General features: G+C 41.2%; 49 protein-coding genes (2 of these 49 cut by a window edge). 17 read left to right on the forward strand and 32 right to left on the reverse strand.

Going from position 1 to position 57,671, the window contains the following annotated elements; all coding sequences use genetic code 11:
• Positions 1–1,310: the 5' portion of a TonB-dependent receptor gene (locus BSHG_RS08570; protein ID WP_008659713.1), read on the reverse strand. Its footprint begins 760 nt before the window's first position; only the first 1,310 of its 2,070 coding nucleotides appear in the window; it begins with the start codon at positions 1,308–1,310; the stop codon falls past the left edge of the window.
• A gap of 470 nt (positions 1,311–1,780) precedes the next feature.
• Here BSHG_RS08570 and BSHG_RS08565 point away from each other — a divergent pair, with 470 nt between their 5' ends.
• From BSHG_RS08565 to BSHG_RS08505, 13 genes are all read left to right on the forward strand, one after another.
• Entirely contained in the window at positions 1,781–4,072 is a 2,292-nt protein-coding gene (locus tag BSHG_RS08565; protein ID WP_008659715.1) for a collagen-like protein, read from the forward strand.
• 12 nt (positions 4,073–4,084) lie between these two features.
• Complete coding sequence (locus BSHG_RS08560) at positions 4,085–5,284, forward strand: OmpA family protein (RefSeq protein WP_008659719.1); 1,200 nt, start codon at positions 4,085–4,087, stop codon at positions 5,282–5,284.
• Positions 5,285–5,583: 299 nt separating this feature from the next.
• Positions 5,584–6,450: a helix-turn-helix domain-containing protein gene (locus tag BSHG_RS08555; protein ID WP_005794714.1), complete on the forward strand. Its 867-nt coding sequence runs from the start codon at positions 5,584–5,586 to the stop codon at positions 6,448–6,450.
• A gap of 812 nt (positions 6,451–7,262) precedes the next feature.
• Positions 7,263–9,494 carry a TonB-dependent receptor family protein gene (locus BSHG_RS08550; protein WP_008659723.1) on the forward strand — a complete coding sequence of 744 codons (2,232 nt, stop codon included), beginning with the start codon at positions 7,263–7,265 and terminating at the stop codon, positions 9,492–9,494.
• A gap of 55 nt (positions 9,495–9,549) precedes the next feature.
• Positions 9,550–12,927 carry a SusC/RagA family TonB-linked outer membrane protein gene (locus BSHG_RS08545; protein ID WP_008659725.1) on the forward strand — a complete coding sequence of 1,126 codons (3,378 nt, stop codon included), beginning with the start codon at positions 9,550–9,552 and terminating at the stop codon, positions 12,925–12,927.
• Between the two features lie 10 nt (positions 12,928–12,937).
• On the forward strand, positions 12,938–14,443 hold the full coding sequence (locus tag BSHG_RS08540; protein ID WP_005787024.1) for a RagB/SusD family nutrient uptake outer membrane protein: 1,506 nt from the start codon (positions 12,938–12,940) through the stop codon (positions 14,441–14,443).
• 38 nt (positions 14,444–14,481) lie between these two features.
• Positions 14,482–15,486 carry a putative zinc-binding metallopeptidase gene (locus BSHG_RS08535; protein ID WP_005794711.1) on the forward strand — a complete coding sequence of 335 codons (1,005 nt, stop codon included), beginning with the start codon at positions 14,482–14,484 and terminating at the stop codon, positions 15,484–15,486.
• A 6-nt stretch (positions 15,487–15,492) separates the two neighbouring features.
• Positions 15,493–16,524, forward strand: coding sequence for a DUF4302 domain-containing protein (locus BSHG_RS08530; RefSeq protein WP_008659728.1), 1,032 nt, complete (start codon positions 15,493–15,495; stop codon positions 16,522–16,524).
• 22 nt (positions 16,525–16,546) lie between these two features.
• The gene (locus tag BSHG_RS08525; RefSeq protein WP_005794707.1) at positions 16,547–17,185 is read left to right on the forward strand and encodes a hypothetical protein; all 639 of its coding nucleotides are present in this window, start codon (positions 16,547–16,549) and stop codon (positions 17,183–17,185) included.
• Between the two features lie 17 nt (positions 17,186–17,202).
• Positions 17,203–18,390 carry a DUF4856 domain-containing protein gene (locus BSHG_RS08520; protein WP_008659730.1) on the forward strand — a complete coding sequence of 396 codons (1,188 nt, stop codon included), beginning with the start codon at positions 17,203–17,205 and terminating at the stop codon, positions 18,388–18,390.
• A 3-nt stretch (positions 18,391–18,393) separates the two neighbouring features.
• Positions 18,394–19,497: a carbohydrate binding domain-containing protein gene (locus BSHG_RS08515; protein ID WP_005817982.1), complete on the forward strand. Its 1,104-nt coding sequence runs from the start codon at positions 18,394–18,396 to the stop codon at positions 19,495–19,497.
• 27 nt (positions 19,498–19,524) lie between these two features.
• Positions 19,525–20,445, forward strand: coding sequence for a hypothetical protein (locus tag BSHG_RS08510; protein ID WP_005800363.1), 921 nt, complete (start codon positions 19,525–19,527; stop codon positions 20,443–20,445).
• The gene (locus tag BSHG_RS08505) at positions 20,435–22,684 is read left to right on the forward strand and encodes an SLBB domain-containing protein (protein ID WP_008659734.1); all 2,250 of its coding nucleotides are present in this window, start codon (positions 20,435–20,437) and stop codon (positions 22,682–22,684) included. The genes BSHG_RS08510 and BSHG_RS08505 overlap by 11 nt, the downstream gene beginning before the upstream one ends.
• Positions 22,685–22,887: 203 nt before the next feature.
• Here the strand turns inward: BSHG_RS08505 and BSHG_RS08500 are convergent, their stop codons facing one another.
• The 29 genes from BSHG_RS08500 to BSHG_RS08360 all read right to left on the reverse strand — a co-directional run bounded on the left by BSHG_RS08500 (position 22,888) and on the right by BSHG_RS08360 (position 50,796).
• Positions 22,888–23,256, reverse strand: coding sequence for a hypothetical protein (locus tag BSHG_RS08500; RefSeq protein ID WP_008659735.1), 369 nt, complete (start codon positions 23,254–23,256; stop codon positions 22,888–22,890).
• A gap of 40 nt (positions 23,257–23,296) precedes the next feature.
• Positions 23,297–25,669 carry a type VI secretion system protein TssR domain-containing protein gene (tssR, locus tag BSHG_RS08495; protein ID WP_008659737.1) on the reverse strand — a complete coding sequence of 791 codons (2,373 nt, stop codon included), beginning with the start codon at positions 25,667–25,669 and terminating at the stop codon, positions 23,297–23,299.
• Between the two features lies 1 nt (position 25,670).
• Positions 25,671–26,564: a PKD domain-containing protein gene (locus tag BSHG_RS08490; RefSeq protein ID WP_005794694.1), complete on the reverse strand. Its 894-nt coding sequence runs from the start codon at positions 26,562–26,564 to the stop codon at positions 25,671–25,673.
• Positions 26,561–27,088, reverse strand: coding sequence for a type VI secretion system transmembrane protein TssO (locus BSHG_RS08485; RefSeq protein WP_005794693.1), 528 nt, complete (start codon positions 27,086–27,088; stop codon positions 26,561–26,563). The genes BSHG_RS08490 and BSHG_RS08485 overlap by 4 nt, the downstream gene beginning before the upstream one ends.
• A gap of 12 nt (positions 27,089–27,100) precedes the next feature.
• Entirely contained in the window at positions 27,101–27,604 is a 504-nt protein-coding gene (gene tssO / locus BSHG_RS08480) for a type VI secretion system TssO (protein WP_005787050.1), read from the reverse strand.
• A 5-nt stretch (positions 27,605–27,609) separates the two neighbouring features.
• On the reverse strand, positions 27,610–28,566 hold the full coding sequence (locus tag BSHG_RS08475) for a type VI secretion system baseplate subunit TssG (protein ID WP_005794690.1): 957 nt from the start codon (positions 28,564–28,566) through the stop codon (positions 27,610–27,612).
• Between the two features lies 1 nt (position 28,567).
• Positions 28,568–29,710 (reverse strand): hypothetical protein, encoded by a 1,143-nt coding sequence (locus BSHG_RS23280; protein WP_008659742.1) that lies wholly within the window; start codon positions 29,708–29,710, stop codon positions 28,568–28,570.
• A 27-nt stretch (positions 29,711–29,737) separates the two neighbouring features.
• Positions 29,738–30,586 carry a TssN family type VI secretion system protein gene (locus BSHG_RS08465; protein WP_008659745.1) on the reverse strand — a complete coding sequence of 283 codons (849 nt, stop codon included), beginning with the start codon at positions 30,584–30,586 and terminating at the stop codon, positions 29,738–29,740.
• A 48-nt stretch (positions 30,587–30,634) separates the two neighbouring features.
• A complete protein-coding gene (locus tag BSHG_RS08460; RefSeq protein ID WP_008659747.1) occupies positions 30,635–31,087 on the reverse strand; it encodes a hypothetical protein in 453 nt (150 codons plus the stop codon).
• Entirely contained in the window at positions 31,084–32,937 is a 1,854-nt protein-coding gene (locus BSHG_RS20885; RefSeq protein WP_008659748.1) for a hypothetical protein, read from the reverse strand. The genes BSHG_RS08460 and BSHG_RS20885 overlap by 4 nt, the downstream gene beginning before the upstream one ends.
• 28 nt (positions 32,938–32,965) lie before the next feature.
• Positions 32,966–33,469: a CHAP domain-containing protein gene (locus BSHG_RS08455; RefSeq protein WP_225550621.1), complete on the reverse strand. Its 504-nt coding sequence runs from the start codon at positions 33,467–33,469 to the stop codon at positions 32,966–32,968.
• 319 nt (positions 33,470–33,788) lie between these two features.
• Positions 33,789–34,364, reverse strand: coding sequence for a hypothetical protein (locus BSHG_RS08445; protein WP_008659760.1), 576 nt, complete (start codon positions 34,362–34,364; stop codon positions 33,789–33,791).
• Complete coding sequence (locus BSHG_RS08440) at positions 34,361–36,187, reverse strand: DUF3289 family protein (RefSeq protein WP_008659762.1); 1,827 nt, start codon at positions 36,185–36,187, stop codon at positions 34,361–34,363. The genes BSHG_RS08445 and BSHG_RS08440 overlap by 4 nt, the downstream gene beginning before the upstream one ends.
• A 13-nt stretch (positions 36,188–36,200) precedes the next feature.
• Positions 36,201–36,731: a hypothetical protein gene (locus tag BSHG_RS08435; protein ID WP_226789667.1), complete on the reverse strand. Its 531-nt coding sequence runs from the start codon at positions 36,729–36,731 to the stop codon at positions 36,201–36,203.
• A gap of 245 nt (positions 36,732–36,976) precedes the next feature.
• Entirely contained in the window at positions 36,977–38,833 is a 1,857-nt protein-coding gene (locus BSHG_RS08430) for a type VI secretion system Vgr family protein (RefSeq protein WP_008659764.1), read from the reverse strand.
• 25 nt (positions 38,834–38,858) lie between these two features.
• Positions 38,859–40,676: a type VI secretion system baseplate subunit TssF gene (locus tag BSHG_RS08425; protein WP_008659765.1), complete on the reverse strand. Its 1,818-nt coding sequence runs from the start codon at positions 40,674–40,676 to the stop codon at positions 38,859–38,861.
• Positions 40,677–40,706: 30 nt separating this feature from the next.
• Positions 40,707–41,147 carry a GPW/gp25 family protein gene (locus BSHG_RS08420; RefSeq protein WP_005787083.1) on the reverse strand — a complete coding sequence of 147 codons (441 nt, stop codon included), beginning with the start codon at positions 41,145–41,147 and terminating at the stop codon, positions 40,707–40,709.
• On the reverse strand, positions 41,144–41,602 hold the full coding sequence (locus BSHG_RS08415; RefSeq protein WP_008659767.1) for a hypothetical protein: 459 nt from the start codon (positions 41,600–41,602) through the stop codon (positions 41,144–41,146). Before BSHG_RS08415 ends, BSHG_RS08420 begins: the two co-directional genes overlap by 4 nt.
• A 4-nt stretch (positions 41,603–41,606) precedes the next feature.
• Complete coding sequence (gene tssD / locus BSHG_RS08410) at positions 41,607–42,026, reverse strand: type VI secretion system tube protein TssD (RefSeq protein ID WP_008659768.1); 420 nt, start codon at positions 42,024–42,026, stop codon at positions 41,607–41,609.
• 2 nt (positions 42,027–42,028) lie between these two features.
• Positions 42,029–42,436, reverse strand: coding sequence for a type VI secretion system tube protein TssD (gene tssD / locus BSHG_RS08405; protein WP_008659770.1), 408 nt, complete (start codon positions 42,434–42,436; stop codon positions 42,029–42,031).
• Positions 42,437–42,535: 99 nt separating this feature from the next.
• Positions 42,536–42,892: a hypothetical protein gene (locus BSHG_RS08400; protein WP_230582650.1), complete on the reverse strand. Its 357-nt coding sequence runs from the start codon at positions 42,890–42,892 to the stop codon at positions 42,536–42,538.
• 41 nt (positions 42,893–42,933) lie between these two features.
• Positions 42,934–43,929 (reverse strand): hypothetical protein, encoded by a 996-nt coding sequence (locus BSHG_RS08395; RefSeq protein ID WP_008659774.1) that lies wholly within the window; start codon positions 43,927–43,929, stop codon positions 42,934–42,936.
• A gap of 12 nt (positions 43,930–43,941) precedes the next feature.
• A complete protein-coding gene (tssD, locus tag BSHG_RS08390) occupies positions 43,942–44,346 on the reverse strand; it encodes a type VI secretion system tube protein TssD (protein WP_008659776.1) in 405 nt (134 codons plus the stop codon).
• Positions 44,347–44,351: 5 nt separating this feature from the next.
• On the reverse strand, positions 44,352–44,780 hold the full coding sequence (gene tssD, locus BSHG_RS08385) for a type VI secretion system tube protein TssD (RefSeq protein ID WP_008659777.1): 429 nt from the start codon (positions 44,778–44,780) through the stop codon (positions 44,352–44,354).
• Between the two features lie 15 nt (positions 44,781–44,795).
• Positions 44,796–47,279, reverse strand: coding sequence for an ATP-dependent Clp protease ATP-binding subunit (locus BSHG_RS08380; RefSeq protein ID WP_008659778.1), 2,484 nt, complete (start codon positions 47,277–47,279; stop codon positions 44,796–44,798).
• Between the two features lie 12 nt (positions 47,280–47,291).
• Complete coding sequence (locus BSHG_RS08375; RefSeq protein WP_005787102.1) at positions 47,292–48,671, reverse strand: DUF5458 family protein; 1,380 nt, start codon at positions 48,669–48,671, stop codon at positions 47,292–47,294.
• Positions 48,672–48,686: 15 nt separating this feature from the next.
• The gene (locus BSHG_RS08370) at positions 48,687–49,136 is read right to left on the reverse strand and encodes a hypothetical protein (RefSeq protein ID WP_005787103.1); all 450 of its coding nucleotides are present in this window, start codon (positions 49,134–49,136) and stop codon (positions 48,687–48,689) included.
• Between the two features lie 89 nt (positions 49,137–49,225).
• The gene (gene tssD, locus BSHG_RS08365) at positions 49,226–49,615 is read right to left on the reverse strand and encodes a type VI secretion system tube protein TssD (protein ID WP_005787106.1); all 390 of its coding nucleotides are present in this window, start codon (positions 49,613–49,615) and stop codon (positions 49,226–49,228) included.
• Between the two features lie 440 nt (positions 49,616–50,055).
• Positions 50,056–50,796, reverse strand: a complete 741-nt coding sequence (locus BSHG_RS08360; RefSeq protein ID WP_010992806.1) for a TetR/AcrR family transcriptional regulator — start codon at positions 50,794–50,796, stop codon at positions 50,056–50,058.
• 347 nt (positions 50,797–51,143) lie between these two features.
• Here BSHG_RS08360 and BSHG_RS08355 point away from each other — a divergent pair, with 347 nt between their 5' ends.
• Positions 51,144–52,415, forward strand: a complete 1,272-nt coding sequence (locus BSHG_RS08355; RefSeq protein ID WP_008659781.1) for an aminotransferase class I/II-fold pyridoxal phosphate-dependent enzyme — start codon at positions 51,144–51,146, stop codon at positions 52,413–52,415.
• Between the two features lie 221 nt (positions 52,416–52,636).
• On the opposite strand, the gene BSHG_RS08350 is transcribed toward BSHG_RS08355, so the two are convergent.
• Both BSHG_RS08350 and dmpI read right to left on the reverse strand, forming a co-directional pair.
• The gene (locus BSHG_RS08350) at positions 52,637–55,711 is read right to left on the reverse strand and encodes a DEAD/DEAH box helicase (RefSeq protein ID WP_005794649.1); all 3,075 of its coding nucleotides are present in this window, start codon (positions 55,709–55,711) and stop codon (positions 52,637–52,639) included.
• 28 nt (positions 55,712–55,739) lie between these two features.
• Positions 55,740–55,925, reverse strand: coding sequence for a 4-oxalocrotonate tautomerase DmpI (gene dmpI, locus BSHG_RS08345; RefSeq protein ID WP_005794648.1), 186 nt, complete (start codon positions 55,923–55,925; stop codon positions 55,740–55,742).
• Between the two features lie 331 nt (positions 55,926–56,256).
• Here dmpI and BSHG_RS08340 point away from each other — a divergent pair, with 331 nt between their 5' ends.
• The 3 genes from BSHG_RS08340 to BSHG_RS08330 all read left to right on the forward strand — a co-directional run.
• Entirely contained in the window at positions 56,257–56,556 is a 300-nt protein-coding gene (locus tag BSHG_RS08340; RefSeq protein WP_008659784.1) for a hypothetical protein, read from the forward strand.
• Between the two features lie 575 nt (positions 56,557–57,131).
• Positions 57,132–57,476, forward strand: a complete 345-nt coding sequence (locus tag BSHG_RS08335; RefSeq protein ID WP_008659785.1) for a helix-turn-helix domain-containing protein — start codon at positions 57,132–57,134, stop codon at positions 57,474–57,476.
• Positions 57,460–57,671: the start of a bifunctional DNA primase/helicase gene (locus BSHG_RS08330; protein WP_008659787.1), read on the forward strand. Its footprint extends 1,834 nt past the window's final position; the window shows 212 of its 2,046 coding nt (coding positions 1–212); it begins with the start codon at positions 57,460–57,462; its stop codon lies off the right edge, out of view. Before BSHG_RS08335 ends, BSHG_RS08330 begins: the two co-directional genes overlap by 17 nt.

The following is a 57,671-nucleotide window of genomic DNA, read 5'->3' on the forward strand; positions in this document are numbered from 1 at the left end:
TGCCCGAAGTGAAGCGATCGGTTGAATTGTTCAAGCGATTTTGTTTCCCCATTTCCATTTAATGGCTGCTGTACTTTGGAAAAATCGCATCGGGCGTGTTCATAATCGTAACGTAACCCTACAGAACAAGACAGTCCTTGCAACAGATCGAGTGTAGATTGATGATAAAATGCGATCCCTTGTGTGGGAATTCCACTATTAGTAAGGTGTCGGGTGGTATCTGTAAAACGACTAAGGTCAACTTTCCTGTTTATGGTCTGTCGGAAAACAAACGCACCCGTTATCCAATGATAGCGGCTCTTATTGACCGATTTAACCGTAAATTCCTGGCAATACATATGTTGCCGTATCTTATTTTGACCATAGAATATATTGCGAGGCGAGAAATCTTGATCGATTCCCATCTTGTCCTGTATATATTGATAGGATGTTTGGCTGTTGAAGCTGATATGGGGGCCGTTATACCGTATGTTGATTCCGGAGGTTAGCAGATTTCGTCGGTATAATCCTTCATTGTTGTAGTTTACGGCTTCTGTTGTTCCCTTGTCGGCATTATACAATCCGTATGGATATCCTCCTTGATTGGAATATTCGTAGGAGGTTATGAAGCGGGTAGTCCAATGGGCTGCGGGTTTCCATGTGAGCCCGATTCGTCCGGCTCCGTTATCAAGTTTATCTGCCTTTTTATGGGTATGCAAATTGGTAAAAAAGCCATCATTGTGATGATAATTACCGCTAAAGGATAAACCTAACTGCTCGTTCACCTTTGTATAGTTCGAAGCTATTAATCGCATATCATTGTAACTGCCATATCCCAACCGGAAATACGTACCTTGATAATCGAGGGGCGAATGGGTATATACATTGATGGTTCCACCAATAGAATTACGTCCGTAGAGTGTGCCTTGCGGTCCGCGAAGTACTTCTATACTACTTATATCCGACAAGTCAATATCGAAAGCGGACGTTTCAAAATAGGGAATGCCATCTACGTAAAAGCCTACTGATGGAGCATCCTTTTTGGCTCCTATCCCCCGAATATAAACCGGAGAATTCTGCTTGGACCCATAATCGGGCATATAGAAATTAGGAAGTAAGGAACTTAAGTCTTTAGCTCCCGATATTTCATTCTCTTTCAGGAAGCGATTATCTAAGGTAGAGATAGAAAGTGGCTCACGATTAGGTGTGTTTTGTTTAAAAGCTACTATTGTAACTTCATCCAGATCGATACGCTTAACCTGTATTGTATCGGGCTCATTGGCCGAGACTATCGTAGAGAAAGGTAGGAGGAAAAATAATCTTTTTATCATATTTTAGGGTTTGCGGCAAAGGTAGGGCATGTCCCTAGAGTTGGCAATCCTCATTTCTTAGGATTTTATCTGCCAGGCTTGGCTTCTTGGGTATTAACGTTCGGGACTGACGTGCATATACAGTTTTTGTCGTTTCGTGGTAAGTAGAGGTTGGTAACTGATTTATACTGTTCTTTTGCGGAGTCTTTTATTTGACTTTTTTCGAAGCGGTCTGTGTCTATTTGATATGTAACCGGCTGCAGGGACTCGTGTTCTGAAATTGTCTGATACATATAAATAGTATTCTTCTTTATGTAAATATATGTGTTTGTGGGGCATTACCTTTGCATCGAAAAGTACGTACTTGTCAAACGCAGTTCTGAATATGATTTTTTTTGGACTTATAGATGTGTTCTAGACTGTTGTTTGTATAATTCTTTTGTGTAATTTATTGATATAACAAAATGAACAATGCTAAATTATTACATTTAATGGTTTACATCTTAACCATTATTTTAGGGCAGTCTTGTACAGAAGTGGATATTACGATGCCCAAAGGACCGAAAGGTGATAGAGGAATGTCAGCTTATGAATTTTGGAAAGAGAATGTAGAGAATGGAGTGATTTCTTGGCCTAAGAAAGAGACTGAAATAACTGATTTTTTTAAGTATTTAAAAGGTAAGGACGGTCTGGATGGAAAAAGTGCTTTTGAACTGTGGAAGGAAGAAGTAGCTACTGGTGCTCTGGATAATCCTCACCGCCCGGGAAGTATGTGGCCTGTATCCCAGAATAATCTTAGAGATTTTTGGTATTATCTGACAGGAGCGAGTGGCGAGAATGGGCAAACACCTCATATTGGAAATAATATGAATTGGTGGATTGGCAATAAGGATACCGGAATACGTGCTCAGGGTAGGGATGGACAGAATGGAGAAGATGCTGTTCCACCGGTAGTTACGATCGGGGATAATGGTAATTGGTTGATTGATGGAGTAGATACAGGAAAACCTTCCAGAGGTGAAGAAGGAGTTGCAGGAACAACACCTACTGTTACAATTGGAGAAAATGGAAATTGGGTAATCAATGGAAAAGATACCGGAAAGGCTGCGATAGGTAAAGATGGAAGATCGCCAGAGGTAATAATCGGTACCAATGGGAACTGGTATATTAATGGGAAAGATACCGGTATTCGTGCATATGGTAAAGATGGCATTAACGGTAAAGATGGTGCCAATGGTAAGGATGGCATTAACGGTAAAGATGGTGCCAACGGAAAAGATGGTATTAACGGTAAGGACGGGGCTGCTGGAAAAGACGGCGCTAACGGTAAAGATGGTGCTAATGGGAAAAGTGCCTATGAATTGTGGGTAGAGAGTGTTGAGGCGGGTTGTAACAATACTGGCCCTAAAGTGAAAAATCCTCATAATCCATCTTTGGATTGGGATTGTGGTAAAACAACTTTAAGTGATTTTTGGGAGTTTTTGAGAGGTGCGGATGGTAAAGATGGTGCGGACGGTAAGGATGGAAAACCCGGTGTTCCGGGAAAACCGGGTGCTGAAGTTACTATTATCAAAGGAGTACCTAACGTGATTGCACTTTATTCACAACAAGAATTTGGAGAGTATGTTCGTACAACCGATGGAGGAGTAGCTTATCGTGTGTATGACGAATCTGGCAATAAGGCTCCGAAGGCTGTGGTTAAGGGAATTCCCGGTTTGGATCCGGCTAAAACTTATACAGCTAATGAAGAGGGAGAATTTATTATTCCGAAAGAAGATCTTCCTCAAATTGACGATATAGATGCCCGATGGGGGAAAGTTAAGGAGGTAACTATTAATAATGTGACAAAGGAATCTGCAGAAAACACTTATGTCCCTAACAGAATGCAGATTAGAATGATTTATATTGGTACCTCTCCATATCTTGATTATGAACATAACCTGCAGTTTAGAGTAGAGAGAAAGACAGATCCTGGTGCGGAATGGAAAACATTGCCCAGCTATTTGCCTAATGTCAATGCCGGATTTACGGCATATCAGGTTACAAATCCGGAAGACCCGACATCTCTTGATAAAACGAAAAAAATAGAAAGTACTACACCTAATATGAGTAGTACATCAATGTCTATTAATCCTAATAGATATGTTAAAGAGAACCCTGCCGGTATAAAAAATGGAATAACTGACTTTTGGGATGGAAAAGACAACTATTTCTCGATAGTAAAAGATACCCCTTATTATGGAGAAACGATTTATTGGAATGGAGTATGTAAGATGGCACCTTATCAGATACCTCCTACACTTAAAACTCTAGCCTTAACAAAGGCATCTGCTGAAAGTGGAGATGATGTATTCTTGAATAAAGCCCAGGGGGAATTTGACTTTTCGACTATTGATTTCAATATCATATCTAAGCGTGAATTGGTAAAAACAGTGAAACAGAACGGAATAGATTACATTGAACCTGAATATTATACCCTGGAAGAAGCGAAGGGACTTCTACTTTGTTATGTTAAGTTTACTTATACCTCTCCGTTGGGAGTGCAAACAGCTACAAGCGAGCATAATAAGTCAAGTTATAATAAACCTGAGTATGCTGCTCTTAGTCCGTATCTGGGAGCTACAATCTATTCGGTAGGGGCGAATAGTGCTTTCATCTACTCTAACTCTGGCAGTGGTGTATCTTTAGGAGTTCTCAAGAAGAAAGTAGATGATGGTACATATTATGTTGAAAATACATATAAAAATATGCCTGCAATTAGTGTAACTTATAAAGATAAATAAAATATAAGCAAGATGAATTTCAGTGTAATAATAAATAGACTTCTTATAGGAGCATTGGCTTTTACTGTCTTTCCCTTCTATACTTATGCTCAAAACGATAAAGTGGAGAGACAAACAGCACATAGAACCAAAGCCTGGGAAATAGGGGTAGGTGGAGCTCTTATCAACTGGGACAGAGTGACTTTCTCGGATTTTCGTCAGGTCGATGGGAACTATCTGTATCGAATGAATATCGATCATCTTTTTGGCGGTATCCAACTCTATGCAGCTCGTGAATTGAATCCTTGGTTTTATCTTGATTTGCAGGGGACATTGGGACTGGCAAGAAAACAAGTTGAAACAGGCGGGCGTAAGTTTGATTTCATGTATATGGCCGGTCCGGGACTTCAATTCCGGTTAACCCCATTGTTTAAATCAAAATATGTAGAACCTTATTTACGCGTAGGTGTTAACTACCTCCATCATGATTTTTATGCAATTAATGCAGGAAAGTTTGAAAATGATCCTATAGGAGAAGCAGAATGGACATCATCCAATCCTTGGAACAAAGAGAAAATAGGATCTAAACAATCCTATTTCCCCTTATCCTTCGGAGCCGGAGTACAAGCTTGGCTTAACGATCATTGGGGAGTAGGATTACAGGGAGAATACATCATGCCTGTCGATAAAAAACAAACGCGTTTTGTTCAGGCTTCGATGCGTATTATGTTCCGTTTGGGTGGAAGTACAAAACGTCCTATGCCGGTTGTGCAATATATAGACCGTCCGGTTGATAGGATTGTAGAACGAATTGTTGAAAAGAGAATTGAAGTGCCGGCTGTGGTGGAAAGTCATGTTTGTGATTTATTCGATAACATTCATTTTGCGTTTGATAAGGATGTGATTACTTCCGAATCTGAAATCACTTTGGATAAGATTGCAGATCTGTTGAAAAGTTATCCGGATAACAATTTCTTGATAACCGGGTATACAGATGCAAGAGGAAGCGACAATTATAACATAGATTTGTCGAAACGCCGCGCTAAAGCTGTGTATAGTGCATTGCTGAAACGACAAGTACCTCAACATATGTTGAAATGGCGCGGAGTCGGATATCATGCTAGTTCGGTGCCGGCTTCAGGTCCGGATAAAGTCAGGATGGGTGATCGAAAGGTGTCCATTGAGAGAGTGACGAATTCAGATTATTGGGGTTGGTTAACGAATGAAGAATAATGTATTACATTAATTTTGTATAAAACATAAAGGCGGCAAGAACAATTCTGTTTTTGTTGCCTTTTTTGTTCCGTTGTTTTGATATAGAATGAAATGATTTGAAGAAATAATAGAATGTTGAAGGATTAATCATCATCTGGCCTAAAACTAACTAGCTTTTAGAACTTTATGAAAAAGAAATGCTAAAGAAGATTATCTTATGAATAATTATAGACATAATTGGCGAATTTATGTAAAAGGTTATTGTATGATAAGTAACCTCTAATAGCTTAATTTTATATATTAAATAAAATGATGTTATGAAATTACTTTATTTTAAAGAACATCTGTCATGCATAAACTATCAAATAAATGTTAATACAGGTTTCGTTTATTATAATTTAGAGAAAGATAGTGTAAGTAAAATAGATAATAGTGCTTCTCCTTGTATTCTTTTCCTTCTTGATGGAGAGGTGTCTATTGATAGTGGTGAGTATCAGAATGTACATATTGAGAAAGATAAAATGGTTCTTATTCCGCAACATGTAGATAATAAAATTGAAGTTATATATGATGCAAAATGTCTTTTACTATTTTGGAATAAAGACATAAGGGTGTGTGACAAAGTATATATGAACTCTCTTTCTTCTTATAAGGAAAGAAAAAAAGAGATGTGTGTGCTTCCTATAAGAGATCCTTTGCAAGCTGTTTTAAACTCCGTTGTCGCATATTTATATGCTAAGATGCAGTGTAAACATATGCATCTTATCAAACAACAAGAGGTTTTGTTGGTTTTGAGAGGATATTATACGAAGAAAGAATTATTTACTTTTTTTTCTTCTATATTGGGGAATACAGGGCATTTTGAAGATTTTGTAATGAATAATTATAGGAAAGTAAAGAGTGTAAAGGAATTTGCCGGTTTGTATTGTACTTCTGAGCGCTCTTTTAATCGTAAGTTCCAAAATTGTTTTAAAGAAAGTCCTTATCAGTGGATGCAAAAAAAGAAGGCGGAGTTGATCAGAGAAAAAATAAGTGAGTCGGATACTCCTTTTCAAGAGATCGCAATGGATTTTGATTTCAATTCGCAAGCTCATTTCACTTCCTACTGTAAGAGATTATTTGGAATGACTCCCAGCAAATTGAGAACAGAAAGTAAGAAGGTTGCTCCTGATTTGGAGTACTGATATACGTATTTATAGCGAAGAATCATATAAAGGCCGGATTAGGGGGCTATCCTATTCCGGCTTTTTATCTTGGCAATGCTTTGTTATACAGTTAATTGGGGCTATTGGGCTTTCGTTGGGAGGCTTGCTAACTCTGATCCTTCATTTTTTTGTTCCATCTGATGATGCTCTTAATTGCTTTGAGTTTTTAGTGCTTTGCATCCATTCGACAATATTAATTCCTGAAAGTAGAAAAGTTTCTGTATAAACAAGAGTGCAGTTAAGAACTTTACTGAGAGAAATGGTACAAGATTTATCTCTGTAGTGAGCCATCCGTCATCCTGTTTTTTTAAGTGATAAAAGCCGTTTTTGAACTGTAAGTTCAATTTTATGTGATCCGGTGCAACATACAAATATTACTTAATTGGCTATTATCCTACTGCCAGCGTAACACTATAAATTGAATGCCATATAATGCTTATACTCTTTATATAAGCAAGTGCTTTTATGCAATATTAATATAACTTTTGATTTATACAAATACCTAAATATAGTGATTGTGGGTTAATTTTAGTGTCTTTATCTTTGCCGCCGTAAATAAACAAACAACTAAACCAGATTTAAGGAATACAGTTTCTATAACCCTAAAAACATTAGAGTTTTGCTTTCCTTTTTTTCCTATCCATGCAGGCACTACAACTTTTCAAAAAGAGTCGATATGGGTGTTAAGTAAGCAGGTAATACCGCTATCCGTAGCTTGATTTCTGTAAAGCGCATCTCTTGTGGAGGTAAATCGAATAGAAGCCCCCTGACAATGTTACAATTATATTAATATGACAAATAGAAAACCTTTATTTATCATCCTCTTTTCTTTGGGATATTCAGGAATATACTCACAGGAACAGCAGGTGAAGAAAGACTCTGTCTACCAATTGCAAGAGATAGTGGTATCGTCCCAACAGATACTTGGGAGTAAGTTTAAAGCAAGAAACCGCACAGGATCGGCATATTATATTTCGCCTGAGGAAATTCGCAGGTTGGGATATACGGATATTAATCGTATGTTGAAGGCCGTTCCCGGAGTTAATATGTATGAAGAAGACGGTTTCGGTCTTCGCCCGAACATTAGTTTGAGAGGAACGAAAGCCGAGCGAAGTGAACGCATCTCGATTATGGAGGACGGTGTACTGGCGGCACCGGCTCCTTATTCCGCTCCGGCAGCTTATTATTTCCCCAATGTAGCCCGGATGGAGGCCATCGAAGTGCTGAAAGGAAGTAGCCAGGTACAATACGGTCCGTTCACTACGGGAGGAGCTATTAATTTGGTATCGACTCCTATTCCGAACAGTTTTTCCGGTAAAGCGAACATTTCTTACGGAAGCAAAAATACGTTTAAGTCGCATACATCTGTCGGAAGCAGTTGGAAGCATTTCGGGTATATGGTAGAATATTTGCGTTATCAGTCAGATGGTTTTAAGAAATACGAAGATCATGCTGCCAAAGGATTTAAAAGAAATGATATTATAGCTAAAATAAGGGTTAAAACGGATCATGTAAAAGGAGTGAATCATGCTTTGGAACTGAAATTCGGATACGCAGACGAAAATTCGGATGAAACGTATGTGGGACTCTCTGCAGATGATTTTAAGAAGACTCCTTTTCTCAGGTATGCAGGTTCGCAAATGGATAAACTTAAGACCGATCATCGGCAGTGGGTAGCAACTTATCTGCTGACTTTTTCCAACAAGTTGAAAATAACGACCAACGCCTATTACAACTATTTCCACCGAAATTGGTACAAACTGAATGATGTGCGCGCAGGAATCACTTCAAAAGAGAAGAGATCCATCGCCGATGTACTTGTGGATCCGGAAACGAATATCCGTTACTTCGACATTTTGACGGGGAAAACAGATCGGGAAGAGGAAGCACTGTTGGTAAGAGCCAATAACAGAACTTACCGTTCCAGAGGTATACAAACCAGGGCCGAATACCGTTTCAACCTGAACGAGTTTTTCTTCGATCTGGAGTTCGGACTTCGTTATCATGCCGATGAGGAAGATCGTTTTCAGTGGGATGATTCTTACTCCATGAAAAATAAGAAAATGGTACTGTTTATGGAGGGTATTCATGGTACGAATGCTAACCGTGTTACTTCTGCCAACGCGTTAGCCGGTTACCTGCTTGCTAAATTAAGATATGACGCGTGGACTGTCACTGCCGGGCTGCGATATGAGGATGTAGACTTACTGAAAAAAGACTATACGAAAGAAGATTTGGCACGGTCGGGTAAGGTACGTATTGAAACTCCGAATCATGCGCGTGTATTGATTCCGGGGGTAGGATTACATTATCAATTGATGCCGGCTGCTTCTGTTTTCTTCGGGATTCATAAAGGCTTTGCCCCTCCAAGCGCGGAATTATATCAAAAGCCTGAAAGCAGTGTGAATATGGAACTGGGTACACGTGTTGCTATCGGGAATTTTAGGGCGGAACTAATCGGGTTCTACAATAATTACAGTAATATGCTGGGAAGTGATCTGGCTGCTTCGGGTGGGGCCGGAACACTTGAACAGTTTAATGTAGGGGAGGCCCGGGTAAAAGGTGCGGAGTTTCTGGTACAATATCAGCCTCTTCCGAAGAACTGTAATGTGAGGTTGCCGTTGCAGGTATCCTATACTTATACGGATACTGAAATTAGAAATTCGTTTGAAAGCCATTCATGGGGTAATGTGGTTAGAGGTGATGAAATACCTTACATCTTCAAGCATGCTCTGAACATGCAGTTGGGTATAGAATGTAAATGGTTTTATGCCAATATCGGTACACGCTATAACAGTGATATGCGTACTTCACCCGGGCAGGGGACGATTGCGGAGAGAGAAAAAGTACCGGCAAACCTTATATTTGATGCTTCGCTCAATGTTTTTGTGAATAAATACTTGACAGTAAGATTAAATGCAATCAACCTGACCAATAGGGTTTACCTTACATCCCGCCATCCTGCGGGTTTGAGAGCGGGACATCCTTTTGGGATCTATGCAGGAGCTAATGTACAGTTCTGACTATAAAATTTAATTGTGATAAACCATAAAACGAAGAAATATAGAGAATAAAACAATGAATACTTCATCAATGATAAGAATAGTAATCAGTAGTTTGCTGATGGCAATTTTTTCTCAGACTTGTCCGGCACAAGTGGCAGTAGAGATAAAAGGTACAGTACGCTCTGTAACCGGAGAAAGTTTGCCGGGAGCTACGGTGATAGTGGAAGGAACTGCACGAGGAGTTATTACAGATGTAGAAGGGAGGTTTACTCTCAAGGCCCGAAAAGGACAGATGCTGAAGGTGAGTTTCGTAGGAATGAAACCTCGTCTGATTAAAGCCTCATCCGGCATTATGAACATCATACTTCAGGATAATGTGCAGGAGATAGAGGGAGTGGTAGTCACCGGCTATCAACAAATTAAAAACAGGGTCTTTACGGGAGCGGCAGCTTCGGTAAAGCTGGATGAAATCAAGTTGAACGGTGTGTCGGATGTGTCGCGTATGCTCGAAGGGCGTATTGCAGGTCTCTCCATACAGAATGTGACAGGTAGCTTTGGTACCGCGCCCCGGATTAATATCCGGGGTGGTGCTTCCATTATGGGAAATGTACAACCGTTGTGGGTCATAGACGGGGCAGTATACGAGGATCTTGTTTCACTTACACTTGATCAATTGGCTTCCGGTGATGCGGTAACCCTTATCAGTTCGGCTGTTGCCGGACTGAATGCATCTGATATAGAAGATATTCAGGTATTGAAAGACGCCTCGGCAACTTCCATCTATGGTGCCCGGGCATTGAACGGAGTGATCGTAATTACCACCCGGTCCGGTAAAAGAAATGCACCGAACAGATTTTCTTATTCTTATGAGTTAAGTATGCGATCTATTCCTTCTTATACAAATTTCGATTTGCTTAATTCTCAAGAGAGTATGTCTGTTTATCAAGAGATGGGCAGAAAGGGATATTTCTCTTTGCAAAATACGCTATATGGTCGTCGCAGCGGAGTATATTATCAGATGTATAAGGCACTTAATACCATTGATCCGGCTACCGGTCAATATTATCTGGAGAATACGGATGATGTCAAACGGGCATTCATGCGTGAAAGAGAGTATGCTAACACCAATTGGTTTAAAGAACTGTTTACACATAGGCCTATCCATACACATACTGTGACCTTTTCAGGGGGAGGGGAGAACTCTGCAATGTATGCTTCCATCGGTTTTTATGATGACAGAGGATGGACTTTGGCCGACCATGTTAAAAGAATTACGGCCAACATCAAGAACTCTTTTTACTGGAACGAAGATAAGATAAAGGCTACTATATCCGCACAAGGAAATCTACGTAACCAGAACTCGCCGGGAACAATTCCTCAACGTAGAAATACTGTTATCGGAACATTCGAACGTGATTTCGATATCAATCCTTTTAGTTACGCTTTAAGCACAAGCCGCACTTTACGGCCCCATAATGCGGATGGAGAACGAGAGTTCTATCGGAATAACTGGGCTCCGTTTAACATTCTGAATGAATATGAAAACAATTACCTGAAAACAGAAGTGCTGGATCTGAAATTACAGGGTGAACTTTCATACAGGCTCAATGATCATATTGAAGTAAAAGGCTTGGCAATGGTGCGTCACGCCGTAACCAAGAGTTCACATTTTATTGCTGAAGCATCCAATGTGGTACAGGCTTTTCGTGCCAATGAGACTCCTTACGTAGCCAGAGAAAATATTTATCTATTGAAGAATAAAGACGATCCGATGCAACTGCCCGGGGTAGCATTGACACATGGGGGGATATTCAATAAAACGGAAACTTCCTTGCGAAGCTATCTGGGACGTTTGGCTTTGGATTATAACAGGCAACTGAGTGAACATAACATACGCGCTTTCGGATTTACTGAAATACGATATGCCGATCGCAGCATGAATCCTTTTCAAGGCTATGGAATACAATACGACAGAGGTAATCAGGTCTTTTCCAATCCCCTGGTTTTTGAAAAGCTGGCCAATGAAGGAGATACTTATTTTTCTTTAACCGAACGTTATGAAAGGGGAGTGACATTATCGGGCAGCGCTACATACGGATATGCCGGGAAATACATTTTCAATGGAGTATTCAATTACGAAGGGGCTAATACTGCAGGTAAGTATAGCCGTTCCCGCTGGCTGCCAACCTGGAATATAGGAGCCAAATGGAATCTGGATCAGGAGAAGTTTATGAGGAAACACACTACCATTTCAAGGCTCGCCTTGCGTACGAGTTACGGGTTAACCGCTAAAATGAATGAACAAGCTGTTAACTCTACCACAGTTTTCAAGCATGTGATGGTCAACCGTACTCTTTTGAAAGATAGGGAGAATGCATTGCGTATTTTACATTTGGAAAATCGCGATCTGACATGGGAAAAAATGTATGAGCTGAACTTCGGTCTTGAGCTCGGACTGTTTGGCAATCGTATCAGTGCGACATTCGATGTGTACCAACGAAACTCGTTTGATCTGATAGACCTTATTCGTACCTCCGGTGTGGGAGGTCAGTATTACAAATACGCTAATTTCGGAGATATGCGTACGCGTGGAGTGGAACTGGCCATACAGACACAAAATATATTGACTGACAAATTCAGTTGGTCTACCACAGTCACTATCAGCGGTATGAAGCAGAAAATAACCCGGTTACTGAATACCCCTAACACTTTTGATATGGTGGCCGGAACCGGGCGTGGTAACATAGTGGGTTTTCCACGTGGATCTCTGTTCTCCTTCAATTTTCAGGGACTTAAAAGCAATGGTCTGCCGACCTTCGATTTCGGACTGTACCCCTCCAACAAAGGAGCAAATAGCGAGATTTCGGGAGCTGACTTTTTGGATGCACAATATTCAAAATCATACCTTATTTACCATGGCCCTATTGAACCCCAATATATAGGAGGTATATCCAATACTTTTAAGTATAAAAATTGGGAATTCTCGTGTTTTGTTACCATGCAGGCAGGTAATAAAATTCGGATGAATCCTTCTTTTGATCCGGCATTTGCCGATCTTAATGTATTTTCCAAGGAGTACTACAACCGTTGGTTGAATCCCGGTGACGAGCGGAAAACCAATATTCCCGTAATTCCTTCTCAAGATCTGATACGCAATATCGGAAAAGAAAATATAGAAAAAGCCTACAACACTTATAACTATTCACAAAACAGGGTGGCTGACGGTAGTTTTGTGCGTATGAAAAATATCTCGTTGGGATATCGTTTACCTCAAAGATTCCTTTCACATCTTAAAATCAAACAGATGAACGTAAAGGTGAATGTGACGAATCCGTTCCTTATCTATTCAGACAGGAAACTGAATGGGCAAGATCCGGAATTTTATAGATCAGGAGGGGTTTCATTGCCTACTCCCAAACAATATACGATGACATTGAATGTTGAATTTTAATTGGGTAAAAATGAAAAAGACAATCTTTTTAAGTACTATAATCTTATTGCTGACAGCGTGTCAGGATTATCTGGAAACAAATCCGGACTCTACTTTTGATGTACAAATAGACAGTGAGGACAAAATTGCCGAACTGCTTGCCGGAGCATATCCCGAGGCCAGTTATTTTGCTTTTTTAGAAGCGCGTACGGACAATGTGGGAGAAAGGACTAACGGCATTCATTCGCGACTGAATGAAGCTATGTATTATTGGGAAGATTACGATCAGGAAGATTTGGATACTCCGCTAAACTATTGGAATGCATGTTATGCCGGAATCGCTCAGGCTAATCAGGCGTTAGAGTTACTTAGTAAATACCCTAAAAGTGACCGGGTAAAAGCTTTGTATGGAGAAGCGTTTCTCTTGCGTGCTTATCTGCATTTCATGTTGGTAAACATCTGGGCTGAGCCTTATGGAACTACCAAATCGGCAACAGCCCCGGGTATTCCTTATTTAACCCGGCCCGAAAAAAATGCGTTGGTGGACTATGAACGAGGAACGGTGAAGGAAGTGTATGAAAAGATTGAAAAAGATCTGAAACTGGGTCTTTCGTTGGTGAATGACGATTATTATGTTAAACCAAAATTTCATTTCAATAAAAAAGCGGCCTACGCTTTTGCTTCGCGTTTTTACCTGATTAAGGGAGAATGGGACCTGGTGGTCTCATACTCCGATTATGTGCTCGGTGTTGACCCAAAGCCGGTCTTAAGAAACTGGCAGAAGTACAAAAAAGAATTTAATTCTAATCATAAATATCTCTATATTCGATACGCAAGTGTTGATGAACCTGCCAACCTTTTATTGACTACTACGGAGTCAAGAGTGGCACGTAATATTCCTTCGGAAAAATATGGAGTGACCATTCAAAGTGCCGAAAAGGTGTATAATGAACACGGGATAGACGGATGCTTTAACTTCCGGAAAATGAAGATGCAGTCATTCTTTCTGTTTAACTATAACGACGGACGTATAGATGACGGGCAATATATAGCCAAATTTGACGAGCTTTCATTATCCGGCTATACGGGGATACGTCCCAGAGGGTTATATGTTACCAATGTTTTATTCTCCACTGACGAAGTGATGCTCAACCGGATGGAAGCGTATACAATGCTCGGAGAGTATGATAAAGCAATAGATAATCTGTTGGTTTACTTGTCTGTCAAATATGGAGTGTATCCCTCTTGCGGCCGTTCGACTTATACGCAGACAAGCAGTGAAAACTATCAAATCTATACCCCATTTTACGGAATGAGTATCAACCAACTGGCGTTGGTGAAAATACTTTTAGGTTTCAGGAGACAGGAGTTCTTACATGAGGGTTTGAGATGGTTTGATATACGCCGCTTTTATATATCGGTAAAACGCACTTCAAAGTATAAATTCTACAGACCATTGGAAAAAGAAGATTCCAGAAAACTTTTGCAAATACCGGCAGAAGCCATTAACCGGGGACTGGTTCCTAATCCCCGATAGAGTATTATAGGAGATGATTCAAGAATAAAATCAAGCATATGAAAACAATTATTAGAAAAGTGAATTTCAGATACTTTTTTCGAAGAAGTCTGTATTTGCTCGTTATTTCTTTCCTATTGGCGGGCTGTGAAGAGGAGGCATCCCTATCTGCCCGGAGTGTGGTGGAGGCGGGTGAGACAGAGCGTGAGAAGACAGAGTTGGATAAATGGATACTGGATACATTCACCCGTCCTTACGGGATTGAGGTGGAATATCGGTGGGACAAAAATGCAGTGCAGAATGGAAGCTATATCTACCCGCCGGAAGTTGCCAATGTAAAAAGTGTGCTCAATACCATCAAAACTCTATGGATTGACCTCTATACAGCTCCTGAATTGGGAGGAGATAAGTTTCTGTTGGGAAAAAATCCTCTTAAAATATACATGTATGGAGGAAGAAATGTAGATGGAAACGGAATGGAACTATTAGATAATCTTGAAGCAACGACTAATGAGATGTTTCTATATAACGTCAACGAGTTTAATCCCCAAGATGAGGATAAGGTCTTCATTCTGATGCGAAGCGTACATCACCAGTTTGCCAGACATCTTATGGAACTTTTCCCCTATGACAGAAGCAAATTCCTATCCATCAGCAGAAACAAGTATATCGAATCGACTAAATCTATTGCATGGATTTTCAAAGGAGAGACGCAAGGGCGCAGAGGGTTTATTCTGGCTGGTTATCCGAATAAGAAAGGTTTCTTTACCTTTCATTCTCTCCTTTCACCTGAAAAAGATTTTGCGGAGATAATCAGTTTGAAGTTGACATATGGACCTAAGGATTTGCTTCAGGCTTTGGACAGAGCCAAGACTCCTTACAATGCCGGATCGGATAAAGATCTTCAAAAAGAATATGATGAACAAGCGCTTCAGGCATATAAAGAATTGGTAGAAAAGCAAGCATTTGTAGAAGACTACTTTAGTAAAGAAATTAAGATTTCGCTTAACTACCTTCAATTAATAAGCATGAAGCAAGTAAAGGAATTTATTAATAAAAAATAAGAAAGAATGAAACTAGGATTTCAAATACTTATCCTAATGGTGTTTTGCTTCTCCTGTAAAGATGAAAAGGTTTTCGACTCGTCTCCTTCAGAGCGCAATGCAAACCATATCGGCGAACTGAGAAAGGAACTTGTAAATGCTCCTTATGGCTGGGCTGCCACCTATTTTCCTCGGACGGATTCTCTATTGTTTACAAATGTGAATGAATTGATAACTCTTCCCAAAGGGATATTTGAAGACAAGAACAAATTTGGATATGGTGGACACTATTTCTTAATGAAGTTTTCCGAAAATGGGATCGTAGAGACGGTGGCCGACTATAACGAGGAGAGCCTGACGAAAAAGCTGCAAAGTGAGTTTGAAGTGAGTCAAAACACATTTACGCAGTTAAGTTTTACTACTTATACCTATCTGCATTCTTTGGTGAATGACCGCTTTACCGGTTCTTCGGATTTCCTTTATACGGGAAAAGATGTTGATGGCAACCTGATATTTAAAACATCTTCATATATAGAGCCTGCAAGGGAATATATCATTTTTACAAAATTGAAGAATGATGAAAGTTGGCAGGAGGACATCCAAAAATCATATGACAATAAATTGTTCTTTGAGAAGATGAAAAATCCTCAGCTAATCATTCGTAGGGCGGGACGAGTTTATTTCCATAGCGATGTACAGATGAATGTCACTTATGGAGGGGATGGAAGTGTGAATGGAAAGCAACCTCCAGAAGTATATCAGCGTTATCGTCTGTTTCTTGCGAGAGATTATTTTGCTTCTCAGGGATGGTTGGGAAATAAAGTAAAAGGATTGGGTTCGGGGTATGTGGGAACAGCCGACGGTCTGACTTTCAAGCCCGGTATACGTTATAGTGAAACGTATATCTTCTATGATTTTCGTAGAGAAGGAGAGAGATTTGTTTGCGAACTAGTGAAAGTAGTTGACCCTTACAGCAAAAAAATACATTGGGTCAGCAAGCATCTTGCTCCCTATGGCGAAGAGAGTGGAGTTATAGCTGAAATCCGGGATGAAATTTAAATTAGAAAACAACAGGATAAATATGAAACATGTATGGATAATAAGTTGTCTGCTGTTCGTATGCAGCTGCAACACGGTAAGAGAAGATTTTGTAGTAAATGAAGATTATGAGAAGTTGTTTCCATCCAAAGAGATAGAGAAACCTGAAAACAAGCGCGGAGAGTTGCTTGTACAATTGTGTGATCCCGATCAGGCATTGGAGAACTATAAATATCCCGGTACCGAAACTCCGAATGGTGCTGACCAATATAAAATAACCCTGATGTGTTCGTTTCAGGAAAAACGCTGGGATGGTAATCTTACTAAAGATGTCAGTGCTCAGTACAAAGTGAAATATATTAATGAAAAAAAAGAATTGGTGACGATCAGTTGTGGAAAGAGAAATATAGGAAATGCCGGAGAGGATGCTGACGGATTAAGACCCAATGTAATGTTTAACGGCGAGAAGTTGGAAATTTCTTTTAATGTACATTCGGGTTTTCCTCTGTATCTGAGTGTTTCCGGTGAGGGACCCAGATCATCCAATATAAGAGCAAGTATCACAGCTGTCTCCACTGATGGACTGGTCGAAATTCCCAGCCTGCAGACAGAGCAATATCAAAATGAGGAGGGGATTAATCCACTGAGGTATCCATATTGTGAATATTTGATTTTACCTTAAGAAAAAATAGAAAAAAGATGAATTATTTATTGAAATGTCTATTCTTGTCCTGTCTGTTGATAAGTGTTGTGGCATGTACCGACGGGATAAATGAAACAGTGATAAGTGCGTATCAGCTCCCGGTATTGCCGGAACCTTCGTATAAATTCTCTAGGAACGGAGAGAGTTCTGTAAATGTACTTGAGTGTGGATTTTTGAAATCTCCTATCGATAGAATTTTTTCGGAATACATGAACGAAGCGCGTATGAGTACAAAAAGGGATTATGACGAGGCACTCCGGATTTATCATGAAGGGAACTTCGGGTTAAAACCACAAAAAGAGGTTTCTGCTTCTTCTAAACATCTGAAGGATAGAGATAAGATTCTGAAAGATATTGATGCTTGGTTTGAAACTTCTGCACGTATTGCCGGCTTGGGAGCGAATATCCCTTCTTACGAACATAGAAACAGGGAAGCCGTGAAAGGCTTGACAGGATATGTAGGAAATGGCATAGGAGACAAAGATATCTGTTATGTGGATGAAAGGGGGATCGCTGTAGCTGAAGTTTATAAATATGCTATTATGGGAGCAATATATCTGGACAAGATACTCAACATACATTTGAGTGAGCAAATATTGGAAAATAACGAGGTACTTGTACGGAATGATCTGACCCAGCTCTTACCCGGTCACAACTATACGGAGCTGGAACATCATTGGGATCTGGCATATGGATATTACGACTTCTGGAAAACATTGGCCCAGTCCGATGGCTTACCGGCCTTAAAAGATTGTCATCTGCGTATCTCCCGCTCCTTTGTCAAAGGGCGCGCTTTGATGACGACTTCCCAATATGATGAAATGCGGTTGCAAGCTGATACCATCAGGCAAGAACTGTCACGTGTAGTTGCGGTAAGGGCTATGCATCTGTTGGTCGGTCCGAATACATTGGCCAACTTAAAGGAAAACCCCAGGCGGGCGTTCCGTCTTCTTTCTCAGGCTTACGGCTTGATCTATGCTGCACAGTTTGCACGCAATATGCAAGGAAAATCATTTCTAACAAACGAAGAAACCGGGATTTTGTTGCATGAATTGGAGAAAGGGGATGGTTTATGGGATAAAGAACGCTTGTTAGGGAGAGAGCAGACCGAGGGAGCGTTATACAATCTGGCGGTGCGTATTGGAGAGAAGTTTGATGTTTCACCGGAGGATATTAAAAAATAAGAGATGAGAAAGATACATAAATTGCTTTTACCGGCAATCATATTCATGATGGCAATAATTCAGGTTAAAGCTCAAGGTACAGCAGGTATCGATGTGATTCCTAACGGAGGGTTTGAAAAGTGGCAAGATACGGGACAGCCTACCGGTTGGCGTATAGTAAGTAGCTTAAATCCGGAGCGGGTACAGGAAAGACGTCCGGAGAGTACAGGTGTGTATGCACTTAAAATATGGCTTAACGGAGGATCTGTTTTCTTGGCTCAACCCGTATCGGTAAAAGCAGGAAAACAATATACACTCTCTTTTTGGAACAAAGGAAGTGTGGGAAATCGTGAAATAGTAGTAACTCTGTTTTGGTATGATAACGGGAGTATAAAAAGCAGAGAAAAAATACTTTCGATAAGAACGGTTAAAGATGAGTGGAGAAGAGTGGAAAGTACTGTAACAATACCGGAGAATATCCATAGTATGGGGATGGGGATAAGGACACAGAGCTATCAGGGCTATATGCTGTTCGATGATATGTCAATGGTACTCAAAGAGAGCGGGCCGGACATATCTCCCGTTCCGGAAGCACCCGATAATTTAAGAATGAAAGCATATCAGAATGAAATGGAGATTTCCTGGAACAAGGTAGCAGACGAAACCATTAAATGGGAAGTCGTGTTTGATGACCAAGTCGAAACAATCACGTCCGGAAACTCATATGTAAAGACAAAGCTCAAACCGGGAAGTACCCATCATATTAAAGTAAGAGCGGTAAAGGGTAAGGAGTTCTCGCCATATGCCGAACGAAGAGGTGCGACAGAAAGAATGCGTGAAGCGGAAAATTCCGAAGATCGTATTCCTTATTTGCGTACCATCCTTCCTGACGGGAGTTGCGAGGGACGTTTTTTGAAACTTTATTATAATGAACTGGCCAATCCGAACGCCAAGGTATCTTATAAATTGGACGGAGTAACTATTGAACCCAAAGATAATACTTTAGAGTTTCCGGAGTTCGAAGGATTTTATAAACGATTTCGCCTGGAAGTTTATATTGATGAGGGAGAAGGTCGTGAATGGGAGATTCTGTATCCTCATTTGGGCGTAAAAAGAAATGAAAAATAGAAATTGAATTAAACAGGAAACAAGCCAATGATAAAGACTGTAATAACCCAATTGTATATTGCTTTTTGTCTTATTTGCTTTTTTGCATGTGAAAAACAAAAAGAAGAATTTCCCGATATCCGTATAGGAAAAGAAGGAGTCGTTGATGAGTTGTCGTTGAATAAACAGACAGAGAAAAGACTTCTTTTGTCAGGTGGAAACGGGAAATATATAGTTAATGTGGAGAACGCACAAATAGCCACTGCTGATATAAGTATGGATACCCTTAAAGTAAAAGGTTGGTTGGAAGGTGAAACGTTTGCTACCATCATTTCTCATGATAAGCGCATAAGGTTGAAAATCAACGTAGTCTTTCCGGAGCTCGGAATAAGTCATTCCGTAGTGCAGCTTCTTCCCCGATTTAGAAGTAAATTCATAAGTATTTCCGGAGGAGGAGAATTGACTAAGCTGGAAGAGGACGATCCCGCAGATATTATGGATATGAAATGGGACGGTTCTACGGGGATGCTGGAGATATATCCCAAATATGAGGGAGAAGCCCGGGTTATCGCTATTTCAGAAGACGCAAAAGAGAAGAAGGTTATTCATGTTAAAGTGAGACCGGAAGGAAAACTGGAAATTCCGGGGTGGTATAGCACCAACTCAAGTTCATACTATCTGATCCAAAATAATAACATGGTAGTCAAAAGAAAAGGAGTAGGTACATGGATTGTAAACAGTGCCCGCCCTTATGGTGGGGGAGTGATGTATAATAGTTCTTATATAAAAATAGCTCCTATCATGAATCCCGTACAGGGTGACTCTATCGATTTAAATATACTTCGCCATGGATCCTTGAAACCGCAGATAACAGAAGGTATACATAGGCTGTATGTAGAAGAAGTGCGTGAGTCGGAAGTCATGTTACGGGGAAGAGGTTTCAAATTTTTGCTCCCTTATGAAAAGTGAAATATTTGTGCGATTTGTGTCTTGTGTCGCAAAAAAAGTGAGCTGTCTGAAGGACATGATATTAAAGAAAATAAACGATAAGGGAGCATTGTTATTTGCTCTGTTTATTTTATTGGCAGGAGGCAGCAGAGCAAGACAACATAGGAAAGATGATCATGTCATTCGTGGTAAGCAGGTTGCTGTTTTTGGACGTAATATATTTACTGCCAGAAATTTATCTTTTGAGCCTAGCCTGGATATTCCTACTCCTGAAAATTATGTATTAGGTTCTGGAGATGAATTGATAATAGACGTATGGGGCGCTTCTGAAAATACAGTCAGGGAAATAATTTCTCCTGAAGGTACTATTCATGTGGCAGGTATAGGTCCCATTTTCCTGAGTGGAATGAATATACAGGATGCCGAACGAAGTTTGAGGCGTGAGTTTAGTAAGATTTATGCTGCTATTCCTCAAAAAACGGTCCATATAGAGTTATCGTTGGGGAGAATCCGTACCATCATGATCAATGTCATGGGTGAAGTAAAAGTACCCGGTATTTATCGGTTGTCGGCATTTGCATCGGTATTTCATGCTTTGTATCGTGCCGGTGGAATCAGTGATATCGGAAGCCTGCGTGATATTCGTGTTGTGAGAGATGGAAAGGAGATCGCCCGTGTCGATGTATATGATTATATTATGAAAGGTAAATTGACGGATAATATCCGTTTATCGGAAGGCGATGTCATTTTAGTTCCTCCTTATCAGAATCTGGTAAGTATTTCCGGAAAGGTAAAACGTCCGATGAAGTATGAAATGAAAAGTGGGGAAACCGTAGCTACTTTGTTGAGTTATGCGGGAGGTTTTACGGGAGATGCTTATCGGAGTGCCATACGTTTGTTTCGTATGGGCGGAAAAGCAAAACAGGTATACAATGTGGCGCAGGACGATTATCAGTCTTATCTTCTGGCCGATGGTGATAAATTATCCGTTGAAGCGGTATTGGAACGTTTCTCAAACAAGGTCGAAATTCGTGGCGCTGTATATCGTGCGGGCATATATCAATTGGATGATAGTGTAACAGGAACTGTCAGGCAGTTGATTAGCAAAGCGGAAGGACTTCGGGGAGATGCTTTTCTTAACAGGGCTTTGTTGAGACGCCAACAGGAAGATCTGACACATGAAATGATTCCTGTCGATTTGAAAAAAATGATGGATGACACATCCGCCGACCTATGTTTGCAGAAGAATGATGTCCTCTACATTCCCAGTGTGAAAGATATTGAGAAAGAAGGAACTTTGTCCATTTATGGTGATGTAAGGGTACCGGGTGAGTTTCCTTATGTTAAAAATACGACTATACAGGATTTGATTGTAAAAGCGGGAGGATTGCCGGAATCTGCTTCTATGGTCCGGATCGATGTGTCGCGTCGAATCAAAGATCCTGGAAGTATACTATCCTCCAATGTTATTGGAAAGAGTTTTACGGTTGAGCTTGCAAACGGATTGTTGATAGGGGAGGATAAAGGATTTGAACTGGAACCTTATGATATCGTTTTCGTTCGTCGAAGTCCGGGGTATCGCAAACAGGCCAATGTAACAGTTGAAGGAGAAGTGGCTTTCACCGGTAATTACGCATTAACCAAAAGCAATGAAAGGCTGAGTAGTCTGATAGCAAGAGCCGGAGGATTATCGAAAGAAGCTTATGTGAGAGGAGCACGTCTGATACGTAGAATGACAGCGGATGAGATAAGGCGGAAACAGGATGTAGTACGTTTGTTGGTCAAGGGGAGTGAAGAAAATTCTATATCTCCGGTCGCTTTGGAAACCGGTTCTACTTATCCGGTAGGCATAGAACTCGAGAAAGCGTTAATAAATCCGGGTTCTGACGAAGATATGGTCTTGCGTGAAGGAGATGTACTATTTATTCCCAAATATGTCAGTACGGTAACAATCAGTGGGGCCGTGATGTATCCTAATACAATACTTTATCAAAAGGGGAGTAATCTTGACTATTACATTGAACAGGCCGGCGGCTTCGGAAACCGGGCACTGAAGCGACATATTTATGTAGTATATATGAACGGAATGGTGTCTCGTCTGAGAAAGAGTGCGGTTTGTGCAATTGAACCAGGATGTGAAATAATAGTACCAAGCAAAGAAAATAGGAAAAAGACTGTGCCGAGGGACGTTGCAGGAATGAATACTTCTATTGCCTCTATCGCTGCAATGGTGGCTGCCATGGTCGGTATGATAAAGTAATATAATCATAATAAAAAGTAATCTTGTGGTTTAACGTTACATTATGGCCGAATTAGACTATTTTAATCGTGAAAAATTAGTATAATAAAGTGGTGTTGGATTACAAGATTACTAAGTTTGTGTAGCTGTTTTTTGCTTAAGTTTTGTATTTGCAATAAAACTTAATCAGTATTGTGACAAGAACTAAACTATATACATGTTTCTTACGTTCTTCTTTGGCAACAATAAATTTTGGAATCAATATTCTTGTGCGAATAAAGATAGGAAAGGATACAGTTTTCTGTCTGGCAGACTGTGTTATTGAATTTATGAACCAGCAGCGTAACATCACTTAACGCCACGCCGCTGTATTCACTCCCGCGAGGAACGAACATCACCTCTCCCGCACACAAAATTTCATCGTGGAAGAATGTACTGGTAATCCGTGCATGCCCTTTCATGCAGAATATCAAGTAAATGATATTCGTATCGTCGCTATGCACCGTTGTCCCGGCAGGAAAGCTTTTCACATCAAAATGGCAATCTATTGGATTTTCATCACAAAACGCCGGCTTATGATTTTTTCGTATCACAATTTATTACGCTATTTTTCTTTGGAAAATACTTTTTCTCCTACGGTAACAGTTCTGAAGCTATGTAGTAATAGCTTTGTCCTTCCATCGTTATTTTTTCTTCTCCGTATTTCTTAGCCATATTTTCTTTCCTCTCTTTAAAATATTGAATAAGTCCGTCCAACTCTTTGTCGGTTAACTGTTTTTTCTTTTTGAGATCCTTCACCGTTATGTCATCAAGCACAGGGCTGTTGGCCGGAACTCCAAATATCTGACTGTGTGCATAAGAAAGAGAATATCTCCTGATTTCCTTTCGCTTATTTTTGCAGATCCGGCAGTTGCGCAGTTCTGACATATAAAAGTGATAAAGGTGGCGGCGTATTTTTCCGGTAGATACATACACCATATCTACTTTGCTTTCGGGATTTGCGGGTGATGCGCCGAGAGTTTCCACCTTATCGGGGCGTACCCTTTCCCTTAAATAGCGGCACAACTGTTTAACTTTACCTTTCTTTGGCTTATTCATGTCCTTCACATCCACTTCTATGGCACAGAGTGTTTCCAAGCGTTCTATTGTCTGTTTCAGTTCCGGGTCGGAGAGTAGCAGGTAATAGCGCATCAAACTGTCCGGAACGGTAATTCTTCCTGTTTTCCTATACCATACTGGAGCAACATCACCAAATATTTTTTTAAACTCCTTATCCGGTTTTACCCCTTGAGGCAGATGATAGGTTGCAATCAGAAGACTGTCTAAACGGTCTTTACCATTGCCAACCGTGGCAAATGCACGGTCTATGCTTTCAGAGAGCAGTTGGTGATCCGCTTTTATCTGCGTTACGATGGAATCCACCGCTCCGGCAAACAATTCCATTGGCAGGGTTTCACCTTTCTCCGGAAACAGGAAACCGCCTTGTGTCATGCTAGCATAGGGATAGTCGAGCATGAGAAAATTCGGGCCTGCTTCCCGCAGCAGGTTGCTGCGGCAAAGCTGGTCGGCATACAGAATCATATTCCGCTTGTTTTTAGTGCGGTACTCGGCGTAATGTTCAATCATGTTTGAAAGTTGAAGCACATAGTTGTTGTACTTATCGTCGTTCGAGGCGTACAGTTGCCAACCGAGCAGGCGACAGTTCTTTTCATTCAGGGTTTTCACAATGGAAGAGGGAGCATTCTCTTGCTGTTCTCCCGTTTCACCGACTGATATAATCAGATTAACCGCTTCAGGTGTATTGCCGATAAGTTCCAATGCACTTCTCATTGCCTTCCATGCAGGCAAAGAAGTATTTTCTGTGTCAGCTACATGTGACGCTATTTTTACCAATCGGTCTATAAGTATCTCGTAATCAGCAGTCAGGGGAATTGTCTCCATGCCCCGGTGGGTAGCTACCGCCGCTCCAAATTGATAGGAGAACGATTCACCGGAACCGGCAAAAAACGGTCCCAGATTCTGTATGGCATTCAACAGCATCGGGTATTGTTCCGGTAGCCGGGAAGACTGTTCCATTGCGAACAGGATATTTATTCGCTTCAATTCTTGCTTGATTTGATTTCCACGGGTATAAGAGATTCTCTTTCCGTTGATGTTGAACACGTGGTTGTCCTTCTTGTCAATAACCGGTTCTAATGTTCCGCTGACGAACGAGCAGGTGGAATCGGTATGGTAAGGATATATCATAGGAGCATATTTCAGCGTCTTTTGCAAAGCCGGCACTCCGGAAAACGCCGTTCCTGTGAACACCTGATGTCCGATTTCTTGCAGCATGACGGCGGGAATCCATCCGATAACCTGCTCACCGATTTTATCGGCAGAGAGAGAAGGAGTTTTCGATACCAGTACACTGCGTCTGTCAACAGAATACTTGAGCGCGTATATAATAGCGTGGATACCCACCACGCCGGTTTGATTCTGTAGTTCCGGATCGCCGAACACTTTCAATGAATCGGCGGTTGTAAAATAAGTTGCGGATTGCATGATTGCCGTGGTGTCGGTAATCGCAGTCAACAATTTGTCATGCAGTCCCGACTGTACATCGGTAATGGAAGAAGGTGAAAGTATCAGTCGGGAGCGGTGCATCCAGCCCACATATTCCGCCTTTTTGCGTTGGGTCATACGGTTGTGCTTGATATTTGTGGGGTTATATTTAATCAACCGCAAATAATCTCCTTTGGTCTTGATAACTAAGAACGTATCCAGTAATCCTACCTCGGCAGACTTTACCCTGCCTCCCGGATTGACATAGGCGGCATTCTCCACCCTGTCCGAATAGACAATCCACGGTTTGCGGTGGGCAGCGCTTCTGGGTGCCTTTATCCCCTCTATGGAATAATTTTCAGAATATTCACGAGGAAGCTTCCGCAGTTGAGTGAAGCGGTGTACGGGAGCACAAGCCGATAAAACGACGATAGAAATCAATAGGACAAATAACTTTCTCATTTCATTTCTTTTTTTCGATTTGCATAACCGTTATTTGGGTAATATATCCGCTCTCTTCATCCTCCGTCTCTACGATGACATTCTGGATAATCGTTTCTTTTCTGCCGATATGGTGCAGTCCTTGGCAATAAGAATAAAAGTCGTTATATTTATTGTTGTTGATAACAACCAGCGTGTTCGGGTTATTATTAAAATACTTGTCCACGACATAGTTGTAGTTTACATTAAAGGGTTTACCGTCTGCAATGTTCTGCAACTTCTCTTTGATGTCTAAACCGATGAGCACCATTACATCGGTAGAATCATTCTCCGAATAGTAGGGCAGAATGTTTATCCGGTGTCTGATGGGATACCGGGTATTCTCCGTATTAAGCAATACTTCGTACTCTCCGGGTTCGGTATAAGCATAAAGAGCCGTTTTTTCACGGGAATCAATCATCCCCGTCTCTCCGAACTCCCAGCGCCATTGTTCGTCGTGTCCTTCGCCACGGAAGATGATATTTTCTCCCTGAATGGCTTCCTTGGGAGCTATGATATGAACCAGATGCAGGTCTTCCGCATTGGTCTTCTCTTTTACCCTCACATCAAAGTAGCGTTCCAGATTTCCGTTGACGGTCAGTCGTATTTTGTACACCCCTTTTTGCTTGAACCGATGGTATCCGCTGCGTTGTGTGGATGTCTCGTTGTTTCCGAACTCCCAGTACCAGATTCTCGCTCCCGACGTGGAATCGGAAAAAAATATTTCTTCCCCCACGACAGGGTCAGACGGAGTTACAGTAGCCTGAATCGGCTGCTTCTGCGAGCAAGCTCTCATTACCAGCAGAAAAAACATAATAAGTATGATAACGGAGATAAAGATATAGAGAACCTTCGTATTTAGGAATTTATTCATCATGGCTTGCCTCCTTTATTTTTAAGTTCGCCTTCCTTCTTCTGGAGTCCGACTTCGCACTCCTCCAGATTTTTCTTGAATTTTATTATGTTATCCTGCTTGCTCCATAGTTCTTTCTTGTCGGCAAACCACATTTCATATACCGAAGCGAGATGCCAGAACATCTTATTGCGCTTGTCAAAACTGTTTCTTTCCCATTGTTTGGCAAGGTCGTTTATCAGGAACTTGATATCATTTTCCTCATAAGAGGCATTGACGCCCGGCTCAAACTGTTCAATACGTGAAAATAGGGTATCTGCGCTCACAATCTGTACTGATTGTATATTTTGAAATTCCTTTTGCCGCTCCATCTTTTTAATGACCATTATTTTATTGGAGAAGATGTGGCGTGTCCCTGCATACTTGAAAAGAATAAATCCACAGGCTCCTGTGATAACAATAAACAGGGTAAGCACATATACAAATCCGATAAAGCGTTCACGCTCGCTAACGGTTTTGCTGCTTTTATTTTTAGGGGTTATGCTCATATCTTTCCTATTTTACTTTTCTACACTAATGTTTCCCAATGTCAGCTTTCGGGTAGCCTGTTTATTGTCCTGAATGCACCGCATCAGGTCTTTTCTCACAAGGCTTTCTTCAATAACCGCTTTACGTATGGCTTCTTTGGTGTCCAGAAACACGTTGATTTGCGAAGCCAGTTTTTTGTACAGAAGTACATCCTTGCTATCCATTATTTGCAGTTCCTCGATAAGTTCCATCTTGCGTGTACTGATAACTTTTTGGAGCACCACCTGATTCAGCCGGTCGTTACTGCCCATCAGCACCAGGTAGTTATACAGCGAATCCACCTTATCCACCAGGGCAATCTGTCTGGCGTAAATCTTATCGTATTCTTGTGTTTTGGATTCCATTAGCTTATATTCGCTTCCATTCGTATGGATAAAGCCTGTGAGCAGTGCCATGCTCAAAGCCGTACTGATTAACAGTCCGCCGGCAAACTCCAAATATCCACGGATGATTTTCTCACTGTTCTTTGCTTTCATAATTCTTATAAATAAGTGTTTATCCCGAGGTAACACGGACTGGCGTCACCCGTCGGTTTTAAATAAGTCTTGCGTTCGTCAGGGCTAACGCTGACCGTCACATCGAACTCCTGCCACGCGCCAAGAAAAATATCCGCCAGCATTTCAAGGGCTTTGCGGGAGCGGTTGCCGGGCAGGAACCTTTCGACTTCCCGGGTTGGCAGGTCGCCTATGTGTATATGCAAATCAGCCTCAGCACTATTAAGCACCCCCACATTCACACTGTTTGCTCCCAGTCTCATGTTCCCCAGCCGGTTCGGTTTTTGTGCCCTTATTGTCCGTTGCACCATTTTGGGGCGTACCTTTACCGGAGCTTCCAGAATCTGCGACAGTGCGTCGCTTACCTCTTCCAGTCTGCCCCGGATCGAATGGATATGCGGCATGAACTTGATGAACAGCAACGCCCCCTGTCCGGACAAAATATGAATGACCGGCCAGCAAGCGGCAAAGAGTTTCGCATAATCAGAATATTTGTTCTTTTTATCATACCGCAATTCGAGCAATTGTGCCTGTATCCCTTCTCTGTCCACTTCGCTCTCCAGCAGGCTGAAAAAACGTCGGATAAAGAACTCTTCGTTACGATGTTGCTGCATCTCTTCCAGAATAAGTCCCAAATCTTTCACCTTGCCGGGAAAGAGCGCCTCATGGAACAATCCCTCCGGCAGCGAATCATAAATCCCCCGGCGGTTGGTCTTTAGTTCTATGTATGCCCCCTCCGCTATGCCGACATGATTCCTATGCTTCACCGATCGGATATCTTTCGAAACATTGCTCAGGTTATTACCGTCACGCACCATCATAATTTGAGCGGTGTCGAACCCGGCTTCCGACAGCAAGGCTCCGTATAGCTCTGCCTTGAAGTCGGTGTCCATTGTATTGGGCGGAAGAAGCCCCTTTATCTCTTTGGGTAAGCGATGTTCCATATCAATCCATTATGCTCCATGTTTTGTTTTGTCCCGTAGTATTGTTTCCCGTTGTGCGTTCCGATACCACAATATTCTCCTTATGCTGACCGATATATTCCAGCGTACTGAGCCGTTGCCACAATTCGGTAAGTGTGTACATAAACGAATAGGCACGAACCATCGAAGCCCGGATATCCGTATGTTCGTACAGCATCTCCAACGTATCAGCGAGTTGCTCGTCGAACGAACCGGGCGTTACGTCGCTCCACTCGTAGAAATATTTCTGCGTTTCCTCCTTTTGCGTCCCTGATAGGTAGCTGAAACTTACATACATGATATGCGCCAGACTCGATACGGAATCCAGTACATCAATAGGAGCATTGTACAGCCCTTTATTGGTATAAGTGAATTGCAGGGTGGCGAGGTAGCGGAGCATCTCCCGACATATCAGAGAGATGTGCGCACCCAGTTCGCCGCGATTATCCCTGTTATGTATTTTAGCTATGATGATTTTGCTGTAATTCTCCAGTGAGCGGAACATATTTCCGAACTTGGCATGATACTCTTGCAGTTCAGGGTGGCTTTTCATCGTCGTACAGGGCGGGATAAAGTCGGCATCTACCATGAATCGTTCGGCATCCTTGCGGATACGTCCGATGGTCAGGTAATGCGCCCCCAGCTCACTCACATTGATTTCTCCTTTGGGCATCACAAACAGCCGATAGGAGGGCAAGGCGTTCGGATGGCGGGGTGGAACTTCCTCCGGATTGGGGTCACCCGAGCCTACCCGGTGGAACGGATCCACGGAGAGGATAATGTCCCATTGCGTGATATTCTTACGGGTATCCGATTCTACAGAATAGTTCTTCACTAATTCGCTTCCCGTTTCGGTGGCATCAAATTGGATGCGGATACCCGAAGCGGTGACCGCATCGCAGTATTTCAGCCGCACTTCGATGTGTCCGGTCACGTGCTGGCTGATACGGATGCCGTTTTCGCCATCCCTGTTTTGCCGTGCGGGCAACAGCCCGTAGTTATAACTGTTGGTTCGTACTTCTATGCTGTCGCGAATGCTGTTCAGAAAGTAATCGTCATGTTGGTTGAAGATGGCGGCTGACAGCGGCATACAGTCCGACCAGTTCACTAAATTTTTCTTTGCCATATAGTATATAATTTTATTCTTATATTCTTAATTCTCACTCTGTTCCATCACCCGTTTAGCGACAATTACATCACGGCTGCGGATGCGGTTGTCCTTTACGGTAAGGTTGAAGTCTATGTAATGCCGGGGAGATAGCAAGGTGGGTTTCCGGTAGAAAATCCATCCTCCCTCTTTTGCTGCATAGTCGTCTATCGGGGCTTGTGGAGACTTCAGATTATAGTCGTCAATCATCCGGTGAAACCATGTGCCGAATTGCATTTCGTCGGGTGCTTTCACACTGAGCTTGACCGGTTCCCGGTCACTTTCTTGTTTGTATAGCTCTATTTGCAGGACTTGCAGGCTGCCCGGGTCAAAATATCCGTCCTGCTCGGTATCGTCTGTATATCTCCATACTTCATACACGGGAATCGGAATGGCGATAAAGATACGGTAGGTGCGGATAAATACCGAGACAATGACGAATGGAAGCAGGCAGGTGGATGCCCACAGACCATATTTCAGTTCATTGCAGAGATTGAAGACAAGGGTGAAGAACAACATGGATACTACCAGTATAAAACCGGTGAGAATGATTTCGTGGCGGTACTTGTAGTCGTCCTTAAAAACCCACGCAATCATTCGGATGTTATAACTGCCCAGAAGGAGATACAGCATGGCAAGGAAAATGTAACCATAGGGCATGAAACCGTAATCAAGGAATCCCAGTAAGGCAGGGAGCGTCAGGAGTACAATTGCACCGATGGTATAGCCTACCAGCCGCTTATTGCCCAGCAGGGCATTTTTCTTTGCTATGAAAATCCCTAAGCCTACCAGTAACAATCCCAGTATCGGGTAGAGCAGGTAGGTGAAGGCGAGGGTTTGGAAGAATGAATTCATATTCATCTGTATTTAGTTAATACTTTAATTTATATTCTGCTTCTACATCTATTGGGGTTCGTTCTCGTCCCATTGATAGTCTATTAAAGGAAATGTATTATATCTACTATCTATATATAAATAATTACTTATTGTTTTTTTCTTCTGAATATCAGATATTGTCCAACGGGCAATATGTTTCTCTTTGTCAACCCACATAAATGAAAAGTGATATTCCGTCACAAAGGAATATTGTTCATTATTGCCATTCTCTATTTTTGCGTATTTCAAACTGAATTTTTCAGGATAATCATGCCAAGTTGCATAAATTAAAGAATCGTTCCGAATAGCTACATATTCTGGTGCAATCATTTTTTCATCTTGAAAATTTGGATAATTATATACTACATATCCACTATCAGTATCTGTGATTGCCAACCAAATAGCCTCATATGGCCTTGATTCAGTTTCTGTACAACTTGTAAATAAAAATAATGCAAATAAGAGTATAGTTATTTTCATGATAAAATATTTTTTCGGATTTGTACGACTATATATTTTTTGTTACTATTGTGGTATGGAGTTCCTTGTAGAGTGTTATCCTTTTTTAAATAGAGTTTATTATTTTCATGCGCCCCTTTGTATTGACCGTTTTCTTGTTGCCCCGTACCTACTTCATAAAAAAGATAATAGACTTCGTTGTTTTTACACCCTCTACCAACAATCACAATAAAATGGTCAGTTGTCTTATCGCTATTAGGGGATCCTGCCTTATAATCAACTCCAACTAAAATAGGATAACCAGTTTCAAGTTGTTGATTGATATAATTCAAACCCTCCGATGCTTTTACAAAATCAATCGTTAAAGATGATGAGTGAGAAGAATTATCAGTTGAGGATTTTTCGACCCCTATTTGAATCACGGTATTATCATTGGGAGCTGAATTAGGGGAAAGCCCAGCATTTGTCAATATCACCTTACAAGCTTTATAACACGCTACATTTTGTTCTTTTTTTGTTCCAAATCGAGAATCAAATTGCGTTTGATAATCAATCTTGCTTCGCAAATCAATATGCTTCTTCCCACAAAGTGGACACACGCCTTCTTCTATCGCTTTTTCTTCTTCCCCTTTTTCATCCTCTTCCACATCCGCTATCATAAACTTCATTGTACCATTGACAGTGGATTTAGCAGCTTTATCCTCATCAGCTTTTCCGTATATCTGTAGTTCTATCAAACTCTTGTCATCCTGTTCGAATGCCGCAATAGAGGTATCCAAGGGGGTGACCTTTGCCAAAATTTCAAAAGAAAGCCCTTCTGCCAAAGCGTGCCTTCCTTTGGCGGCTTTAGCATAAACTCCACTCATCTCTACCGGAACACAAACTACGTTATCCAAAATAGTAACATCGTCTTTGAGACCCAACAATAGCTTCTTGATGCCGGTAGAATCTTTTTCGAAAAGTTCAACTCGCACTTTCTGACCATACATTCCACGGGCATGAATATGGAGAAAACCGTCTTCGTTATAATTAATGCTTTTGCGTCGGGGAGAATCCTCCCCAAACTTAATCATTTCTTTACTGCTCCATATTACTGATGTAATCTGCGGTTTTTTCAGATTACGTCCTATCAAGTGTATTTTTTGGATGGAAGGCACCGGAACGTTCGTATCCTCTATCATGAAAGGAGGTCCATAAGGGTTATTGATTCCAAAACTAAATACATAGTCTGCACCCGCATGGCTTTCCTGCAATCCGTCATCACAATAGAAAGTATCGGTATATGCTCCATTTTCATCAACTCTGAACTTGGATATTTCTTCATACTCGCCTGTGACGGCATTAGTGCAATAACCTTTACATTTGAGTTTAGGAGCTTTTTCCCCCCTTAGCAATGGACGATTGTATTTCACACGGAGAGCAAATTTTAAATTCGCCTCATATTGCACAGAACCACAGCCGACTTCTTTGCCAGTCGAATCTTTAAAAATGACCTGAGTTATTTTTAAATCGGAAGGTTTTACTATTAACACACACGATGCACAAAGGACAGGAATTCCCTCATATTTAAAAAACTCGACCAGCATTATATTTCCGCAATGCTTTTCACTTAATACAAAAGCTTGGTCTGCTTCAGTCCGTATTTTGACAGATAAATCACACTCCTTTTTAAGATTAAGATTTTTCAAACCTTCTGGAGTAGTTTCAGATTCATTTCTCATCTCTCCCATACGTATATTATACACATACCGTGTGGTAGTATCTGACACCTTAAACAAAATAGAGGTTACAGAGTTTTCTACAATCTGATATTTCCGGTCTTCGGCCTTTATATCAATGCTTATTGTTAATTGACTCTTATCATCTGACATAATAATCTTTTTTTATTTGAATCTATTCTTATTCGGCTATGTGCAGCCAGCCCAAAATCCGTTTATTTTGAATCTCCCAGCCTGAATTGTTTTTTGTTAATCCTAAACATTTCCGTGAAACATTCATACATCCAGAGTTCTGTTGTATTAACTCTACTTCATTGGTACCTACTGCCGAAATAATAGCTACGTGGCCATAAGGATTAAACAGATAACCGTCAAATACTACAATGTCTCCAATTTGGGGCAAAATTCCTTCACCATTTTTATATTGTATAAGTCCTCTGGAAACATTCATTTCGCCATTTGACAGTTTCTTATCAAAAAAACTTTTGGCATGTCCATAGCTATCGGGCATTTTATGGTGGTAATACTCATAGTAATATCTCTTAACGAACTCTACACATTGGTATTTCATGCCGATATTATAACCATCGACTACATTTCGTCCGGAAGTTTGGTTTACTCCCCCATTATAATAAACGTACACACTATTCAGACTATCTACTACCGTACCGCGTTGCGTATTCACATTCAGATTGCAATAAGTGCTAAATATATATATTACCACTACTACAAAAAAAAGTATGGATACTATTATTATTATTTTTAAAATCACCATAATTCTCCTGCTTTATATGGATTAGGATTCATGATTGTTTTGTGCCACCTCTCTGTATAGAAAAGATATACCACACCTTCTTCCGTATCGTCGTAATTCTCATCATTGCACAGAGCTTTAGTAATGTATATGTTAACGATTTCTTTATTATCTAATACAACAATGCTTTTTTTACAAACCATATCTGACTGGTAACCTCTACGGGTCTCTCCTATAATTACGCTATATATCATTTTTCCTGATTCTTGCCAAATAAATCATGATAATAACGTACTATTTCATCATCCTTATGCTTTTCATAAAAATCTGTATCACATTGGTTGTCCAATTTGATATTCGCGCAAGCAGGATAGTCTGTAGGATTTTCCAATTGAAGAGAATATCCAAGATTTCGGTCTGCATTTATTGTCCATTTATCGCATTCTGCAGTTTGACTATAAGTAACACCTCCTAAATAATTTTTGAGAACTTTATAATCGCCTTCTTTGGTACTGATCGCATTTTTTGTTGTCTGGTTATACTTGAAAAAATCGATAAATATGGTTTCTATATTCTCATTTCGAGTTAATGTATCAAGAACAGTTTTATTGTCATACAAATAATTAATCATCATTTTATAAAGCCCGATACTGTCCTTTGGCCAACTTTTTACCAAAATTCTATTAGTGTACGATCCTCCGCCTCTCCAATCTATAGATACTTCATTATCGGGATTAGAGCACATGATAAAACTCACCTTGCTGTCTCTACAGGAAAACAAGAAAAAAACACCTGTTATTAAGATTATTATAAACCAGCTTTTCATTGTATCTTTCCTTTAAAAGTTTTGTCAAAAGTTATTTTGGTGATAAATGGTTTATACCCCCGGAAATGTTGAAGGATAAACCAAGCTCGAAATCCAGCTCCGTAGGCCGCTACTTTGTTGGCTTCAAGATCCGGAGCATCTAAGCCAAAATGATCCCAAAGTGTTACCCTATAGTCTACTGTGTAACTATTGCCATTTAATACATATTTTTTAATTATAACTTCGGTTGACCAAATATCATTTAAAGCAATTGTGTATCCTTGTGTGGCATTCTTTATTTGCTCCGTTTTCCTTCCTATATTTTTAAAAGAGATAAAACCAGCATCGTAAACAGGAGTTAAACTAAAATCTTTTTTATGATATTTATCATTCACCCTTTTCTTTAAAATGTCCTCAAGCAAATCCCTTTCTCCTTTAAAAAAAATTTTTATATCCTCCAGAGTAGAAACATCCCCTTTACTATCTTGTAATTCTTTTTTAATATAAGTTTCTAATTGATTGCAATAACGTATTGTAGAAGGATGCTTTTTGATATGATCCGTCAATACACTGTCTTCATAAACACCTCCATTGTTCTGCCTAAATTTTGCAATCATACGAACGATATTTCCCCTCATTTCGCTATTTAATGACGAAAATGCTAATTTTGCCATTGCTTCGAAATCAGCAAACAGTTCTTCGTCTGTAAAATCATCCCCCCCTTTTCTTAAAAATCGTACTCCCTCTTGAATTCTTGATGAAATTTTAGGGAAATCTTCCTTACTATAGATTGCTTTTGCATTTTTAACCCGGATATACCTTTCCATTTTCTGTTTGGTATCCAAAGAAGAAGTGCTAAACATAGGTGGCTCCGGATCATAATCAATCGAATTAGATAGGATATTGTCTATCTTCTTATTTTCATGTTTTTGTTCGTATGATTCAATCAATTGTTTAATTAATAAAGTGCTATAAACACACTTTTTCGTATTTACACCGTATCCATATGCCATGTCATCGGCTATATCTGTTCCTGTGTCATTTAATCCCGGCATTTTATACCGGTCAACAATGATAGGAAACTCCCATTTTTTGATTTGGGTATTTACTTTGACATTGTCAGAAGGCTGGTTGATATAAGCTTGCACACAAAGTTTTTTCCCTTGCCATTCTTCTTTTACCGACAGTTCAAGCACATCTGTCCCCGGTTGGTCAACCGTTTCTTCCTTTTCACCTATAGTCACTTTCCATTTGACATGCGAACGGATTTCATCGCTTACGATTGGCGTATTATAATGTTCAACTTCATAAATCAAAGTTTGCCCGGAGAAAGACTCTGCCTCTCCTTTTACTGCTTTAACTAGAATATTGCCCTCTTTTAATAACAGAGATGTTGGTGTGTCAACTGGATGCTTTGTCAATGCAGATGGATCTCCCATTGCATCCAACTCTCCTTGATGCTCACCTGTTGCCTGTTGCATCTGTTTGCTTCCTGGCACAGGAATCTGTCCTGTTTGCATAAACTCTATACAGTCGGGTCCTCCACAACTACATGTCCCTTTGCTTTTGTCCGTAAGCGGGTTCCCTCCCATCATCGTAATCTTACTAAACTGCCCGTTCCATTGCGTGATGGCGGGTACACATGGTTTAGGGAACATGGGGTTTACTTTGCAAATCCCAAATCCGGGAGGATAGATGACGTTTCCTAATGTCATCGTACTGGCACAGAGTTTGGTCCCATTTAATCTAAAAAACTGGTTGTCCGTAACCATCAGTTTTCCGGGTGCTGCCCCATACTTGCACATACACATAGCTTTGTCAACAACAAATTCTTTTCCTGCCATAACTTTCTGCGTATTAGTCAAACAAAAAACTCTTTAATTTATTGGCTTTTTGAACCGAACGGTTTTCTACTGAAATACTGACTTTCTTTTTACACTGTCCATCCAAAGTATTATAATAAAATTCCGCAATCAAAGAAAATATATCATTTTCTTCGGAATACTCACAGATTAATTTACCCGAATATCGTTTACTGTTATACTCTTTGACGTGAAATGTCTTGATATCCTTATGAAATGAGCCATCGCTATCAATAGCCAAATCATAAAAAGTACTTTCACCACGTCGTGGAAAATTATAACAAACAATATCTATATCATCCAAGTATTCCTTAAAATAGAACTGGATAAAGGAGTCTTTGCGCAAAGCCTGTAAAAAAACATTTTCAGTATCCATATTTGACTTTGACAATTCAATATATTGCTCATAGGCTATACAAGGTATTTCCTCCACGATTTTCGCACATTCCGCTTCCCATCTTTCCTTTATATCAGTAAAATTAATAACTTCCATAATCTTTCCCGACGTAGAAACTTTCAACTTCATCGGATAATACGTATTAGAAAGACGAAGCATAAATAGATCCACCATTTGAGAGGGTGGATTACCATTCAACTTTACCTCCTGCCGGGAACGCAATTCAAAAATGAAATAATCATCTACATTCTGATAAGATGCAATTACTTCTATAATTGCACTGTACAGACTTGCTTGCGAGCCGGGAAAAGTCGTGGACACATTTATACTGTATTGTCCTTTTAGGTTGCGAAATTTATACATATACATCTTTATTATTGGGCAATATCCACTCCTTCGGAACTCTTCAATCCTATTTTTGCATTAGCCAGTAACTTCATACCTCCCTGAGCTGTTAAGGTCATATCCTGAGCATCGTACATCAGATTCTCATCTACTGTTACAGATAAATTTCCTGCTATACTGTTTGTACTATCTTTGGCGATACTTTCCGTTAGGGATTCTCCAATAGCAATTTCAGCATTTCCTCCAACATCTTGTTGAAAATCGGTACCTATTTGCATCACCGTTTCTTTTCCCGAGGACGTATTAAGTTGTTCACCCGCATTGATATTGATATTTTGGGCATTTAATGTCATTGTTTCAGGTGCGGTTATTTCGATATTTTTCCCTTTGGTATCAAAATGGAACATACATCCGTTACGATCCTTAATTGTGATGCCCCAATCGCCCCCCTCATCATCATTGAACTCCAGCGTATGCCCACTGCGGGTGCGTATGCTCTTGACTGTATTGTCTGTTGCCGCTCCCTGGGAATTTGCCTTATAGAAAAGGCTGCCTGTTACATACGGACGGTCTGGATTGCCTTGCTCAAAACCTACCATTACCAAATCACCCGGTTCGGGGATAAACACAAAACCACGGTTTTTGGCAACTTGGTCGCTCTTGCCTGCATCCGGGCTTTGCACCCGCATCCAGTAGCTCTCGCCGCCATCTACCTCCTGCCACATGAACTGTACTTTGACACGTCCCTGATTTTTAGGGTCTTCATTGCTCACCACTCTTGCCATCTCCGGATAGGCTACCGGCATCACGGCATCTCCCCACGGCATGACGGGCGTACCACCGGGCACACCGCAGAAAGTGTTGCTATATCGTCCCTGACCATCTACCGTATGCGTAATCTCAGTAATACGGTAACGTCCCAAATCGGTAATCTTAACTCCCGGAAAACTTTCAGGTACACGGGTGACTACCAATTCTCCCAGTCGTATGCCACAGTAACGGCTTGAAGCCTTGATTTGAGACAATTGGGAATAGTTGCGGTGAAATCCGGCATCACCGTAGTGCTCCAAATCCATTGCGCTATACGCAGGTCTCATCGAGGGGAGTTTCGCTTCGGTAGGGAAGATAGGTTCACTGCATTTCTCAGCCGAACGGGAACCAAGGGTAGCGCCTTTAGGTGTTCCGCTGTAGTCGTAATAGAACTTATCATTGACGGGGTCGAACTCATAGGTGCTGTGATTCAGCGAACGGATAGTGGCATTGATGCTGACTCCCGTCAGATCAACATCATAACCTGCACGGCTTTCCGTCTCTATTTCAGGGTTTCCTATCTGTAGCGTTTCCCCGTTGTAATAGAACCACTCGCCGTAGGAGCGCAGCAGACGGGATAGGAATCCGTAGCTTGTTTCTTTATAGCGGGCAACATAAGGGATGATGTCCGTATGTTTGGGATTGTTGGTCACATTCATTTTCACCCCGCTCTTATCAAGTATGTCACTGACTATCGTATTCAGGTTTTGCTCTACATAGCAGTCCATAGCGGGGTCTCTGTCCAGCAGGATGGTAGGGCTTCCCCCTTCCAGTATGACAAATCCCTGATTACCGTCGAAGCCTTCCACATGAATATCAGAAATCAGTCCGTGAAATTCCGTTTTCTCTCCACTCTCATGGTGGGTCATGATGATGGATACCTTCTCACCCAGTTGCTTGAATATCACATCGGGACCGATAGCCCAGACACTTGGCTTGTCCGGACGATAGTTTACTTTGATTTTGAAACGGTGGTGTGTACTGACCGACTGAAAAAGTTCCATTGTTACATAATCACAGACTTTTCCTGCTACTTTTATCTCCACGCTTACAGCGTCCAAGTTTGTCGATGCCATAGTTAATATATTTTATGGGTGAATACTATGAGTTAATAAAAACACGGTAGTTATAGGTCTCCGGAGACAACCGCCTGAGCTCACTGTCCAAATCAACGACGAATTCTTCTCGGTCTAATCCTTGCATCCCCTCCGATAACCGTAGATACACGTCCAGCGTCCTTATGAAACCTTCGCTTTCTTTTTTACCGGCTGCATACCCCAGCTTTACCTCCACAGAGCGGATGCTGTCGCCATACCTTGCCATGCAGAAATTGCGTATATCCTCTTTCGTGTATATACTGCCGTGTGACAACAGCATGAATCGGTACATATCCATCCTGCGCTTTACGGATGGGGAGGGCTCTCCTCCATGGGCGGAAGTGACAAACCGCAGTGTATCTTTGTCTATATCGGGATTAGCACAGTCATTTAATGGCTCTCCCGCATAGATGTCATTGGCAAATTCGCCATTAGTAAGAGTATAATCCACAGTTAACCGGGTATCCTTGTCATAACGTTGGTCGATGACTACATACGACAACATTTCCTGTCCTCCGATTCCGTCTTTATTTTTATCTCCTAATTGGCTTACCCGTTCTTCTATCTGCTCGATTACCTCTTTCATTCCGTCTTTGTCTGTCGAAGAGAAGGCCATACTTTCGTCATATAGCAGGTCTGTCAGGCGGTTCAGAAAATCTTTGGCATCCATCGCATTGAAGCGTTCGCAACCGCCTCTTCTGACCGAATAACAGCCGGCTCTGCCTTCATCCTGTGTGCTGGAAATTTCCCTAAGCCGGTCTCCGTGGTTATCGGTAATCGAATCCACAAACAGGAAATATTCAAATTCCGTCTTTTCCAAAGGGAGAATGGCCGAGACGGAATCTACCTTTCTGGTAATCTTTGCCGGATATTTGTTTACTACGATAAAAGTGTTCATCTGCACCTTTATCTGTTCCAGTATTTCTTTTGAAAAAGCGGTGGGAAATTCTATATCTATCCAAACAGTATCCGCATCACATTCAGCAATGAAATCACTTGGCAGCAGGAAAGAGATTTCTTCGGGCACTCTGCTACGTGACAAATCTTTGACTTTTAATCCGTGAGCTTTCAATGTCAGGTAATGGGAAGCATATTTGCTGGTTATTTCTTCCGTAATCAACCTGCCAAGATCGTATTTCTCACTGACCGAACGTGTGGGGTCGTACTCGATTCCCCCTTTAATTTCTACAGGAATACCGGCAATCGTGCAATGGCAGTACGGCAGTAATTTCAGATAACTGCTTTTATCTGCTACAAGCGGTATATCTATATATAACGGCAAGTCGTTGAGGGTAGTTACATTGTTGCCTATTTTCATCCCGATACTGATTTTCCGACCCATTACCGGCACATCGGAACGAAAGCGGGCAGTGGCGTCACGTTCTCCTTCGGGAGTGATGGTGCAAAATTCATCCGCCGTCACGAGATACTTCAGTTCGGCATTGATTATGCGGGTTTCATGCAGCGGAGTAAAGAAGAGATTTTTCATCTTATACTTCTTCACTATCTCCGTGCTTTTATAAGAAAACAGGTCTGTGGGAGATACAGTAGCTTGCGGTGTATATGGTCGGGCAGCAGCAATAGCATGGGCGGGTTTGGCAACCAATGCCGTGTGTGGAGTAAGGGCGGAAGCGACTTTCTCCAACAATCGGCTTTCAATGGCGTGCATATCACCGGACAGCTTGAAAATTTCGCCCGACAAGGCTTCAATCAGCAGTCGGATAAGGGGGTCTATGCCATCTATATTTCGTATGTCATATAGGGTTGCCGCCTGTTTGAACATCCGGGCTTTAATGCTTTCTTTTGTGAATAGATTTGCCATACGTTTTAATTTTATATTTCAACTGCCTGATTATTCGTTTGATAAAGGTCCCATGTATAATTTGTAACCGAAACCGCAGGGAGCACCGGTGGAATTCAATGTGGCGAGTACTGTAATATCTACCCGCTTACGTATCATCCGGTTATCCAGAACTTCTTCCCTGACGACTTCTTGTAGGTTTACCGAGAGAGTGATGTCGGAAATGCGTTTCTCATAAGTGGAAATCGCCTGCATCACGTATCCGGTAAACAGTTCTTTCCATTGTTCGGTAGAAACAATGCGCTCAAAGTCCAACTCCCAAATCCGACAACCGTATTTGGGGTCGAAACGGTGCTCACCCGGACAGGTGGTCAGCAACAGTTCGATGTGCTGGTCGATGGATTCCAGTTCGGAACATCTTTCCAGTTGCCGGATATCTCCTTCGAAGAGCTTTTCCAAACGTACCGGTAGTTTATAGTATTTCTGTTTCATCTTCCAAAGAATTTACTTTGTCGTGGTACGGCTATTCTACCGCCCCACATACTACTATGTCCTGTGTCATACCGGCGCTCGATGCCGAATGAATTTCTTTTGTACAAGTTATGCGACCATAGGTAGGGATTCCTCCGGTCTGCCAGTATCTCCTCCAACTTAGCCAAAAGTAATCTCCTGTCGGAAAGATTGCTTTCCAGAACATAGGTCATATAAGTTCCGGTATAGGGGTGGTATTGTGAAATGAATAGTTCACACCCGCCGCCTTGCATCGAGACTTCGCATCTCTCCAACATGGTATCATAACTGATATATACTCCCGTCAGCTCGCAAGCCGGTGCAGGGGAAGCATGGGGAACTGCCGTCCCGATGTATCCGAGCTTCTCGACTTCACCGCCTTGCCAAAGACCCGTTTTGAGTAGTCCTGCCATTTCATGTAGTGAGTATATAGCCATAGTATTATCGTTTTAGTTCAAATTCATCACCTCCCATCCGGACAGACGGAAAAGTCATCACAATGGTCTTTACCGATGTGTCTCCCTGCGATACATTGCGATAATGCACGCAACTTGCATCACTGAATTTTATCTCGAACAGTGCACCTTCGTCCATCGCGTCGCTGTTGCGGTAGAATCGGACTACTCCGTTCTCTTTTCTGTTCGATTGCATTATCCAGTTCTCCGCCTCCGCATTTACCGGCTCCAAGAACACGGCGTATGCTTCCATATATTCTTTTGAGGAATTATCCGGCTCATAGGCAATATCAAACTCGGACAAGATGTGCGACTGTCCGCAAAGCGTTATCTCGCATACCATATCCGGATTGCGTCTGTCCGCAAACACTTCTTTTCCTTTAAACAGCCTGTCGAAAAAGCCCATAGTTATTTGTTTTTAAAAAATAAGTCATTGTCCGTTACAATCTCTTTGGCTTCTATCACAATGATAGTCACCACACCTTTTTTAACCCGCGAATCGTAGTTCATACGATAGCTCCTTACCGATGCGCCCGAAAATTGCAGTTTGGCAAAGGTCGTTTCGTGTTCATCCAGTGTAACAATCGCCCCATCTTCTTTACGGAAGGTGTCAAAGAGCCATCCTAGCAGGGTAGCGTCGGCAAATCCGTCAATGACGATCCGTATTTCTCCGCCGCATACGCCGGAAGTGATTTCACCTTTACGCCCCACATTACGGCTCAATCCGTAATCAAAGTGTTTCAGCGGATATTTCCCCCGATACTCGTCGTGGGGTAGGTCGGTGTTTTCTTTATGAAGGTACAGGTGCGTTTGCATAAATCTATATTTTAATTAAAATTCCCATTTTGTACAAGCAATCAAATGAACAACCGTAGACATCATAATGCTAATTCTTTTCTGCATGATATGCACTAATCAAAATATATATCCCTTTTTAATACATACAACTATGAAAAACGCCACAAAATTTGTGATTACGTACAATAAGATTGTCACAAATGGATGCCTTTTCCAATAAGTATTTTTTTCTAAATTATATTTCTCAATTATTCTTTTATATCTACCATTATACCAATAATAGCAATAGACACCGACAAAAAATCCTAAATAGATAATACGTCCCCACCAACCTAGAGCTAACAATTCTTCAAACCAATGAACTTCTAATGTCTGTAATACAACTTGCAATATAGCTAAATGTAACATCATATTAGGAGTTACCATCATCATGCCTGCTAACACAGGTAATCCGTCAAAGTTATGCGACCTCATACCCATCTTGTAGGAACAGTAAAATAAATAATCATACAGAATCATAATGCTAATCTTACACCGTCCCACCACATTTCCAATTCAGAAGCTCTATTGTCTATCCAGTCATAGAACTCGTCACCCCAAGTATAATCAGCCACTCCGATACCGATAGCTAATACCCAACCGACATAGGGAATAAAAGTAACGCCATAAGCTAAACCTGCTACGGCAATTCTTGTACCTGCCACGGCAAATCGACCATTTTGCACATCACGTACGACTTGATAGCCAGTAAGCACCATTCCTGCCCATCCCAAAGCTTTACCTACTCCACGCACTCTACTCATAGCTTTAGCGGGGACTTGATAGTTCCCTAAAGGCGATCTTATAATCGGCGGAAGCGTTTTGGGTGAGAAACGCATTTGCTTAGGTAAGTACGCACCTCGATTATCCATAATCTTCTCAGCCCAATTTCCGGCTGTTTCAGCAATTCCGAATCCTAACCCTGCCAGTCCTTCCAGATTGGGTCCTTCCTTATTAACAGCAGGCGGGCTACCAGAATCGCGTACCGCTGACACCAAGTCCGTCAAACTCTCATACTTTGCCTCATAAGTCTTTCCATTTGAGTTATCCGTGGCACTAATCACAATTTCGTACCGACTACCAGTGTCATTAATTGAAATACTTATCTCACTATTATCCGTGGGCAAATATTGCTTTCCTTGACCTAAATTTATCTCAGTGATATTATTACCTTTGTTTTTAACTATTAAGTCACGGACCTTTTCGGAAACTTTTGTTGGATCTTGCATCAGACTTTTTTCATAGGCATATTGGGAGGTATCGTATTTCCTTTCTGAGACTATCGTATGAAAACTCTCGTCCACCGAAACATTCCGAGATATTGGACTCCATCCGTTTTGATTTACCGGTAGAATTACCCTGCTACTCATCCAAGTATATCCCAAGCCAACTACAAATCCTTCATAGTCATCCCCCCGTTCCAGGATGACATTAAATTCACTTTGCGTTTTATATTCATTTCTATAAGCCATATCTACACCTATTTAACCCCAGTGATTATCAAAGCTAATTCCATTCATCAAAATCTCATCAGGAGAAATTAATAGTTTTGAAATCATACCGGAAGCATTACCAACCTGACGCTGAAAACTCACACAATACGCATTATTAAACATTATTCGCAAAGGTGAATTGGCGGTTTTAGAACGAAATACAATCTCCCCGTTTTTAGGAGATGAAGTCATTGCCCAACGATACATACTGTCCGGCAGCGCCTGCGTCAAAACAACAAGCATTCTACCGCCACGGACTTCGTCTTGCGGTTGACCTTTATGATCAACCGACTGTCCGAAACTTATGCTAAATTGGCTCATCTCATACTCTTTGCCGTCAAGGATGAACCATGCGGTCAGGTCACTGTCTATTTTTGGTAAACTAAATAATTCCATAACGCCTATTTATTTATTGTCCAACGATTTTCAAGGGTAGTTTCACCCACTTTGATTTTACGTGCCTGTAATGTTATCTTAGTTTGTATATATCCTTTTCCTTGTTGGACATAATCTATCTCCAAACCAACGCAAGCTGCCTGCTCAAAGAAAATTTTCTCTAAAGGCTCATTATTGTCATCACACACAACAATGGCTCCATCTTCGTATTTTGTCGAACCTAACATCCAGTGAAGCATATCTTCCTGGGGCAACCCGCCATAGGTGAGATAGAGTGTACCACCACGAACTTCTGTCTGCGGACTGCCGTTGGTATCTACCCCTTGTGAGAAGTTGAAACTGCAACTCTCCAACTCATAACTGTCTTTGTACAATCCCGAAATACTGGAATCGCTCAAAGCACCTATCCTCAAAAAACTTTTATGTCCAAACATAGTATCTTCATTTTATCATTTCACATTCCAATCAATATCTCCATTATCCGCCACATCGACAACAACCGTATTACCTGCTGCCAATGTCCCTGCAACAATCATCTTTGAGATAGGACGGCGGATATAGTTACGTATCGTACCTGCCACTTGCCGAGCTCCGTATTTTGGAGTGAAGCCACGGGTAGCGAGCAGGTTCTTTGCCTTCTCCGTAATCTCAATGTCAATATGTTGCTTCTCAAGCAATGCTATAACTCCCTTTAACTGTATCTCAAAGATACGAACCAGCATTGTTTCGTTAATAGGAGAGAAAGGCACGATTTCCGACAAACGGGCAAGAAACTCCGGACGGAAATAACTGCCCATGACTTCCATCAGGTCAGTGGTAGAAGGATTCTTGCCCTCATTAATCTGCTTGCTAAGCCATTCGCTACCTACATTGGATGTAAACAGTACGATAGAATTGGAAAAATCACCCTCTTTGCCCAAACGGTCGTGTAGCTTGCCTTCGTCCATGATTTGCAGGAAGATGTCATAAACGGAAGAATGGGCTTTCTCTATCTCATCGAAAAGCACCACCGCGTAAGGCTGACGGCGTATCCGGTTCACGAGTACGCCACCTTCTTCGTAGCCCACGTATCCCGGAGGCGCTCCCAATAGCAGGGCTGCCGAATGTTCTTCCTTAAACTCTGACATATCAAAACGAATCATCGCCTTTTCGTCATTGAAAAGTGCTTCTGCCAATGCTTTTGCCAACTCGGTCTTACCGGTTCCGGTAGGTCCCAGCAGGAAGAATGAGCCAATCGGTTGTCCCGGTTTGTTCATTCCACTTCGTGATTCGACAATGGCATCTGTCAATACCTTCAGCGCATTGTCCTGTCCCACCACTCTACGACGCAGAATATCTTCCATGTTGAGTAACTTTTCTTTCTCTCCGGATTCTATCTTGCCGATAGGGATACCTGTAGAAGAAGAAACAACGGCTGCTACCTCATGGGAAGTGATTTTCCCGATTTTCTCTTTGGTCAATTCACGCAATCGGTCAAGTACACCTAAAATATAATCCATCCATTCACCGTAGTCTGATGACTCCGGTTCATTCTGTCCATCGGAGAGCATTCCCAGAAGGATAGGGCTTAACCGGTTCTTCATGGTGAAGTTGACTAACCGCAACTTCTCCGTGCGCTCCGCTTCGGGCTGGTCTTCCGCCGCTTCAATCGCGGCAAGCTGCTCTGCCAGTCCCTTTATATCTTTTTCCCCGCTCTGGTTAATCATCTTAACCGCAGAGAGGGTACGGTCTATCAAATCAATAGCGGCATCCGGCAAACGGCGTTCCTTGACATAACGCTTGGCGAGTGCCACGCATTCCGGCAACGAATCTACATCTACCCCCACACCGTGGTAGCTTTCATATCTTTCCAAAGCTGCCTGTATCATATTTACGGTGGATGCAAGGTCAGGTTCCGATACTTGCAATACTTCAAAACGCCGGTTAAGGGCATGGTCCGGTTCAATCAGTTTACGGTATTCGTCCACCGTAGTGACTCCGATTACCGTTATATTTCCTTTGGCAAGCTCCGGTTTCAGGATGCTTGCCGCTCCGCTGTTGCCCGACTTGGGGTCGATCAGCGTATGTATTTCATCAATGAAGAGAATCGCATTGCCGTGAGCCGACAATTCTTTGATGATTCCTTTCAGCCGTTCTTCTATCTCGCCTTTGTAGGTAGCACCCGCAATCAGTGTTCCTGTGTCAAGCTCATAGATAGTCATGTCCTTTAGATATTGGGGAACTGTACCCTCAATGATGCTGCATGCCAAACCATCTACCAGAGCAGTCTTACCCACACCGGCATCGCCGATGATGAGCACGTTGGGCTTACCCATCCGCCCCAGAATTTCCATCATCATGCGTGTCTCACGGTCACGGCACACGATAGGATATACTTTCTTGTCTGCCGCAAGAGCAGTCTTATCCGTACAGTACTTATCTAAATTGCCCGCCCCGGCTGTCCATAGGGGGGCTTCACTCCCCGGAAGGTCAGTCTGCGTACTTACGGATTTTTTCATATTACCCATTCCGCTCGTGAAGAGGTCGTGTATCTCACGCTCCCGGATAGGGAACGAGCGCAACTCATCAGTGCTGAAACCTGCTTCGGGGGTGGCTATTGCTGCCAACAGGCAAAGTGGGTTGATTTCCAGCAGTCCCCACTTGATTCGTACATTATCGGCTTGCTCAAACAGTTCGTCAACTTTCGGATCGGGCATTATCTCACCTGCACCGGCAGCCTTGGGGTACTCCTCTATTCTTACCTCCGCCCATTCGCGCAAGTAATCCGCATCCTTACCCAACGATTCGACAAACGAACGCAGACCTACCTCTTTGTGCATCAAGGCAAACAAAAGGTGTGCCGGAGCATAGCTGGCATTGCCATACTCACGGGCGACACCTTTTGATATTCGGATTACGCTCTGAACTGTTTCATTGATGTTCAAAAAATCCATATTTTATTCTTATTACGCCTGTTCGTAATTTGTATTCCAGTTTGTACCATCATCACCTTTCGTGCCGTCCAACTTGATAACAAAGCTCTTGGCAGGGAAGAACGGAGTCATGTGAATATCCAGATAAATACGGTCCTTCTGCTTTTGGTCTTGCTCGAAACGGATTATCTTGAATTTTTCGATAAGGCGGTCGGCTCCCTGTACACTATCAAGATACTGTACAATCTGCCCTCTCAGGTCACGTTCGGTTTTAGAGCTCCAGTTCTCGAACGAACGGCGGTTCAGGAAATCAAACAACACCTTGGTAATATAGTCGAATACACGTACCACAGAATAAGTTTGCAATCCCAGATTGTCACCGTTGAACAATGTCTTTGCGGAAAACGCCATCACTTTACCATATTCATTAACCATCGGAATTAAACCCATTTTCTCCAGTTGTGAGATTTCGCTTTTCTTCAACGGGAATACCACCGCATCTATTTCATTAATGCCGCCATACTTCTTACCGGCAGTTACCTGAGACATCAGAGTGGTGTAAACTTTACCCATCAAAGCAATAGACGGAGAAACATGGAGGTCTTCCTCTTCACCGATTTCCCGGTATCCGGCACGTCCCACCAGCCAGTTGCAGGTCATGCAGGTATTGCTTTTGAAAGCCTCCCCACTTGCCATATTGGAGGAAGAGAACAGTTCCACCACATCTTCCGGCTTATCAAGGTCGGCAAAGTCCGTATAGAGCATCACTTTATTCTCATAAGCGATTTTCGCCCATTTTTCAAGCACCTTATTCGAACCAAGATAGCCTGGAATGGCTAACAGTGAGTAATTTTGACGTAAATCCAACTTGTCATAGTTCTGTTTCAGTTCGCGGGCAACGAAATCAATGAAGCGGGGATTGTCGAGGTCGGTCAGTTGTTCTTTGGAAGCATTGACTATCGTCACGTTGTTCACTTTGTCCGCTTCCGTATTCTTATAGAACAACATCACTCCACGGTATGCCTGTTCCATATCCCTCACACTCTGCACTGCCACCAATTGGCTTTTGGCAAGATGCGATGCGGCAGCTTCCGATTTAGCTTTAGAAGTGGCAATCATTTCCGTCACTGCCGATGATGAGTTCAGCAGGTCGATCCACATATCTATCTTATTCTTCAGCACTTCCCGTTCTTCTTGCTTCTGTTCATCGGTTAAGAATATCTTTTTGCGTGCCTTACGCTCGGGGTTCAGGTTCTGAACACCATCTACTGTTGATTCCAGAAAATTGAAACCGCCGAATCTGGACAACACATCCAGTGCCGAAGCCAGAGAGGATTCCCCGTTTTTCTCTTTATAGGAAACTTGAACGGTTTCTTGCGCCTGAACTTCAGACTTATTTTTATTATCTTCCATAGTTCTTATTGTCTTTTATTCGGTCTTTAATTCGTTACTCAATGCTTCCAGTGCGCTGATAAACGCCTTTTTGGATTCCGGATTCTCCAACACCCGTTGTAGAACTTTATTAGAACGCAATTGTGTCACCATCCCCTCGTAGAATGTTTTCTCCGTATCCAACTTATGGAGGAATGGACTATTCTGTGTCATATTCTTCACACTGAAGTCCGCCACTGAGCTAAATCTAAAGTTTTCTTTTACCGGTTGCCCTTCTTCATTTTCAAATTCAACATCAATGTTGGGTAAGAAGTGCGCAAACACCTCTTCGATAGTGCTTAAGCCTTTGACCGCTTCAGGAGTTACAGGTTCGTCAGCAGTTAACTGTTCAACTATGAGGGAGCGATTCTCCGGAATGTTTGCGATGGCTTCGGAAGTATCAACTTTCACTTCATTACCACCAATTCCATATTCAAGTATTGCCATTTGTCTTTTTTGTTTTTAAGCTACAGAAGCCATCCACATTTTAAAAAAAACAGCAGATGGCTTCTGTTACCTACATGAATACTAAATGATTACTTCGGCCAATTCTGTTCAAATTGTGCGCCACCAATCTTGATTACCTGAGCCGATACGACAAAAGTGATAGTCATCGGCTGCGAGCCGACAATGTCGATATTTTCGGTAAATTCGGTAATGTATCCGTTTTCCCAGGTAAGTTCCTTCATCTTGGCTTCTTCATCTCCTTTTTTGAAGACGATGCTGCCGGAATGAGGTTTAAACTGATTGGTCATGTTCTCCAGAATGGAAGTATCATCAGTCGATTCCACATGCAGACGAATTTGTCCACCATAAATGTTTGAAGATGGGCGTCCTTTGGAATCCACATCTCGCTTGAGACTGTACGTGCAATCCAGCACGTCAAACTCTTTTCCTGCAAAGCTTAAGGTTGCTCTAAATGCCATGTTTTAGGAGTTTAAATGTTAATAATTTGTTTAATACAGACTACAAGAAAACTACGATTTCATTTCATTATAAAAGTGCATGGCTTCTATATAGTCCTCAGCATGCAAATATATAACAAAAATAATATACGAAAAATAGTTTGCTTAAAAAATAAAATATATTTTTTGATAATTATATATTCATAAACAAATAATGGGATCTATTATTGAGAGAATTTATAATTAAAGAAGTGTAACTGATTGATAAAAAGACGTATATATACCTATTTAGAATCTTATTGAAAACGTGAAGGCGATTATTGAGATTGCATTATATGAAAAAAATAATGGCAATACCTTCGTCTTTACGTATGGGTATTGCCATTAAATATATTGCTAAATTAGGAAGGCTGTAGAACTTCAGGATTTCCTTAAACATCTGTCCATATAGTCTCCTGTGACTATTCCGAAAGCAATGTTTTCAGGTCATTCTTATTGATGCCCATATACTTGCATATTTTGGATTCACTTATGCCATCTGATATCATTTGCCGGATTGCCTTTTTATCCCTGTCATACATCTCCAACCTATCAAAAATAATGTCAGTTAAAAAGTCGATTCCTTCTGAAAAAGCATTTTCTCCTTCTTTAGTCTTATAGTCTATCGTGCAGATTTTAGCACACTCTTTATGTAATATCAAATAATAAATTCCCCCTATTAGGATTGACGCAATACTTTTAATATTGATTTTCGCCGGTGCAAAGAGATTTTCGTAAAATGTTATTAAGTTTAAGTTCATAACATCCCGTGTTTCCGCAGATCTCTTTGTAGTACTATTAATAGTTGTCATTTCGTAAAGCAGCAACTTTTGCATCACACTGTTCTCTGACAGATTCCTGAACAATGTCTTGAACGTTTCTGCAAAAAACTTTTTAGGTCCTAATGTATTAAGTGTGGAAATATCAATGGTATTATTGATCCAGAAGTCGTATTGCTTGGCCAGTCTGTCATAAAGATTATCCATCGAACCATATCTTCTATAAAACACATTAGCTTCTAAGTCAGCAGCTTTCATTAATGCACTCAAATTAACATTTCCAAATCCAAACTCACCTACAAGCTTTTCAAATTCAGATATTACCTCCTTATCCAACTGCTCATTGGTTCTCCTTATTCGAATTTTTTTATCTCCCTGTCCCATCATTATTATATAGTACTTATTAAATAATAAAAAATTTAATCACCAGAAGTCCGGAGGTATTTTCGTTTTTCCCTCCAATAAAATTTCATTCCTAAAGAATCAGTTGGAGTTGTTCAAAGAAGGCTTATGCTTGTTTATCCAACAGTTTGATTCTCCCTTCGCATGTTTGTTTGTATAAACAATGAGATATGTTGCAAATATAGGTATTTTACGCCTTACAAGCAACAAATAAGTAATTCAAATATAATATGTGGCTGTTTTAGTAATTCAATTATAGACGATTTAATTTGCTTAATTTATTTTAGTCATTATCTTTGCAAACAAATTTATAACGTATAAATACTAAAATGAAAGAGAACATATCTAGGTTCAAAATTGACTATTCGGTATGTAAGAATAGCCCCGGTGGCAGTATTTTGGAAAAAGTCTCCAATTTCCAAAAAGAACTCCAACTACACGAAGAGAACTCGCTACACATCTACGTCAAATCCCCAATGGTTTCCGGTTGCGGTAGGGAAGTCGAGGTTGTTGATAGAAAAACTAATGAAGTAAAGAAAATGCTGATGTTCGGTTCCAATAGTTATTTGGATGCTACCGGCATACCATCAGTAGTGGAAAAGGCGGTTCGTGTAATAACTGACTATGGAGTAGGAAGTGGCGGGGTTCCACTATTGAGCGGAACGACAATATTCCAAAATGAATTGGAAAAAGAGATAGCCAAGCTGACCGGTTTTGATGACACTATATTATTCTCTTCTGGCTTCACTGCCAATATAGGTGTGATAGTAGGATTGATACGCCCTAACAACTTGCTGGTATATGACAGGCTCAACCACGCCAGTTTAATTGACGGGGCTCTAATGTCCGGTGCCAAAATGGTAAGATATAAGCATAATGATCCTAAAGCACTTGAAAAAATATTAAAAGAAAATGCCGGGCAATACAAGGATGGTATGATGGTGGTGACTGACGGAGTATTTAGTATGGATGGGGATATTGCCGATATTCCGGCTATCTTAGAGATTACGAAGAAATATAATGCATTGCTTTTAATCGACGATGCCCATGCGACGGGAGTGATTGGAGAAGACGGAGCCGGAACGCTAAGCTATTATGATATAAAAGAGCGCGAAAATATAATCGTTACAGGAACGCTCAGTAAAGCAATAGGATCGATAGGAGGTTTTATAACTGCCAAACAAAACATTATTGATTACCTGAGGGTTTATGCCCGTAGCAACATGTATTCTACCTCTTTACCCCAGAGTATTTGTGCAGCATCCCTTGAAGTAATCAAAGAGATGCGTAATACGGACATTCAGAATGCACTGAAGCGGAATGCCGAATATGTAAGAAATGGATTGAAAGCATTGGGCTTCAATACATTAAATTCGATGACTCCTATTATACCTGTGATTGTGGGAGATGAATACATATTGACTCAGATAACAAAGGAACTTTATGACAGGGATATATTTACCAATGCCATATTTCCTCCGGTTGTACCTCCTAATATGTGCCGAATTAGAATTGGCGTGATGTCGTCACATACGTTTGAAGACTGTGACAGGTTGATAAACGCCTTCCATGAAATAGGAAAAAAATACGGACTTATCTGATAAAACGGCATATTTTCATACAAATAATAGGAGGGGGTCCGAAACGTTTCGGATACCCTCCTGGACTTTAATTCCACAAAATTGCCTTGACAATATTTTGAGTAAGTACATAGATCTATTACTTAAATCTCGTGAAAGTTTACCATGGTAAACTTTCACGATGGTAAAAAAGTAGTATGGTGAAAATCCTAGAAAAAATAGGTAGTTTTAATGCCGTAAAACTACCTATTTAATGCTTTCAATTTGCTAAAATAGGGTTGTCGCAACCAAATATCTCCATCTCCCACAGCAACAAATCGTTGTTTAGCGCGTGTTAAAGCCACATTTAATAAGTTAGGTTTGGATGAAGCCCAGGAAGCAGCCCCTTTTGACTTCTCATCCAACCCCAAACATAAAATTACACCTGCTGCCTGCTTACCTTGAAACGTATGGACTGTTCCGATATGGGCATCCAACCACTTTTTTAGTTCGTTGTCTTCTATTGATTTATAGGTAGCCAGTGCTTGCTTAATAGGCTGACGCAATTCTTTTTTCAAGATAGATGGTATTTCTGAAAATGGAGAGATCACGAACAAATCGGGCAAGTCCTGTAAGTGGTGTATCTCATCAATAATCATTTGCCTGATTAAGACACCTTGCTCTGGTACGTAATGTCGTCCGCTCACTTTCCCCTCTACTTGCAAAAATCCATTCCGCATAAACAGTTGAGAACTTTCAGCCAAAGTGGAGTTATACATCATGCCATTATACGCGATCTCATTTGCTATGGAAAACATCGGGTCAACACAACGACGATGCACCCGTAGCGGAGATCCGGTCCAAGTATCATTTGTTATCCAACCATACGGATTGGCACGATCGGCCATAGACTGAACGGAAAGAGAAGTCTGTATCTGTGTTTTATCCAATCCGAAATGATGACTGATATTATTGACAAGCTGCTCAGGAATCGTAACTACGGGCTCTATTTGAAAAGGATCTCCTACGATAACAGCCCGTTTGGAACGCCAGATAGCTCCTGCCGCCGCTTGTGGAACTGCCTGCCCTGCCTCGTCTACAAATAGCCAGGGGATTGTTCCTGTTTTCATTTGGCTAAACATGCGTTGAATAGACGCAAATGTAGAAGAAACGACAGGGACTATCAGCCAAAATGTATTCCATATTGCCTGTATTTCTCTTTCCGTAAGGTTTCCTCCCGTTTTAAGAAAATTAAAGAAAACATCCAGCGTTGTTTTTATGCGGCTCGATGTGGCATTGGCTCGTAGTATAAACAACTCGTTCACTTTCATTGCTTCAATGAACAATTCAGATTGTAATTGTTTAAGTCTTTTCGAATACCAAGGAGAGATTTCCTGTACCTCCTTTGATTCAATCTGTTTCCAAAATGAAGCATCGGCATAGGCTCCTTTCAATTCCTGACGGGCGGCTTCGGTCAATTCCGACAATCGAGCATAGTCGCTATTTATCCTGTCGTAGTCCTTTTGGCTTTGTTCTTGTATTTTTCTTTGTTTTTCTACACGTAAGTCAAGTGCTTGCAACGAGGTTTTCTGCTTGGTTATTTCTTCGGATAATTGATTATATTTCGTGAGAGTAGCAGTTAAGGCCTTTTTATATTGAGTTCGTACCGTTTTATTAAACCAATAGATAAAGAAGCCGGGGCGGGTAGATTGTAACAGTTTCAATTCCGTCATAGCATCTTCTTTTTGTTGTTTACCTCTTTTTATCTCAGTAGACAATAAATTTTTTTCCTCAAGCAGTCCCTCTAGTTCCTTGTCGACATGAGATAAATGGCTTTCAGCATCCTCAAGCTGGATACGAAGTTTTTCTATGCTTTCCGCATCTTTCATAAAACCGGTTAGACGAGATTTCTCAATTTCCACCTCTTCAAGTTTATTTTTAAAAGATACGACAATATTCAACCATTCTTCTTCTGTTGGTTTATAGTCCTTCAGTTGCTGTTTTAAAGTATAACTTTCCTCCTCCGAGTCCCCATCCCAAATGCTGTATATCAATTTTCGTTGATTTTCTTTATTGCCCATCACAGCGGCAATTAGTCCCCAACTTTCTTCGCCCACGCATTCCTCACTCACTTGCCGAAAATAGCCAACCTGATCCGAATAGCCTCTTGCCTCTTTTTTTAAAGGAAGTTCTTTCGAAATATTTTCAACAGCACCGTTATTGGAGGAAGCGACAACTATACCTCCGTCACAAATTGATGAATCCGGTTCATAAATGGATGGCGTGTACTTCTCACTCACTTGCACTTCACCTATTTTACGGAACGCTTTTGCCGGTTCAGTAAAGTTAACCATCTTTTTGGCACGTTTCACCAGAATAGCTGCGATGATATCTCTTAATAAAGTAGTCTTTCCTGTTCCAGGAGGTCCATTTACCGAGAATATGCCCTCCTGCTTTTCCCCTGATAATTCTTTACTGACCGTATTCACGGCAAATTGCTGCATCAAACTCGCCGTATGGGGAGATGGCCAGCAACCATCCGGATAATTCTCCGGGACTAAACATTCTTTCAAGATCTCTGGTTGAAGTGACAAATCGAAATGAACAAAGTCTTTATTCAAACAGGCACTCAAATAATTACGGAAAGCGGTATTGTAACTTCCTTTTACGGATGAAGTAATTATTCGCTCCAAATCGTCGATGTAGAAACTGTTTAATAGGTCTGCATTCGCTTCTTCCTTATCTGAAGTATTGTTTTTTTTGTATACTTCTTCTATTCGAACATATATTTCAGTTTCCGGCGAAGTGCTCCACTTTAAGTCTTGTATGATTAGAGCTTGTATCTGTTGAAGATTTTCTAACGTTTGGGTCTCCGACAAATAACTTGAGTAATCTTCCGCAAGTTCCTTCCTATTCTCGCCCAATCGCTCTAACAGGTTCTTTCTCAATTTATCAAAATCTTCCGACCAAGAATTGGTGTTCACTTTGCCCGCCTCCAACTGTCTTAAGGCCCACGGCATAGTAGAAAATCCGAATGTGTTTTGTATATATACTCCCAGATTATCCAATTTAAGAGAAGCATAGCATACTTTGGCATCCGTTACGTTCGGATTATTACGTTCATCTTTGAAGAAATCTTTCACAAAATCCGAAACAGATATCTGGGAAAACACCCCTAAATAGATAGTATACTGAATTGTCTTTTTCGGATCTTTAGCTTCTAATGGACGCATCCAAGGAAGTTCTTTCAGTGGTTTAAGACTTTTATCTTTGGGTAGAATAGCTGGAGAAAAATGTTCTAATTTGTGCCAGCAAGAGAGTATCTGCATGTAATTCATCTTATTTCTTTTTATCGTGCAAATAGTTTTATTTAATCAAGTCAATGGTCCGACCTCCTATTCCTATATTTTCATCTGGTAATTCTTTGACCGTACATAAAAAGAATTCCATAGGGATTTGCATGACTTCCGAAGCTACTTCTGTCACTTTTCGGATTAATTCACTTTTTTGTTCACGGGTGAGTGACCCCCCTTCAATAGTAATATATGGCATTGTATTATCTTATATTAGCGTTTCATTTATCTCAGATATAACTTGTTATAAAGCTGCCATACCTTCGATAGGGCAAAAATAACTGTTGGTTCAAATATAAACAAGTTATATTAAACCTATTTTCTTGCCACCTTGCTATTCAGTATGAATTGGCTGGTAATAAGAATGCAATGAATCAAGGAATCATATTGCTATTGAATATACTATCATTTCGCATTGATAATGTGCAAATTTTCTCACTAATAGTTTATATGATTTTCAAATTGATGATGATTGTTTCCCGGTTCGTGAGGGTTCGGTTGTATGTGTCTCTCCTGCTCCATCGAGGGGCATGAGGAATTCTTCCGATGAGCCAATGATTTACATGGTTATCCAATCCAAAGAAAACTCTGTGGGTAATTATTCTACAGAAGATGGTACAAGGACATTCTATACAGAATTACTTCATTGGATAAAAGAAGTACTTAGTGAGAATCTTGATTTGATGAAGTCGCTTTTGGATAATGATCTAGCCGAAGAAAAAGCAAAGAATTTGGTTGGATTAGATGTTACTAACGATTGGAGTCAAGAGTCTATTGAAATATTATTCAAACTGGTTTTAATGTATGCCAATAGAGAACCATATTATTAACCTATTCTTCTATCCGAGGATCGGAATTTTGTCTTTCAGGCAAGACTGAAACATAAAAAAAGTCCTACAATATTAACGTATTGTAGGACTTTTCTCCTTTTTTTGCCGTTTTGGCTTTGTTCTTATGTGATCCGCCTGGGGCTTTCACCGCAGCAGTCTATTTCTTTGATTTCTAAGCTCTTGTAAACCTTGAAAAATCGTACCGTAACGAATTAGTAACGATTTATAGGAACGCTTGTTGTCAGTGTGAGGCATTCGTTTGTCAGCCGTTCTCTGATGTCGCAAAGATAGAATATTACTTTTTATTTTCCAAACATTTGATTATTAAATCTTTAAAAAAAAAGATTCCCAGTGCAAGGGGCGAACCTATATATAGATAGGTTTGCCCCTTGCACCGGGCGGATGCTGCATCAGTCCTACAGCATTGCCGTCCACCTCAATACTGCCGTTTATGTGAGGCAGTTCCCCTTCCTTTTCGCTGAACCGAAAAAACATGGTGTAGTACACGTATAGTATCCCATGCGCTGCCTTTTATTGTTATTCCTTTGCTGCAAACACAGAAAATTAAGTTTGTTATGGAAGTTATTACATTTGAAAGCGAAGCGTATAAAGCGCTTGTAGGGAAAATTGAAAAAATCGCAGAGTATGTAGCCGCAGCGCAGTTGCCTTCGGAAGAAAAAAAGGAGGCTTGGCTGGACAGCAATCAACTGGCGGAAGCGTTAGGCATCAGTACACGCACATTGCAACGCCTGAGGGATGAAAACCTGATCAGCTACTCCATGCTGCGAGGACGGTGTATGTACAAGCTGTCGGAGGTCGAACGTTGTCTGGAAGAGCGTACCATTCGGTGCAAGCCTCAAACATTGGAGGATTTTCGCAAGAACTACCTAATGAGAACCGGTAATGATAAGAAAGGATGATATACTGAAAATGACGGAAAAGGGTATTTCTGTATTCCGCTATTACCTGCCGGTGGACTTCAAGGTGGGAAAGAACTTCCTGAATCCTTTTTATAAGGATACGAAGGCTTCTTGCAATATTTATTACGAACGTAAGGCCGGTGTGTTTAAAATGAAGGATTTCGGGAATGAGGATTATTCGGGGGACTGCTTTGA

Source organism: Bacteroides sp. 3_2_5 (assembly GCF_000159855.2).
Taxonomy (GTDB): Bacteria; Bacteroidota; Bacteroidia; order Bacteroidales; family Bacteroidaceae; genus Bacteroides; species Bacteroides fragilis.

Excerpts from the sequence above, each read along its gene's own strand:
- BSHG_RS08355 (WP_008659781.1), top strand. The coding sequence starts at position 51,144 with ATGAAAGAGAACATATCTAGGTTCAAAATTGACTATTCGGTATGTAAG.
- BSHG_RS08565 (WP_008659715.1), top strand. The coding sequence starts at position 1,781 with ATGGTTTACATCTTAACCATTATTTTAGGGCAGTCTTGTACAGAAGTG.
- BSHG_RS08485 (WP_005794693.1), bottom strand. The coding sequence starts at position 27,088 with ATGAGCATAACCCCTAAAAATAAAAGCAGCAAAACCGTTAGCGAGCGT.
- BSHG_RS08520 (WP_008659730.1), top strand. The coding sequence starts at position 17,203 with ATGAATTATTTATTGAAATGTCTATTCTTGTCCTGTCTGTTGATAAGT.
- tssD (WP_008659776.1), bottom strand. The coding sequence starts at position 44,346 with ATGGAATTATTTAGTTTACCAAAAATAGACAGTGACCTGACCGCATGG.
- BSHG_RS08430 (WP_008659764.1), bottom strand. The coding sequence starts at position 38,833 with ATGGCATCGACAAACTTGGACGCTGTAAGCGTGGAGATAAAAGTAGCA.
- BSHG_RS08340 (WP_008659784.1), top strand. The coding sequence starts at position 56,257 with ATGAGGAATTCTTCCGATGAGCCAATGATTTACATGGTTATCCAATCC.
- BSHG_RS08560 (WP_008659719.1), top strand. The coding sequence starts at position 4,085 with ATGAATTTCAGTGTAATAATAAATAGACTTCTTATAGGAGCATTGGCT.
- BSHG_RS08460 (WP_008659747.1), bottom strand. The coding sequence starts at position 31,087 with ATGAAAATAACTATACTCTTATTTGCATTATTTTTATTTACAAGTTGT.
- BSHG_RS08415 (WP_008659767.1), bottom strand. The coding sequence starts at position 41,602 with ATGGCTATATACTCACTACATGAAATGGCAGGACTACTCAAAACGGGT.
- BSHG_RS08440 (WP_008659762.1), bottom strand. The coding sequence starts at position 36,187 with ATGGCAGGAAAAGAATTTGTTGTTGACAAAGCTATGTGTATGTGCAAG.
- BSHG_RS08525 (WP_005794707.1), top strand. The coding sequence starts at position 16,547 with ATGAAACATGTATGGATAATAAGTTGTCTGCTGTTCGTATGCAGCTGC.
- BSHG_RS08400 (WP_230582650.1), bottom strand. The coding sequence starts at position 42,892 with ATGAGGTCGCATAACTTTGACGGATTACCTGTGTTAGCAGGCATGATG.
- BSHG_RS08535 (WP_005794711.1), top strand. The coding sequence starts at position 14,482 with ATGAAAACAATTATTAGAAAAGTGAATTTCAGATACTTTTTTCGAAGA.
- BSHG_RS08555 (WP_005794714.1), top strand. The coding sequence starts at position 5,584 with ATGAAATTACTTTATTTTAAAGAACATCTGTCATGCATAAACTATCAA.
- BSHG_RS08395 (WP_008659774.1), bottom strand. The coding sequence starts at position 43,929 with ATGGCTTATAGAAATGAATATAAAACGCAAAGTGAATTTAATGTCATC.
- BSHG_RS08545 (WP_008659725.1), top strand. The coding sequence starts at position 9,550 with ATGAATACTTCATCAATGATAAGAATAGTAATCAGTAGTTTGCTGATG.
- BSHG_RS08505 (WP_008659734.1), top strand. The coding sequence starts at position 20,435 with ATGAAAAGTGAAATATTTGTGCGATTTGTGTCTTGTGTCGCAAAAAAA.
- BSHG_RS08435 (WP_226789667.1), bottom strand. The coding sequence starts at position 36,731 with ATGAAGTTGAAAGTTTCTACGTCGGGAAAGATTATGGAAGTTATTAAT.
- tssD (WP_008659768.1), bottom strand. The coding sequence starts at position 42,026 with ATGGGCTTTTTCGACAGGCTGTTTAAAGGAAAAGAAGTGTTTGCGGAC.
- tssD (WP_005787106.1), bottom strand. The coding sequence starts at position 49,615 with ATGGCATTTAGAGCAACCTTAAGCTTTGCAGGAAAAGAGTTTGACGTG.
- BSHG_RS08510 (WP_005800363.1), top strand. The coding sequence starts at position 19,525 with ATGATAAAGACTGTAATAACCCAATTGTATATTGCTTTTTGTCTTATT.
- BSHG_RS08370 (WP_005787103.1), bottom strand. The coding sequence starts at position 49,136 with ATGGCAATACTTGAATATGGAATTGGTGGTAATGAAGTGAAAGTTGAT.
- BSHG_RS08490 (WP_005794694.1), bottom strand. The coding sequence starts at position 26,564 with ATGATGAATAAATTCCTAAATACGAAGGTTCTCTATATCTTTATCTCC.
- BSHG_RS08550 (WP_008659723.1), top strand. The coding sequence starts at position 7,263 with ATGACAAATAGAAAACCTTTATTTATCATCCTCTTTTCTTTGGGATAT.
- tssD (WP_008659777.1), bottom strand. The coding sequence starts at position 44,780 with ATGTTTGGACATAAAAGTTTTTTGAGGATAGGTGCTTTGAGCGATTCC.
- BSHG_RS08360 (WP_010992806.1), bottom strand. The coding sequence starts at position 50,796 with ATGGGACAGGGAGATAAAAAAATTCGAATAAGGAGAACCAATGAGCAG.
- BSHG_RS20885 (WP_008659748.1), bottom strand. The coding sequence starts at position 32,937 with ATGTCAGATGATAAGAGTCAATTAACAATAAGCATTGATATAAAGGCC.
- BSHG_RS08425 (WP_008659765.1), bottom strand. The coding sequence starts at position 40,676 with ATGGCAAATCTATTCACAAAAGAAAGCATTAAAGCCCGGATGTTCAAA.
- BSHG_RS08420 (WP_005787083.1), bottom strand. The coding sequence starts at position 41,147 with ATGAAACAGAAATACTATAAACTACCGGTACGTTTGGAAAAGCTCTTC.
- BSHG_RS08465 (WP_008659745.1), bottom strand. The coding sequence starts at position 30,586 with ATGAATTCATTCTTCCAAACCCTCGCCTTCACCTACCTGCTCTACCCG.
- BSHG_RS08335 (WP_008659785.1), top strand. The coding sequence starts at position 57,132 with ATGGAAGTTATTACATTTGAAAGCGAAGCGTATAAAGCGCTTGTAGGG.
- BSHG_RS08445 (WP_008659760.1), bottom strand. The coding sequence starts at position 34,364 with ATGAAAAGCTGGTTTATAATAATCTTAATAACAGGTGTTTTTTTCTTG.
- dmpI (WP_005794648.1), bottom strand. The coding sequence starts at position 55,925 with ATGCCATATATTACTATTGAAGGGGGGTCACTCACCCGTGAACAAAAA.
- BSHG_RS08350 (WP_005794649.1), bottom strand. The coding sequence starts at position 55,711 with ATGAATTACATGCAGATACTCTCTTGCTGGCACAAATTAGAACATTTT.
- BSHG_RS08475 (WP_005794690.1), bottom strand. The coding sequence starts at position 28,566 with ATGGAACATCGCTTACCCAAAGAGATAAAGGGGCTTCTTCCGCCCAAT.
- BSHG_RS08375 (WP_005787102.1), bottom strand. The coding sequence starts at position 48,671 with ATGGAAGATAATAAAAATAAGTCTGAAGTTCAGGCGCAAGAAACCGTT.
- BSHG_RS08540 (WP_005787024.1), top strand. The coding sequence starts at position 12,938 with ATGAAAAAGACAATCTTTTTAAGTACTATAATCTTATTGCTGACAGCG.
- BSHG_RS08515 (WP_005817982.1), top strand. The coding sequence starts at position 18,394 with ATGAGAAAGATACATAAATTGCTTTTACCGGCAATCATATTCATGATG.
- BSHG_RS08530 (WP_008659728.1), top strand. The coding sequence starts at position 15,493 with ATGAAACTAGGATTTCAAATACTTATCCTAATGGTGTTTTGCTTCTCC.
- tssD (WP_008659770.1), bottom strand. The coding sequence starts at position 42,436 with ATGCAAACGCACCTGTACCTTCATAAAGAAAACACCGACCTACCCCAC.
- tssR (WP_008659737.1), bottom strand. The coding sequence starts at position 25,669 with ATGAGAAAGTTATTTGTCCTATTGATTTCTATCGTCGTTTTATCGGCT.
- BSHG_RS23280 (WP_008659742.1), bottom strand. The coding sequence starts at position 29,710 with ATGGCAAAGAAAAATTTAGTGAACTGGTCGGACTGTATGCCGCTGTCA.
- tssO (WP_005787050.1), bottom strand. The coding sequence starts at position 27,604 with ATGAAAGCAAAGAACAGTGAGAAAATCATCCGTGGATATTTGGAGTTT.
- BSHG_RS08380 (WP_008659778.1), bottom strand. The coding sequence starts at position 47,279 with ATGGATTTTTTGAACATCAATGAAACAGTTCAGAGCGTAATCCGAATA.